Raw genomic sequence first — 52,483 nt, 5'->3', positions numbered from 1 at the left:
GCCACTCCCGAGCAGACTGTTGCCATTGATGGTCTTGATGTTGGTCGCGCTGACAAGGGTGTCCTGCTTGCCGCTGACGGTGGCGATCAGGTCGGTAATCTGTTTCTGCAGCTTACCGAACGCCACCAGTACGCTGTCAGAGCTGGTTATCGCAGTACCAGTGGCCAGGCTAAGGCCGCTGAGTACGACGGCCAGGACGCGCGCAGCGGTGTGGTAGAGGTTGGTCGCGCCCTCGGCCAGGCTGTCGGTGTTGGCGTTCGCCGTGGCTCCAGCAGCTATCCCACCGAGTTTCGACTTCTCTGCATCGGTGTAGGCGTTGGTGTCCGGGTTGCTCTCGTAGAGCGTCTTCACCTGGGCGGCAGTGATAGGATCGGCACTGCCGGCCTGGGCGACCCACTCGCTGTCGCTTTCGTCCCATATGTAGCGCTGCACTGGCGCACCCGCACCAGCGTCAACGTCGGCGTAGTCGCCTTCTTCTGCAGTTGGCAGGGCCGTCTGCAGCGCGGTGAAGTTGATGAACGTGCCGCGGTAGTGGCTGCCTTCCAATCCCGCCAGCTTGGCCTTCTCTGCCGCGGTGAAGTTCTCCTGGCTCAGGCCGTAGCCGGCGACCTTGTCGACCTTTAGGTCGAGTTGCACGGACAATGCACCAGGCTGTACGGCGGTATCAGCCAGAGCGCCCTGCGCTGCCGTTGCGGCACCGATATCGCCAGGCCCGGTAGGAATGAATGGCTTGTTTGCAAGGTCGGAATAACTGCCGCTGAGCGCAACAGCGGCCAGGCTGGCTGCGTTCGCTGGGGTGTACGCCAGCGCTGCGGTCACATCGGTGCCTGTCAGCGTCACAGCCCCGGTGCGGGTGTTGAAACTGCTCACGCCAGCACTACCACCACCGCCAGTACCAGGCGCACCGCGCAGGCCGGCAAGCACAACCACCGGAGTTCGCCGCGGCGCAGCACCCAGGACAATGGGATTGGCCACCTGGCCGGCGGCGATTACCTTCATGCGGTCACCTCGTCAGCAACCTCGATATCGCTGATCGCAGTCAGCGGATAGACCTCGCCGCCCGGGGCGATCGCTTCCACGTCGTACTTGCCTCGCTTCCACTCAAGTGCTGCAGCGGTGGCGGCGTCCATCTTGAGCACGAACGCGCTATGCGCAACGTCCACCTCGATCTCTCCGTCCGGGCTCTCGGACGGGTCGCTGTGCCAGGTGAACAGCACTTCACCACCAACGCCCTTGCGCACCTGGGCGCGGCAGTGCCAGCCCGTCAGATCCATGGGCTTGTTCAGCACCAGCAGTCCGGAACCGCTGAAGGCCTTCCAGCAATGCGCGTTCAAGGCGTTCAACTCGACGGTGTCGACGTCGACCAGCTTGGCGAGCTGGCTTTCATCATCCGGCGTGTTGAGCTCGGCCGGCGCCCTTACACAGGCCACACGCACCGGCCAGCCATCCGGCACGCCGTGCCCTACCACCGTCAGGCGCACAGGCGCAGTGCTCGGCATACCAGTGATCGGCAGATACAGCAGATCGTCCTCGGCGTACAGAAAGCCAAACTCGAACGTCTTGCCGCGCTGGATAGTGATAGGGATTTCAGGCGCCGACATGCCAGTCTCCTTACTCGCTGCTCTCAGCAGGACGCGCAGTGCGCGGCAGGAAGATCAACGGGACATTGGCGGGATGAACGCGGACCACGGCGTCGTGATCAAGCTCGAGCGGAATGCCCTCGACTTTCACGATCGCGCCCTTCTCGAGGAAAACGCGCACGCACCGATCCTGCTCCGCTGCCAGGTCGATACCGATAGCAGGCTTGCCAGCAAGCTGGCTTTCCAGGGATTCAGTCTTCGCGGCCTGGCCCTTCTGGTACGGCATCCACTTCGCGAAAAAGCTGCCAACAACCATGTCGCAGCCGTCCTGCACCAATGGCACGCTGCACACGCTGAACTGCTCGCCGTTCTGATCCCAGACGGTGAGGTTCACCATGGTGTCGCTGTGGACGTAGGCGATCACTGCAGCCAGTGGCTGCGTGGGGTTACCGAAAGCCAGCTTGCGGCCGGCCATGTAGCCAGCGGTCGGGATGAAGTGCAGCACGCGGCCGACGGTAGGAGTGATACGGGTCATTGTGGTGCTCCGATGATCTTGCACTGCCTGTGCAGGGTTGATTTACGAAACCGACCCTATGTCACTGGCCAAGACTGGCAAGCACCCACAAAAAAGCCCGCACTCGGCGGGCTTTCTCGCACCAGCATCTGTCAGGAAGGCGACTCGCTGGCGACCAGTACCAGATCCATTGCGCCCTGGAACACGGCGCCGGCGCTGGCGATGCGCATATCACTGCGCAAGATCGGCGTGCGTCCGACGTCGGGCACAGGCAGCGACAGACGCTGCAGGCCATAGACGCTGACCTGGCCAACATCGCGGGCCAGGTCGTGCGCAGCAACGGATTGCACAGCGACAGCAGGCAGGCCAGCGTCGCGCATCGGCTCAGCCATAACAGCGCCGCCGGCCAGCGCCAGGGCGATCAGAGGTACCAGCATGGATTTCGTCTTGAGCATGGGGAAAGCCTCTTGGTTGGTAACGAATCGATCAGATCGACTGCACCACCTGGGTATGTCACTGCGCGGCCCTGGCAACTATCCCTCGCCCATTAGGCGCTTCAGGCGCTCTTCATACGGCTCTTCATGCTCCTGCTCGTCGAGGTTGTAGGCCTGGCGCTCGAGCGGGATCAGGTTCTTCAGTGCCGTGGACAGATCGCGCAGCACGCCGGCATGCGTCGGCAGGCCTACCAGCTTCAGCATCTGATTGCGCCGCCTACTGTTCTCGTCGCCCTTGGTTTCCTCACAGATCGCATCCTCGATCTCTTCCCGGTGCGTCGCGGCCTCTTCGAGCTGCTGAAACAACATCGCCACCAGGCCATGCCCCTTGGCGATATCGCGACGGTGCCGACCGATCACCTGCAGGTTGGTCTGCACAGCGGTTTCGATATCCGCGGGCGTGGGGGCGTTTCCGTCAGAGGAAACACTGTTTCCATTCGGTGTTTCCTTCGACTCCTGTTCCTTGCGTGGCGCGGTCAGCAGAGCAGCACGGGTGCGCTCTCTGACTTCCTGGCTCGCGTCCTGAGTCCAACTGTTTGCCTTCGCCTTCTTGGAGATAGCACCAGGGGTTGTGTCGTGCTTCGTGGCCAGAGCACGCAGCGATAGCTGGCCTACCCTGTAATCCCGCTCGATCGCTTCCCAGTCGATTGGCTTGCGCTTGGTCATCGAATCACCTCCCATAACTTCCGCTCCTGCGGCGTGCGCGGCTGCTCAAACGGCTCCGGCCTGAACTCATACACCTGGCTACGATGCCGGTAGCAGCAGTGAAGGCCCGACTGCTCGGATAGCTCCTTCGCCATGGGGTGACTGCACACCGCTCCGCCGACTCTGGCGACGTCATGCCTGCTAACGACTCGCCGCACCTCAGCAAGCAGGAAGCCGAACACGCGACCGGTTCTGCGGCCACCGGTCACAACAACAGCGCTACTCATGCTCAGCACTAGTCACAGTGACAGAAGCGTGACCGGTCACACCGTCCAGCGTGACAGCGTTCGGCTGCACTGCCTGCATCGCAGCGCGGCGCAGCTCATGGATGCGCGTGCCATTGGCGCGAATGTGCTCGGACATCTGCTCGGCTGCACCAGTGATCACCTCGCCCAGCGCCTCGAACTGGCATGTGATATGCCCATCGTTCACGCTGTGCTGCACGTTCTGGCCATCGAACTGCACCGTGATCTGGATGCGCCAGCGCTGGCCACCTGGCTTGCGCACACCGAACGGGCGAGCGATGTACAGGCGATAGATGCCATGGCGCGGTACCTGATGCTCGACGAACAGGCGCCGCGGCCCCTCGTTGAATACTTCCGCTAGGGTCTTGCCCTGGATCTGGTCAGCCGCCTCCTGGGCGACCTCCTGCAGGGTTTTGGCTTCCATTACGCGCTCCTACGTGAAATCTGACGGTCTGCATCGGCCTGACGCCTTGCGGCTTCGCGTAGCGCCGCGCGCCGAGTGCGCCAACAGTCGGTTACGCTGCAGGCGAAGCGCGCCACGTCCGGATGCATGCGGTACGGGTGAGCCTGACCAGGTTGCGGCTGTGGCTCCCTGGTGCTGGCGATCAGATACTCAGCCACGTCGTACCGACAGGCGCCGGCATGATCGAGCATGGTGCGATTGACGATGAATACAGTGCGGCCGGCGCGGAGTTCGTCGGCACGATAGGTCTTGCGTCGCATGGTCTGCCCCCATGTTCGCGATTGGTTGGGAGGGTTACGGCGCCAACTTGCACACCCTGTGCAAGCTGACGAGCTCTTCCTGCAAGCTCAGGATCTGGGCTCGCTGGACTTTGAGGCCGGCAACGAGGGCTGGATAAGCTCGTCGAGCAGCGGCTGTAAGTTCTGGGGTTCCTGCATCAGGCTCGCCGGCAGCGGCCCCGGCTGTCCCCACTCGCACTGCGGGGCAGGTGGCAGCGACTCGCAGCCCGCAAGTGCCGTCAGCAAGGCAGCGATGCATAGATTCGGCATAGTCTTCGGCACGTTGTTTCTCCTTCAGAAAGGCGCTCTCGCGCGTCGCCTGGTCGTTGGCCAGCTCGCGCTGCAGCCGTATGGTTCCGCGCAGGGATTCGACTGCCGCCGCATGCTGGCCGGCCAAGGTCACGGCGTTGTCACGCTCGAGCGCAACAGTGTCGAGGCGCAGATAGAGCAACGTCACGGCAATGGCCAGGCCAGCGCATGCGGCGATCAGGGCGCGAGTCATTGGACGTTCCAGCACTTGGCGTGGCGCTCAAGTTGGCGAGTCCACACACCCCAGCAGCGCTGGTTGGGCTTGCCGTTAACCACGGTTGAACAGTCATAACCAGCGGCGTATCGCCACCTCAGCAGCGCTTCGCAGGCCTTCGGGTGCTCGCCTGCCAGCAGGTGCGTGCGCATCGAAGACGATCGCCAGTTGCCGATGCCGTATTGGCCGACGAAGTCGAGGTAGAGGTCGTATTCCTCCTGATACAGCTTCACGCCAGGCAGAGACGCCTGGAATCTGCGCTCTTCCTCGCTGTGCAGCGCCCGGGCCAGTTGTTGGGCGCGCTCGCGGGTGATGGGATGATCTGCCAAGGTGACGGGCGTACCGTCTTCGTAGCGGGTCGAGCCGTGGCCGATGGTTGGCACGTCGCCCTTGGTCGGGATGTGCGGGGCAAGCAGTTCGACGCCATCCTTCTGCACCACTGGGCTTTCGCCCTCGCTCTTGATCCAGGCGCCAAAGCCGGCCAGGCTGAGCGTCAGCGCCGTGACGGCAATTCGATTGCGGATGCTCATTGTTGCCGCCCTTCAAGGCCACAGCGCTCGCGCAGTGCCTCGATGCGAGCCAGGCTCTCGGCCTGCTCGCGCTTATCGCGTCGGTGCTGGAAGTAGAAATTCACCGCCAGGCCCAGGACAGCGATCAGCACGCCTGAGAGGCCTATCCAGTTGATCTGCGCCAGCCAACCCAGCACACCGGCTATCGCGCCGGCCTGGGTCACCTTGTTGGCTGCGGCAGCGCCGACTACCTCGATCACCCCATCATGAACTTGCTGTGCCATGCCATCGCTCCCGTGCTGGCTTCATGTGCATGGAAGGCCACGCTATGTCACTGGAAGCGGTCGGCAAGCGCTTGCAGATTCCAGCGCGTGACATAGCGTCGGAACCTCACTCACAAAGAGGGCATCACCCATGGGGCAGCAGAAGTTCAACATCGACAAGGTGAGCGACGACCAGTACTTCGCCGTGACCGAAGCCATGGCGCTGGCAGGCGCTGCATTTGAAGAGAAAGGGCCGGAAACCCTACTGATCATCAGCCTGGGCGCCGAAGGCGAGAATGACGCGATTCTCGCCGGCAGCCTCGCCGATGGCCGCCTGGAAAAGCTCGAGGCGCTACTGCAGCAGTTGAAAGACCGCGCCGAGGACGAAGAGCCCGACGACGCGATCGTGCTGCATCTTGAAGAGAAGCCTGACTAGGCCTCGCTCAGCACCCAAAGGGACTTTTTCACGTCATCCGGTGTTGCCGGCTCTGCCGGCATCGCCACCGTAGTCGTTGCGCCGAACTCTTCCGCCAGCACCTGCTGGATACGCTGCATAACTGCCGACTTAACGCCGTTTGGAACTCCGGTCACCACAACATGCGCTACCGGCGGGATCTTGATTTCAAGGGTCGTCATCTGAATTGCTCCGTTGATGGTCATCTTTTTCCGCAGTTGCGCGGGTACCGCCATAGGGCTGTTGAAAGGTGTCCTGCGCAGGTAGGGCTGGAATGCATCACTCCATGAATCCCCCCGGTACCGCCGCTGGCGTACCGTGTCCCACGCAATCCCCAAGCGCGCAGCCCAATCACGCGCCGGCATTTCCATCGATACCTGAACCACACGCCCGCCCAGCGACAGGCGCACAGGAAGATCTGCAGCACACAGAACGTCTTCGCGCATGGTCCCCTCCCACTTAACGAATCAGCCCCTGCTCACGCAGGATGCGGTACTGCTCGGCCAGCCAGGCCTGGAATACTGGGTCTTTCACTTGTCGCCGCCCTTCCACTCCAGCTCCCTGGCGTTATCCAGCGCTCCCTTCACGCTGCAGGCGGCATCGTGCTGGTCGGCAGAGCAGCTTTCTTCATCCTCGATCTCGTCGCGCATGTAGCCCTGTAGGTACACGCCAGTGGCGTCGCGGAGAGTGCGAAGGGCTTCGAGTTCGGCGTATAGACCGGCAGGGATGCGGCTCACCTGGGCAGGCTGCGGGGCCGTGTAGAGTGGTCGGCAATGCGCCATCGACTCCTTCTCGCCCTGGTTGAATGGCTGGCATGCCATGTGCACAAGGCTTTGCGATACGTCCCAATATGCCACCGGAGCCTGCCCCTCTTCCGGCGCCCCAGCTTCCTCCAGCTCATAGACGCCGTACCCTTTCAGTTCCAACTGTTTGAGCAGGCCAAGACCGGTATCGATGTAGTCGCCACCACCGGCCTTGCTGGCGATGCTCATTGCCTCACCGAGCCGCCAGGCACCCTGGTTGTCCGGCTGGTACTGGTAGGTGTACGCACGGCAGGTACCTGGCACGTCGTAGGCCTTGCCGTAGATGCCCAGCTTGTAGATCGATACGGAATCACTCATGACCCACCCCCTGGCCAATGAAGTGAACCGGACGCACACACAGAATCCCTTCCGACAGTTCGATACCGATGGTTCCCTTGACGATCTGGCGGCATTGTTCGGATGCAGTGGACTGATCCTGATGCTGGTACCAGCCGGTAACGGTGCGAGCGAGATTCGCAGTGCCGGTTATCACCGAGAGCACCACCAGCACCCACACCGCCCAGGAAGGAACCTGAATGAGCATGTATTTCTTCGGTCTGGTCACAGTTGAGTCTCCTGCTTTTTCAGGTCGCGCAGCAGCGCCCGGTAATGGGCGGTGATCTGCTTGAGTTCGTCGATGGTGTATTTGCGGGGACGGTGATCGGCTTCCAGCGCTTCCACAGCCTCGAGGCCGATACGCTCGATCAGGCCAGCACGGAAGCCGTTGCGCACCGATTCACCCTTGCGGGCGTACTTGGCTGAGCCACCGTTGCAGCCTTTGCACTGCAGCCAGATGTTGTTCTCTTCCAAGCGCAGTTCTGGCCGCGCGCCCTTGCTGAGAAAGTGGCCACCGTCCCATGCGCCGCCTGTTTTCCAGCCCTGGGCGGCTTCGATCTCTGCCTGGCTCTTTCCGCAACTGATGCAGCCGCTACCGATCGACAGCTCATAAACCCGGCGGTACGCCTGCACGGCACTGGTGGCTTCCTGCACGTAATCGCCATGGCTTCTCAGCTTTTCCCGGCGTTCCTTGATCTCGCGACGCTCGCGCTGATCGATGGCCATGCGCGCCTTCTTCTGGTTGGCAGGCTGATCAGCGATCGCCAGGCCGCACTGCCAGCAGCAGACCTTCTGGCCGATCTTGGGCGTGAATTTCACGTCGCAGGCTGGGTTGTCGCACTTGCGCTGGCGGGGCTTGCGCTCGGCAATGCCGCTGGCCTTGGCCTTCAGCGGCGTCTTGCGCTTCAGTTCGGTGCGCTTCATACAGAGGCCTCCCACAGGTGCTTCTGCCCCTGGTTTGGCGTCTCCACTCGCGGCCGGCTTGGGCAGTTCCAACTGCCGCCCCCGCGCACACCGACTAGCTTCCAGCCGCTGCCGCGCAGGCTTGCACCTGGCTCGCTGGCCAGCACATAGGTGATCAGTCGGCGGTACCCGAGCGCTTTGGCAGCCCGCCAGGCGGCGCCATACAGCATCGAGCATCCATTGCGCACGCCGTCGGTGCAGCAGCGGGTAACCTCAAGAGTCGCGCCGTCATCCATGTGGCGCGCGACAGGGCGACCAATGATCGCCACGCCAACAATCTGGTCGCCGACAGCAAGGCCAATGCTGAATTTGTGTCCCTGCACACGACCGTGGTGCCGGTGGTGCCGCTCAACGAAAGAGTTCGCCTCGGCGAGGGTCATGGGCACGATGTTCACTGCTCACGCTCCCCAGGCATCAGGCCGGTCATGTTCTCGATCGCTTCTTCAGTGAGGCCTGGCCAGTAATTCTCGATCAGGTGCTGGCAGATGCCGCGCCAGAACTCCTTGAAGCGCTCTTCGGTCATGTAGTCGAAGGCGATCGACTCAGGTACCTGGCGCATTACGCGGCCCAGGTCGGGAATGTCGAAGGCTTCGAACGAGCAGCACACGCCGGCGTCGAGTTGCAGTTTCTTGATGGTGGTGTGGGCGTCGAGGCCCTGGAACTTGTCGACCTGCTCGGCGACCACCCGGCCGAGGGCGTGCACCAGACGGTGAAACTTCACGTTGCGCGCTTGCTTGATCTCGCAGCGGACCTGATCGCCAATGCGATACTGGCGCTCGCGGCACAGGTACTGGTCAATGCTGCTGTCAGGGCAGAAGCCAGCGATCAGTTCGCCAGTCTGCGGGTCCATCAGTTTGCGCAAGCGCATATATATCGGGCGCTGGGCACGCGCCTGGCGCTTCTTCTTGGCCTCTGGTGTCTCGGCCTTTGGTGTTGTGGCTGTCGCTGCCTTACCCATGGCGCACCCCCTGCTGATCTGTGTTCAGGGCAGGCTGATCCCAGCCATAGGCACGGTTGAAACACAGCGGGTCCATGCGCATATACGGGACTTCGCCGATGCTCACCGGCTCTACCTGGCCGCGAATGTCGTAGAACTGGTCGCCGATTTTGGTTAGTACGTGGGCGCTGTCGTACCAAGGTTCGGCATCAGGGAATGCCTGCTTCAGCAGCAGATAGACCCGGAAACAGCCTCCATTCAGGCCGTACCTGGCCATATCCGGGTGCACGTCGCGCAGGGCGGCGATGAATGCGAGGACGTCAGCCATTGGCAATGTCCCTCGCATGCATGGCCATGGCTTCGTCGATACTCGCGCGAAGGTTCATGCCGCGGCGCTCGGTCTTATAGCTTTCGCCGAACTCATTACGGTCATTGGTGACGATGCAGCCGCTGTCGAGACGGGCCTTGTCCAGTTGCAGCCGGCCGATCACCGCAGCAATCTCGCCAGGCAACTGCTGCATGAACGTCAGGGTGCAGTCAGGCGAAACAGCAGCACCACACGCAGTTGCGCAGTCGCTGATGACCATGCGAAGGGCCATCACCTCGTCCAGCAGCGACAGGATGTTCTGCGCTTCGCTCAGGCACTGGTACTCTTCGATCTGCGCCGGCAGCATCGCGGCCTCTTCGGCGGTGAAGTCTTCGCCGTGCGCATCGCGGAGCATGATCAACGCCAGTTCGCGCAGGCGCTGTTGCTGTTCTGCGTTCACTGGTCCACCTCCTGCACAAGGGCGATGATGCTTTCCACACCCTTGGCGAAGCTGGCAGGCTTGCACTGCATGCACTGGCGCAGCCGGTCGACCAGTTGAGGTCTGCCGCCCTGCAATTCGAGCAGCAGGCGACCATCGCGAACGATATCGAGCGCGTGCTTGCGACCTTCGAGGTAGCCGACGCGGTCGAAGTGTCCAATCTGCGCAATCATGTTCACCGCACACCTCCCCGGCCGATCACGGCCAAACGCCCGTCGGCCACCAGCACACGGCGATGGCCACGGATCAGAATCAGTTGGTCACCCTCACGCGCTACGCAGTAGTTGCGGGAGAGCAGGAAATCGACGGACTCCCGCAGATCGCTCTGCAGGCGGCGCTCAAGCTTCATGGCTGTCACCTCGACGGATGCGGAGCTTGGCCAGCAACTGCTGGCGGGCCTGTTCTCCGGTGAGTTTGTCCAGGCCCTGCACGCGCATGACGCGCTGTACGAACCGTTCGCCGCGGCGCTCGGCCTGCTCTGGCGTCAGTTCGCGGCCTTCGCTCTGGTCTTCGATGCCCTGGCGCGGCGGCTCCAGCGGCAGGCCGAGCGATTCACGGCGGCGCAGCTGGTAGTACGCATGGTCGAAACGCTTGCGCAGGGTTTCTTCGGGAATGCTGCTGCAGCGCAGGTTGAACCAGCCGACAGCACTGCCAGCCAGGCGCACAGCCTCATGGCTCCAGTTGTGTCGGCCAGGGTTCGCGCAGTGGCGCACCACCTCACGCCAGGCGATATCGTCGGCGGGAAAGCCCAGATCCTCGGCAGTCGGCGTGCACAGCTTCACGAACTTGCCGACACTGGGCGCGAAGTCGGTTTCGAGTGCGCGGCAGGCTTCGATGCCGTAACGCAGCTGGTCGATGGTGTTGATCCCCGAGCGCATAAACCCTTTCACCCAGGAACGCTTGGCGCGGTTCTCTGCGGCATCGTTCGGCCAAGCCTGGCGCCACGCCGGGAAAATACTCTTCAGCTCGTCGAACAGTTTGTTGACGATCAGCGCAGTCTCGGCGTTCGGCTTCTTGGCCACGTTGTCGCGGACCTGCTCAGCAGGCAGGTTGGGCAAAGTCTTCAGCACATCGGTCGCGGTTTTCATACACCGTCGTCCTCTTCGATCCAGCGCGTATTGTTCGAATTACTCTTCGCGGCACCGCCGCGGCCTCTTTCAACCAGCCTCGCTTGCGAAGTCCGCATCCAGCGCTGCCAGGTGGCCTTCCAGTCAGCCATTGGCTTGCCGTTGCCCTTCCAGTAGTCGAGGAACTGCTCCAGCTCCCAATCCAGATTCACGTCGGGCGCCTTCTCCTTCGCCCAATCCAGCATTTCGATCGTCACCACGAACGGCAGCGGCAGCGGCTTCTTCGGCTTGGCGCGTGCGCCTTCCGCCTTGGCCTTCGCTGCCGGCTTCTTCGCCGTCTGCCCCTGTGACTGGTCACCAAGGGGGGCTATAGGGGGTTCTATTCCCTGTCCCTCTCCCTCTCTATTCCCTGTCCCTCTCTTAGCCGTGTCAGGTGCGTGACATGTCACCGTGACAGGTCCGTGACTTGTCACGCCTGAGTCCGGCAACTCCAGTGCGGCGAATGCCTCGCGCAGCGCCTTGGTCGGCGTGTTGTACGGCAGCACCTGGCCGGCCTCGCGCAGCGCTGCGAACATCTGCGCCCGGTCTTGCCGCTCCTTTTCCTTGCGCTTGTTCTCGCTCTCCTTCGCCGCCCGGTGCTCGACTCGCTGCGCCCAGGCGTCGATCGCTTTCTCAGCGACAACGGGGTGATACAGGCGCCCGTCTGCGCACTTCACGAACCCTCGCAGCGCGCCATCGCGCACCTTCTTCCAACTCTTCAGGTCACGGCCGAACCCTGCATAAGCAGCCAGGGCCTGCTCGGCATCCGGCAGAGAACCGGCCGGTACCTGATTCCAACTTGCGCACCACAGCAGCACCGCGGCGCGGAACTCGTCACCGCTCGCCTCGATCGCCAGGTCGCTGTCACGTAGCCGGTTCACATCCAGCGGCATGAACGGCAACCCGCGAAGATCAACGTCAGCAGGCACCAGCGGCGCCGGCAGATCAGTGGCTGTCATCAGCACCCTCGGCAGCCAGGTAGTCGGTGACGATTTGCACTGTCGCTTGTTCGGGCGTAATGCCCTTGCTGCGCGCGTAGTGCTCAAGCCTGATGCGCTGCACCGCAGGCATTTCCGCCATCGACTCGCGCGCCAGATCGTCGATCTGTTCCGGTGTTGGTGTTGTCATGCCCATAAGGGCCTCCCGAGGGCCTTCAGGCCGCTGCACTGGTTGCTTTACGCTCTTCCTCGTCGAGCCAACGCTCGACGATTTCCCGCACCAGCACCGCGCGGCGTTTCCGCTGCTTGCGGCACTGGTCCTCGATGCGATCGAGGGTTTCATCGTCGAAACGCGCCTTGATTTCGTTGTGCTTCACCGGGGGAAACATGCAGAACTCCTTACGCCACCTCTTGGGCTGGCACCTGATCCATGAACCTTTCTGGGTACAAGATCTGGAGTTCTGTCAGTTCGCCGCCGAATACCAGGCACAGCTTCTCGGCCAGCCCCGGCGAAGCGGTTTGTTTGCCGCGCTCAATACGGGAGAGGTTCCCGGTATCCAGGCTGCAGTTGATTTCGTGCAAACGGTCGACGACGTGCTGCAGACGCCATCCACGCTGCTTGCGTGCTTTTCGCAAAGGGGACATGCAACACCTCCTAGGTGGTCTCCTGAAAATATTCTGCTCTATAAGCAGATTGCACGGCAAGCAGAATCTGCGCAACAAGCTTTGTCGTCTGCGCTGGACTCAAGGAAAATTGGCGTATGAAGATTGGCGCAACTATTCGAGCTGCACGCAAAGCGAAGAAATGGACGCTGGAACGTCTCGCCCATGAAGCGGGTACTGACACCGGCAACCTTTCTCGCTTGGAGCGTGATATGCAGGGGGCAAACAAGGATCTCTTAGAGAGAATCCTGCAGCTCCTTGATATCTCTTTAAGCGGATCTCAGGGCTTCGACACGAATGTCAGCGAGGCCCTGCACGTTAAAGGACGAGTCCCACTGATCTCTTGGGTTCAGGCCGGCTGCTGGAGTGAAGTGTCTGATATCTACGCGGTTGGCGACGCCGAAGAATGGCTGCCCTGCCCCGCAGCCCATGGGCCGCGGACCTTCGCCCTCCGGGTGCGCGGACTATCCATGTACAACCCGAGCGAACGCCACTCCTTCAACGATGGCGATATCATCTTTGTCGACCCGGATCGGGATGCGATTCACAAGTCCCTGATCGTGGCCAAGCTCACCGACACCCAGGAAGCCACCTTCAAACAGTTGCTTATTGAGGGTAGCCAGCGATTCCTTATGGCCCTGAATCCGTCCTGGCCAGATCGCATATTCGCCATCAACGGCAATGCAGAGATCTGCGGTGTCGCGATCGCCAAGCATGAGCCTCTGATCTAGCCCCCACCACTAACCGCACAAACCAAGCCCGCCATTGAGCGGGCTTTTTTTTGCGACCTTTCGATTTTCTGCTCTTGACACAGATTTGAGTCTGCTCATAATGCAAACCATAAATCTGCTCTTTAAGCAGAATTTGCGAGGTCTAGAATGTATCTGCATCCCGAAAAGATCAACAGCGCACAGCCGCTTCCGTATCCGGGTCTGCCGGAGCGTGAGGCAATCCGCAAGCGTGCACTGGGCATCATGCAGCGCCAGGTGCTGAACGAACTGCAGCAGGGCGAACCAAAGCTTTGCCACGCCTTCACCCAGTTCTGCACCGATCGCTTCGATGAAGCCACCAGCTATGCCCTGTGCGTCTCCCGCATCGTTGGCGACAAGGCCGAGCAAAAGAAGGCCGACAAGCTGGTCACCGAGCATGTCGAGAAGTGCCGCCCGCTGTTCGTGGCCGAAGAAGTCGAGCGCCGCATCATCGGCGCCAAGTTCGAAGCACTGGGTCTGCCGCAATGATCCGCAGCGATGCTTGGCGCCGGAACCTCGACCCGCGCGATCCCAACTACCTCGACCCGCTCACTGATGAAGAGCTGGCCGAGCAAGAGGATGACAAAGCCTGGCTGGCAGAGTGCCGCGAGCAGGATGCGGAGGTGGCTTATGTCTAAGGCAGCCAACTACCGCGCCCCCGCTACTGGTCAGTTCATTTCTGAAAAGACCGCGAAGCACCTTGACCTGATGTTCATGGCCGAGGACTTCAAGCGCTGGGCTCTCCAAGCATCTGCAGCCGGCCGCAAGGACGAAGCACGCGATATGGCTCGTCGTCACAGCGAACTGAAGCGTGAAGCCCAGGCAGCACTTCGTGATTCCGAGGTGGCTTATGTCTGACTGGCAGAAGACCAAGGCCCAACTCCTTATCGCCCAGGCGATCGGCAAGCTTTTGCTAGCAGCCAATCAACCGATCCTGATTCAGGCCATGGCCAAGGAATACGCCGACGGCATGAACCAGCTGGCCTATGCCACTGGCCTGATCAGCGATGCCGAGTTCGACGACTACCAGGCTCATCTGATCGTCATCGGCAAGCGCCAAGGATTGCTGCCGACCACGCCGAGCGATTCGGAAAAAGCCAAACCGGCGAATCCGATCGATACCTCGGCATGGCCGCCCTGCAACCCAGCGTGCGACCCGGAGTTAAACGGCAGCAAGAGTCGGCACTGCATGTGTGAGCCGGCGAAAACGGCCATGGCGGAACAGGGGATCAACCATGCCTAGCCCTTTCACAGGCCGCTGCTTTGCCGATGCGTTCGCCCGCGCCACTGCCGCCGGCGTGACCGATATCCGACAGATCAAGCGAACCGTCCGCCGTAACGGCACCTGGTTCATCACCTGCGAGGTGCCGGCATGAGCCGTTTCACGAAAGAAACCCTGCGCGCCGCCGCTGTGTGGCTCGCCATCTGGGGCGCAGCACTGGCAGCAGCACTGATCAAGTACGGAGTACCGCCCGCATGACAACAACAGCCACAGCACCGGACAGCCTGATCCGCCTGCCCGAAGTGCTGAAAAGAACCGGCCTTTCCCGCGCCTCGGTGTATCGGCTGATGGATGCCGGCGACTTCCCGGCCAAGCGGAAGCTGATGGGTACAGGGCGCAGCTCTCCCATCTGCTTCTCGGCCAACGAAGTGCAGGCCTGGATCAACAAGCGCATGAACCCCGCCAACGACGGCGAAGAACAGTAGGACGGCAACCATGGCAACTCAGGACAAAGTCGCGCCGAAGATGGCGTTGTGGGAATCGGTGAAGACCACCGACAAGGCGTTTACCAAGACCCAGGATCTGGAGGGCCGCCCGGTCACCAGCATCAACGGCATGTATGTCGTTCAGCGCGCCACCGAGACTTTCGGCCCGATCGGCAAGGGCTGGGGCTACGAGATCCTTGTGGATCGCTTCGACCAGGGCGCGCCGATCAGAGACAAGAAGTCGGGCGAAGTGATCGCCCATGAGCAGATGCACACCATCCTGCTCAAGCTCTGGTACGTGCATGGCGGCAAGCGGAACAACGTCACTCAATACGGGCACACCCCGTTCGTCCGCAGCAGCCAGTGGGGTGCCTACACCGACTTCGATGCCCCGAAGAAGAGCCTCACCGACGCCATCAAGAAGTGCCTGAGCCTGATCGGCTTCTGCGCTGATGTGCATATGGGCATGTTCGAGGACGAGATCTACCTCCAAGGCCTTGAGCTGAAGAAGCGCCTGGAGGAAGCCGGCGAAGACGGCAAGCAGGAGGTCATGAATGAGGCCAAGGCTGATTTCCGCGCATGGGTTGAAACCCAGATCGAAGTGATTGCCGCCACCAACAACCAGCGCTCGCTGGAAGCCATGCGCAAAACCATCTGCGAGAAGGCTCGCGAGAAAGCAAAGGTCGTGAACTACGACCCCGCCGACGTAGAGCACCGCATCAACGAGGCCGCCGACGAGCGCCTGCAATTCCTCAACGACAAGTACCCGGCCGGTAAGTAACCCCGCCCACCACGGAGAAGCAGACATGACCATCATGAACGACGTGAACATCGAAACCGGCACCGTGAACATTGCCGTTTTCAACCAAACCGACGCTGCCCTGGCTGCACTGCGCGAGAAGTATCAGGTTGTGCCTGATGCCAACACCGAAGAAGGCTATGCCTTCGTGAAGGAAGGCATCAAGGAACTGACCGGCTTACGCACCCGCCTCGAGGCAGTCCGCAAAGAGGTGAAAGAACCCTACCTGCAGGCAGGACGGATCATCGACACCGAAGCCAAGCGTATCACCGTCGAACTCACCACCCTGGAAGAGCCGATGAAGGTCGCGAAGAAAGAGGTAGATGACCGTGTCGAGCGCGAGCGCCAGGAGCGTATCGCCCGCCTGCAGGAAAAGGTCGACGCCATCAAGGCCATGCCTGGCCAGGTGCGCGGCAAGGGCAGCGAGGAGATCGAATCCATGCTTGATCGCGTCGGCGAGATCGACGTCATGCACGACTACTTCGACCTCACCCGCGAAGCCGTAGCGGCCAAAGACGCAGCGATGAACGAACTGACCCAGATGCTGGGCGAGCGCTTGGAGTTCGAGGTAAACGAGAAGGCACGCCTGCAGGCTGAAGCAGAACGCGCCGAACTGCAACGCCAACTCAAGGCACAGCAGGAAGAGAACGATCGCATCCTGCGCGAGCAGCAAGCCGAAATGCAGCGCCAGCAGGACGAGATTAAGCGTCAGCAGCAGGAAATGCAGCGTCAGCAAGACGAAATGCGCCAGCAGCGTGAAGCGCTGGAGCGTGCCCAGGCCGCCCTGCAACAGCCAGCACCTGCCGCCGAAGTCGCCCAGGTCGAAGCGCCAACCGAAGTGGTCGCAGCAAAACCGGCTCCTGCAACCAGCAAGGCCAAGCCCGACAACCGCCCATGGCACGCAGTGGTTACCGATAAGTCCGCACTGATCGCCGCGATCGCCGCCGGCTTCGGCACTGAGGATCTGCTGATCGTCGACCAGGCCGCTCTCGACAGCCTGGCCAACGACAAGCGCAACGGTCTGGAACTGCCTGGCGTCGTCGCCCAGCCGGTACCGGCCACCCACGCCGCCTAACCCGAAACCCTGAATAAACGACCGCGCCGGGCCATCCGGCGTGGGTTGGGGTTCCTACACCCTGGAGCACGCGAAATGACTCAGAACATCAACGTATTCGATTTTGAAACCACTGGCATTCCGGATTGGAAACAACCGAGCGAAGCCGGCCACCAGCCGCATATCGTCGAAGTCGCAGCCCTGCTCTGCGACGCCGAAGGCAACATCATCGACCGCTATCAAGCGATCGTCCGCCCGAACGGCTGGGAAATCTCGCCGGAGATGACCGAGATCCATGGCATCAGCCAGGAACAGGCCATGGACGAGGGTATTCCGGAGATCGAAGCGCTCGAAGGCTTCCTGGCCATTCACGCCCGCGCCAGCATACGCGCCGCCCACAACGCCACTTTCGACGATCGCATCGCGCGCATCGCCATTGCCCGCTACCACGGCAAAGACCTGGCCGATTCCTTCAAGGAATCCACCACCAAGTTCTGCACCTGCTACGAGTCGCGCCCCGTGCTGAACCTGCCCGGCAAGAAGCTGCCCAGCCTGGCCGAGGCCTACAAGCACTTCACTGGCGAAGACCTGGTGGAAGCCCACCGCGCCATGCCCGATGCCCTTGCCTGCGCTCGCGTGTACTTCGCCCTGATGGGCGTGGCCATGCCGGCCGCTGCTTGAGGCCGACGCCATGATCGACCCTCGCGCCAACAGCCCAGAACGCATTGTGCCGCCGGCTCCGCTGCCAGTAGTGAGCCGTCGCCGGCTGCTCAAGATCAAGGATGCCTTCCCCATCCCCACCTCCTGCAACTGCTGCAACGGCGACCGCGTGCGCCTGGTGGAGAACTCCGAGATCTACAACGGCAAGTCCTTCGGTGACTGGCCCTATGCCTATCTGTGCATGGATTGCTTCGCCTACGTCGGCCTGCATCCGGGTACCGATCTGCCGCTGGGCACGCTGGCCAACAAACCACTGCGCAATGCCCGCAACAGCAGCAAGGGCGTTTTCAACCGCATCTGGCGCGAGGGCCACATGACCCGTGACGGGGCCTATGCCTGGCTGACCCGCCAGCTCGGCATCCAGGCATCCGAATGCCACTTCGGCCTGTTCGATATCGAGCGCTGCCACCGCGCCAGAACCGTATGCGAGCAGTTCATGGCCACCACCGGCCGCCGCAAGGCCTGAACCCAGGAGATCGCCATGCACCACGAAACAACACTCAACCTGCCGTCCCCGTCATCCAAGGAAGCCGAGCGTGAATGGCTCGCTGACCGAGTGGCCGAGTTCCAGGCCCGGGGCGCGCAGGCAATTGAAGCACCGATCGAGAAGCGTCCGCTGGTTAGTGGCCAGTGGACTGCTCCCGGCATGACGATCATCACCGAGGCCCGCCGTCATGAGCAGGCCGCGAAAGCCCACCGCAAGGCAGGCGGTCGCCCCATCGGTGCCGTTGTCGTTGATAGCCCCGCCCTGATCGAGCGCGCCCGCGCCATGGCCGGCCTGGGCGTATCCAAGTACGCCGCCTCCCGCGCACTCGAAATTGGCACCGCGCGCCTTGAGCGCATGGGCAAAAAGCACGGTTTCGAGTTCGCCACCAAATCCCCTAAAGCCGCTTGAGGAAACAGCCATGTGGTTCCGTAGCCTACTGATTTACCGCATCACACAAGCCATCGACCTGGCTGCCGAAGCGCTGGAAGTCGCTCTGGCCAGCAAGCCCGCCCGCCCCTGCGAAAGCCAGGAGCTGACCACCTATGGTTTCGCAGCGCCGCTCGGCAAGGGCGATGACGCGCCCCTGGTGCACGCGGTCGAAGGCATGTTGTTGATCAGCGCCCGCAAAGAAGAGCGCATGTTGCCTGGCTCCGTGGTGCGCGACGCACTCAAGGATAAGGTCGACGAGATCGAAGCGACCCAGATGCGCAAGGTCTACAAGAAGGAACGCGACCAGTTGAAGGACGAGATCGTGCAGGCCTTCCTGCCGCGCGCGTTCATCCGCAAGTCGAGCACCTTCGCAGCGATCGACCCGGTCGCCGGCCTGATCTACGTCGATGCCAGTTCACCGAAGCGCGCCGAGGATCTGCTGTCGACCCTGCGCGAGGCGATCGGCTCGCTGCCGGTACGCCCCATCACCGTCAAGATCGCCCCTACCGCCACCCTGACCGACTGGCTCAAGCAGCAGAGCGCGGCCGAAGGCTTCTTCGTGCTGGATGAATGCGACCTGCGCGACACCCACGCCGAGGGAGGCAGCATCGCCGCCAAGCATCAGGATCTGACCAGCGAAGAGATCCAGTTGCACCTCTCCACCGGCAAGCTGGCCACCAAGCTATCCCTGGCCTGGCGGGACAAGCTGAATTTCATCATCGACGACAAACTGCAGATCAAGCGCCTGCGCTTCGAAGACCTGCTGACCGATCAGGCCGCGCAGGACGGCGGCGATGACGCCCTCTCCCAGCAGTCCGCCAGCTTCTTCCTGATGATGCGCACCTTCCGCGAGTTCGTGCCCGAACTGCTCACCGCCCTGGGCGGCGAAGAAGTGCCCACCGGTATCTGACCAGCCAGCAGCGAACAGGAAAATCACCATGCCAATCCGTCACAGCATCATCCACCTGATCGACAAGAAGCCCGACGGCAGCCCTTCTGTGCTGCATGTGCGCGACTGTGAACTGCCAGACTCGCAGGCACGCGACAACCTGCTGACCGATCTGAACGAAGCCTACAACGCCAAGCCCGGCAAGGCCTGGGGTCTGTTCCATGAAGAGTCCGGCGCCTACCCGCTCAGCGGCTGGCTGCGCGATTACCTCGATGGCAAGCAGGACTTCGTCGCCTTCAGCTGTGTGGCCGTCGAACACCTGCAGAAGCTGATGGAGGAATCCAACCTCACCGTTGGCGGCCACGCCATGTTCACTCACTACCAGCAAGGCATGACCGACTACCTGGCCATCGCCCTGCTGCATCACAGCGATGGCGTGACGATCACCGAAGACCTCGAGGTTGTGCCAGCCAAGCACCTCGACCTGACCCAACTGCACCTGGCCGCACGCATCAACCTGAGCGAGTGGCGCAACAACCCGAACTCGCGCCAGTACATTTCGTTCCTCAAGGGCAAGGGTGGTCGCCGCGTCTACGACTACTTCCGCGACTTCATCGGTTGCCAGGAAGGAATCGACGCCCCTGGCGAAACCCGCACCCTGCTCAAGGCGTTCAGCGACTTCGTGGAAAGCGAGGATCTGCCGGAAGAGTCCGCCCGCGAGAAGACCAACACCCTGGTGGGCTACGCCACCAGTCAGGCCAAGCTGGGCGAGCCGATCAGCCTGGAAGAACTGGCCGCATTGGTAGACGAGGATCGCCCGGCCGCCTTCTACGACTTCATCCGCAATAAAGACTACGGCATGTCACCGGTATTTCCGGCAGACAAGCGCACCCTGACCCAGTTCAAGCGCTTCACCGGCCGCACCGACGGCTTGTCGATCAGCTTCGACGCCGGTCTGTTGGGCAACAAGGTCGAGTTTGACCAGGCGCGTAACCAACTGGTGATTCATCAGGTACCGCAGCAACTGGCCGACCAAATAAAACGCGCAGGGGCTTCGGCATGACCGTCTGCTACGAGAAGTTCCTGCAGCAGAAAGTGCGCCTGGCTGAGCCGCAAGGCTTCGAGGTCGACCCGTCTGCCTTCCATGAACTGCTCAAGCCCCACCAGCGCGCCATCGCTGCATGGATGGTTCGCCAGGGCCGCGCGGCGTGCTTCGCCGCGTTCGGCCTGGGCAAGTCGATGATCCAACTGGAAGTGGTGCGCGTCACCCGCCAGCTGGCCGGTGGCTATGCGCTGATCACCCTGCCGCTCGGCGTGCGCCAGGAGTTCGTCCGCGACGCCGCCAAGCTGGGTATCACGGTGAAATTCATTCGCCGCTTCGAAGAGGTGGAGGACGAGCAGACCATCTACCTGACCAACTACGAGACAGTCCGCGACGGCAAGCTAGATCCTCGCCTGTTCAGCGTGGCCAGCCTCGACGAGGCGAGTTGTCTGCGCGGGTTCGGCGGGTCGAAGACCTTCCGAGAGTTCATGGCGCTGTTCGCCGGCGACGATCGCGCCAACGGCGTCCGCACTGAGGGTGTCCGGTACCGGTACGTGGCCACGGCCACACCGAGCCCGAACGAATACATCGAAATGCTCGCCTACTCGGCCTTCCTGGGTGTGATGGATGTTGGCCAGGCCAAGACCCGTTTCTTCAAGCGCAACAGCGAGCACGCCGACCAGCTCACCATCCACGCCCACAAAGAAGCCGAGTTCTGGATGTGGGTCGCGTCCTGGGGGATTTTCGTTCAGCGCCCGAGCGACCTGGGTTTCAGTGACGAAGGCTACGACCTGCCAGAGCTCGACATTCGCTGGCATGAGGTGCCATCCGACCATTCCAACGCCGGCCACGAACGCAACGGCCAGGGCCGCCTGCTGCGTAACACCGCCATCGGCGTACAGGACGCCGCAGCCGAGAAGCGCGAAAGCCTGACCGCCCGCGTCGCCAAGATGCTGGAACTGCGCGCCGAGGATCCAGACGCCCACCGCATCATCTGGCACGACCTCGAGGCCGAGCGCCACGCGATCGAGAAAGCCATTCCCTCTGTCGTCAGCGTGTACGGCTCGCAGGATATCAACGAGCGCGAGAACGCGATCATCGACTTCAGCGACGGCAAGTTTCCCGAACTCGCCGCCAAGCCCGTCATCGCCGGCAGCGGCTGCAACTTCCAGCGCCACTGTTCCTGGGCCATCTACCTGGGAATCGGCTTCAAGTTCAACGACTTCATCCAATCCATTCACCGCCTGCACCGCTTCCTGCAGCTCGGCCGCGTGCGAATCGACCTGATCTACACCGAGGCCGAGCGCGACATTCGCCGTCAGTTGGAAAGGAAGTGGCAGCAGCACAACACCATGGTTCAGCGCATGACCGAGATTATCAAGAAGTACGGCCTGTCAGTGGCCGCCATGGCTCAGCAGCTCACCCGCGCCATGGGCGTCGAGCGCGTCGAGATCACCGGCCAGAACTATCGCATCGTGAACAACGATTGCGTCGACGAGGCTCGCCGCCTTGCCGACAACAGCATTCACCTGACCGTCACCAGCATCCCCTTCAGCACCCAATACGAGTACTCGCCCAACTACGCCGACTTTGGCCACACCGACAGCAACGAACATTTCTTCGAGCAGATGGACTACCTGACGCCCGAACTGCTGCGCGCCACCGTGCCCGGGCGCCTGGCCTTAATCCATGTGAAAGACCGCATCGTGCCAGGTGGCATGACCGGCCTGGGCTTCCAGACCGTGTACCCCTTCCACATGAAAGTGGTCGAGCACTTCACCAAGCACGGCTGGGGATACATGGGCATGAAGACCATCGTCACCGACGTGGTGCGCGAAAACGCCCAGACCTACCGCCTCAGTTGGACCGAGCAATGCAAAGACGGCACGAAGATGGGCGTCGGCATGCCCGAATACCTGCTGATCTTCCGCAAGCCACCGACCGACACCAGCAACGCCTACGGCGATATCCCGGTGGTAAAGGCCAAGCCTCTGTGCATCGACGAAAACGGCCAGATCGTGCCCTTCGCCATGGACAAGAAGCTGACCGTAACCCGTGGCAACGGCTACAGCCGCGCCCGCTGGCAGCTCGACGCCCACGGCTTCACCCGCAGCAACGGCAATCGCCCGCTGACCGAAGCCGACTTCGAAGGCATCGCGCATGACGTGATGTTCAAGCTCTACCGCGACTACAGCCTGTCCACCGTCTACGACTTCGAGCACCACGTCACCATCGGCGAATCGTTGGAAGTCTCCGGCAAGCTGCCGACCGGCTTCATGCTGCTGCCTCCGCAGTCCTGGCACCCGGATGTGTGGACCGACGTTGCCCGCATGCGCACGCTGAACGCCGAGCAGTACAGCAAGGGCCAGGAAATGCACCTCTGCCCCCTGCAGTTCGACATTGTCGACCGCGCCATCGTCCAGTACTCGATGGAGGGCGAAACCGTCTACGACCCCTTCGGCGGGATCATGACGGTACCCGTCCGCGCGCTGAAGCTGAAACGCAAAGCGATCGCCTCCGAACTGAACCCCCGCTATTTCCTCGACGGCGCCGGCTACTGCAAAGGCGCAGAGGAAGACATGGCCATGCCCGACCTCTTCGCCCTGCTCGATGCCGAGCAGCAGGACGATATCGCCAAGGAATCCGCCGAATGACTTCCCTGAACCAATCAGCAGCGATCGACTTCTCGACCCAGTACGGCCTGCACCTGAGCGAGGATGACGACGCGATCATCGTCGACCTGTTCGCCGGCGGCGGTGGCGCCAGCACTGGTCTGGAGCAAGGGCTTGGCCGCCAGGTGGCGATCGCCATCAACCACAATCCGGCGGCGATCAGCATGCACACCGCCAATCATCCTCACGCCGAACACTATCAAACCGACGTGTGGGGCGTTGATCCCCTGGAAAGCACCGGCGGCAACGTGGTCGGCTGGCTGCACGCATCGCCGGACTGCCGCCATTTCAGCCAGGCAGTTGGCGGCCAGCCGCGCAAGAAAGAGATCCGTGATCTGTCCTGGGTAGTGAAGAAGTGGGCAGGCAAGCTTCGCCGCCAGGGCAAAGGCCCTTGGGTGATCAGCCTGGAGAACGTCAAGCAGATCCTCCAGTGGGGTCGCCTGATTGCAAAGCGTGATCGCGACACCGGGCGCGTTGTGAAACTCGACGGCTCCATTGCCGCAGTCGGTGAGCGCGTTCCGCGACATGAGCAGTTCCTCGTGCCCGATCCGCAAGACAAGGGCCGTATCTGGCGCCGCTTCGTCCGTGAGCTGGAAGGCCTCGGCTACCACGTCCAGTGGTGGATCGAACGCAACTGCGATTATGGCGACCCCACCACCCGCCAGCGCCTGTACCTGATCGCTACCGCCGAAGGCCTGGAACCAGTGCGCCCGGTTGAATCGCACGCGAAGAAGCCGGGCAAAGGCCAGAAGGCCTATCGCACCGCGGCGGACTGCATCGACTGGAGCGACCTGGGCACCTCGATCCGCAACCGTAAACGTCCACTGGCCGAAGCTACGAACCGTCGCATTGCTCTCGGCATCAAGAAGGAAGTCATCGAACGCGCACAGCCATTCATCGTACCGATCGCCAACTGGTCGACCGAGACGGTGCACGCCGTCGACAAGCCGCTGAACACCATCACCGCGTGGCCGAAAGGCGGTCACTTCGCATTGGCCATGCCCCACCTGGTCAAATTCCGTTTCGATGCAGCAGGCCTGCCAGTTGACCAGCCGATGCCGACCATCACCAGTGGCGGCGACTACAAGCGACCGGCCGGCGCCGCCCATGCACTTGGCCTGGCCAGCGCTTCGCTGATTCAGGTTGGCTATGGCGAGCGAGACGGTCAGGCGCCGCGCGTGCCTGGCCTGGACAAGCCGCTTGGCACAGTCGTAGCCGGTGGCGGCAAGCACGCGCTGGCAACTGCATTTCTGGCCCAGGCCAACGGTGGCTACAACACCATGCACAGCCGCCCTGCAGATGCCCCAGTCAGCACCATCACCAACCGCGGAAGCCAGCAGCAGCTCGTCGCCGCCAATCTGGTGCAACTGCGCGCCAACTGCGATTCGCGCCCGGCAGACGAGCCTCTGCGCACGCTGAGTGCTGGCGGCCAGCACCACGGCCTGGTCGCTGCAGATCTGCTGAGTGGAACGCTCACCGAAGAACAACTGGAAGGCGCCCTGTGGTGCTCCGCGTTCCTGATGCGCTACCACTCAACTGGAGGCCAGTGGGCTGCTTGCGATTCACCTCTGACCACCATCACCACCAAGGATCGCCTGGCCCTGGTCACCGTCTGGATCAGTGGCGATCCCTACGTGATCGTCGATATCCGCCTGCGCATGCTCAAGCCTCGCGAGTTGTACCGCGCTCAGGGCTTCCCCGACAGCTACATCATCGAGCATGGCCACGATGGCCGCCGCTTCAGTCAGTCTGATCAGGTGCACATGTGCGGCAACAGCGTCAGCCCTGGAACCATGGCGGCATTCGCGCGCGCCAACGATCCATGGCGCCGCCGGCGCGAACGCAAGACTGCCGGCCATGAAGCCAAGGCATTGCAGCCATGAAACGCCGCAAGCCCAACAACCCGCGCGCCCGGCTGGAGCGATCCTGCCGGGCCATCCTGAGCAGCAACCACGTTGCCGTCGTCTGCATCAGCCCGTCGGGCTGGCAGGGGATGGTCAATTGGAAGTTGGCCAAACGCATTCCGCCTGGCCGCCAGGTGGCCAACGCCCTGTGCGATATCCCGCACCGCTGGACGATCTACGTAGCGGGCCTGTGCCTGGATCAGTCGGGTAATCGATACATGAAGAGCATCGAGGCCATGCCCGATGGAAACTACCTGGCCGCGCACCTGACTGACGTGATCGAAACATGCGTGCTCGACCAGCGCGCCACCTGCAACCCGCGCCACCTTATCGGCTCTGGCTGGATCGCTATTCCTGCCCAGGTATCCCTGACCGAAGACCAGGCCTACCGGATCTTCGATCTGGTCGGCGCCTGGAATCAGGTCAAGCAGGTGAGCGCATGAACCTAATCGTCAGCGCCCCGGTTGCGCTCTTCGCTCAAGAGAATCTTGAAGCGGTGAAACGCCACCAGATGCCCACCGCCCTTGTTGCGCCAGGCCTCATGCGCGCTTCTGTACATGCTTTCAACCTCGACCATCACGCGCCGGTATCGCTCGACTTCGAGCACCAGCCGGCGCATTTCCGGGTTCTCGGCCCAGATCTTTCGCAGTTCGCCCTTCGTGACCGGGCGGAAGTCAGGGAGTCTGTAGTTCATGGCAGAGTACTGGATATAAAAACAGTATTCTTGCACGCACCTGGCAATCCGTCATCGGCTCCCGATGCACGGCACGCGCTCAACACCCCTACCGACTGCCGCGAAACCGGTCGACGCATCGGCGTATGCCCGTGCCCGCGGTGCAAAAAAAATGACGGAGCCAAGTTGCAACCCCGCCATGGTTCGTCACTCGTCCATGATCATGAAATGGCAGGTCTCCCCTCCCTGACCTTGGCCGATTACAAGACCAACACCATCGACCTCAACAATCGATCCGATGAAGTTTCCGCTCATGTCGTAGAACTCGTCACCGTCCACGCGGTAGATAAGCTTGCCGTTACTTCTGACAAACTCGTCTTCATCAATACGCCCTATAAGTGGCGCGCTTGGGCCTCTGCCCTGATAGACGTTATACCGTCCCGCGCTGTAATCCTTAGCCATAGAACCCTCCTAAACCGGCCCCATGCCGGCAATCCGACACTACCCCACAACCACCCACCTCGCCAACGGGAGGTATCACCGTGCGCGCTCATACGCTCGACCAAATGATTGTTGAACTGCATCGCTGCCTTCGTGAAGCCAGGGCGCTCCGGAAGCTGCAGAAGAAGGAACCCACCAAGCGCCACCCGCGCGAGTCGGGGTCTCTGCGCCGCGCATCCATGGATCTGACGCGCAAGCTCGCAGACCTGCGCCAGAACCGCTGAAACCAGCCCGGCCGGACTTCCCTGCCCGATGCCACCGGCCAGGCCAGACATCGATTATCCCACACCGTGAGGTGAACCATGAACGAACAGGAAAAAACGAATGCACCGCGAACTGAGTTCGTGCGTGAAGACCGCTATATCGTGATCAAGCGGAGCGACCTGAAAGCAGCACCTATCTACCTGCAGGTGGAGCTGTCGCTTGCTATTGAGAAGTTGGCAGAACATTTACCAGGCCGCGAGTGCCTGGTTATCGAGAGCGACTGGCCGGAGTACCCGGTAGCCTGGCAGATGATCGAATCGCGCATGAATGGCGGCGCAGTTGTAAACCAGCAGGTTACTACTCCCTTCTGCCTGTGGAAGCGCGAGCAGGATAGCGGTTTCTACGAAACCGGCTGTGGCCAGACTTGGCACTTCACCGACGGCACCACGCCCGAGGAAAACAGCGCCTATTTCTGCCACCACTGCGGCAAAAGCCTGGAGGTGCAGCGGTTGATCGCCTACCAAGTTGGCGACAACGACATCGTTGCTGCCTACGACCCGTCCGGCGCGATCGAGGTGCTGTGCACCTACAACGGCTACGAGCTCGACGAGTTCACCGTCAATGAGGTGGTCGCTGTCAGTGACGCTCTGCTCGATTCTACAGAGGCCTTCGACCAAGACGAAGGCAAGACCGTCCCCCTCGAAAAGACCCTGCGCCAGGAACTGGACGAGCTCACCGAGCCTGCCTACCTGCATGGGTGGGAGTAAGCCATGAATACCCCAGCCCATAACACCTGCTGCACCTGCGGTTACACCTGGCTGCATGGCCAAAACGGCAGCCACAGTTGCACCGCCAACCTAGTCACCCAGTTGCAGGCGCTCAGCAAGATCACGCTCTCCACTGAGCGCGCCGGCCGCGTCTACGTCGCCGGCCCAATGACCGGCTACGAAGATTTCAACTTCCCCGCCTTCAATGCAGAGGCCGAGCGCCTGCGCGCCGCTGGCTGGCATGTTGAAAACCCGGCAGACCATGGCCACGTCGACGGTGGCGAGTGGGCCGACTACCTGCGCTATGACATTTGGCGCCTGGCCACCTGTGAAGCTATCCACCTGCTGCCAGGCTGGCAGAAGAGTCGGGGCGCCAAACTCGAAGTGCACATCGCCAAGTCACTTGGCATGAAGATCCGCTACGCCCACGGTGCCGAGCCCGCCGCCGACCTGATGATCGACCAAGGCGCTGACTTCCTAATGATGCAACTGGCGGCCGAGCCGAAGCCAGACCCTGTCGAGGTATTCCTCGACGAGATCCGCGCCGAACTGAAGCGCGCCCGGGCAAAGTTCCCCGGCGACCGCATCATGGGCCTGGCCCTGGCGGAAGAGTTCGGCGAGCTGATCAAGGCCATGCTCGACGAGCCGGCGGCGAACGTCCGCAAGGAAGCGATTCAGACCGCCGTGATGGCCGCCCGCGTGGTGCTCGATGGCGACGGCTCAGTGAAAGAGTGGCGCGCCCAGCAGGGCCTCGACCAGATCGGAGCTCGACATGCATAAGCCCATCACCTCCACCGTCATGAACTGCGCCCTTCAGGCCGTGATCTGGCAGCCCTATCTCGACGATCGCGGCCCTGGCGAGCCGGCCATTCTGGTAGAGCGCGACGCCAGCGGCCTGCTGGTCCTTACCCAGGAAGGCCGCCAGTTGCTGATACAGACCGAGACCCTGCCTGCCTTGGTCAAGGAACTGAAACGCTTATCTACCGGAGGTCAGGTATGAAGATCGAATCTACTACCGTCACCAAGCTGCTGATCACTGACCTTATGGGCGAACCCTACAAGCTCGACCCGGTTACCGTGTTCATCGAAGACCTTGGCGTGCGCGCCGAGAACGAAGGCCGCAAGTCACGCCAGGGCAAGATCACTATCGAATGCTACGGCGAGTCCTGGGCGACGTACTGGGGCAGCATGGGCGACCGCACTGTGGCGCAGTTCGTGGCCGACGAGAGCGTCGACTATGTGGTTTGCTGCCTGCGGCGAGGGGTTGGCCTGGAACCAACGGTTTTCTCTGGCGAGGCGTTGGCGAAAGCCGTGCGCAAGATAGCCGTTGGCTGCCGGCGAGGGCGTGAAGCCTGGCGCTACGAATGCGGCCACCTTGACCAAGACGAGGCACGCCGAATCTACGACGACGCGGAATGCCTGCAGCAGTTCGAAAGTCCTGAGTCGCTGATGCACAGCCGCGAGGCTGACGAGGTGCTGACAGCCCTGTTCGGTAGCGAATGGCATTACGCGGTATCTGATCATGCCTTTGCACCCAACCCGCGCTACGAATACCTGACTCGCGTCGTCTCCGCTGTTCGTGACGCATTACAGGGGCTGGAGCAGAAACAGGAGGCGGCATGAACCACCAACCCAAGGCCGGCCGCTGCCGCGCCTGCACCAAGCTCTGGGAGGACTGCAGCGCTTTGCCGTTCGAGACGATGCCTATCCATCGCCAGGATGGTACTGACGCGATCGTGATCTGCACCGAGTACGTCAAGGGTGCCAATGTGGTGCCCTCGAAGTCACCCGCAACTGCACCGCACCGGATCTACCTGAGCGGACCGATGACGGGGCTGCCCGACTTCAACTATCCAGCATTCAACGCCGAGGCCGCCCGCTTGCGCGCCCTCGGCTATCACGTCGAGAACCCAGCCGAGAACCCGCCCCAGGATAGCTGGGAGGCATACATGGCCGTGTGCATCCCACAGATGGCTAACTGCGACACGATCGCCCTGCTGCCAGGCTGGTCGGAGTCGCGTGGCGCATTGCGGGAACGGCAGGAGGCGGTACGCCTCGGCATGACGATCACACCAGCGGCGAAGATCATCGCCAGGAGAGTGCACCATGAGCATGTCACAGTCCCACGCAGTGAAACTGATCAACGCCCAGGCGGCCGGTATCACGTTGGCGCGAGCGGTTGAGTTGCTGGATAGAGCTCGGCGCTACGTCGGCCAAACGAGCAGCGTGCGCGCCATTGATCTAAGCAAGGAAATTCTCGACTTCATCGATCAATACCGGCAGACAGTTGATTCCGACGATAGTCCGCAGACATAGCTGCCTGCAATGCCCAATCTAGCTAGGGGTTGCATATTTCATGATGGCGATAGGCTGGTATCCCAAGACGGGAACTGAGCATTTTTTCTGCCACTCGGAAAAAACGCTGCTCAGCGCGTTATACCAATTAGAGAGACAAGCCTAGGGAGCAGTTATGGAATCGCGCGAAGGACTACTGATCAGCATCATCGATACAGCGACCGTGGCGACAGTCGCGTTTGACCAGATCGATATGCTGGTAGCAGATCTGCTCGCTGGCGGGGACATGCGCCAGATCTGCAGCAGAATCCTCTACACCACGGGTGATGCCCGTGGTGCGGTGCAACACGAACGCCGGCTGGCGGAAGATCAACAGAGCGAGGTGGGCTGAGCCTTGCGGCTCGCCTACCGCTTGTCAGAAAAGGAGGCAGGAAAAAACGAAATGGTATGCCTATTGGTATGCCTGAAAATTAGAACAACCGAAAAAAGCTTATAGAACATACGGTTGGAAAAGACGTTAGAATCCTGTCTCTGACCAAATCAAAAACCCGCCTTAATCGGCGGGTTTTTTATTGCCTTCGCTTTGTCGGTAGCGCCTTTCAGCTCAGAAAAGCCACCACCTGCTCGGCATCGAATGGCCAGTTCAGCTCGCTTCCACTGTCGCAGCGGCGCAGCACCGGAATGCGCAGACCGTACTGCTCGACCATCCCTTCGTGCTCGGCGATATCGATCAACTCGACCAGCAGCCCATTCTCGACGAATGGCATGAGCAGCCCCTCGGCCACCTCGCAAAGATGGCAGCCCAGGGTTCCGAAAAGTTGGCATTCAGGCGTCATGAGCGCACCTCACTATCAGCAAGGTGTGCAGTTTAGCATCGGCCTGAATCAGCTCGCGTCAGCTCCCTTGTTGCCCGCCTGACCGGCAAGCAGCGACTGCAAGCCGTCGAGCAGGCTGCGGTTGAGGCTGTCGGCCTTTTCCAGGCGCGGCAGATCGAAGCGCTCGTCGAGCGAGAAGCCACCCTTGAGCAGCTCCTTGAGCATACCGCCAGCGTCCTGCGCGAGATCACCGGCACTGCGCAGCGCATCGAGCAGGCCCTGAGCATATTCCTGCAGCCCGGCATTGACCGCACTGGCACCCTGCCCAGCCACGGCGCCATAGGCATCGGTGGCCTGGCGCACGCTGGTCTGCGTCAGGCGCAGCGACATCGAAGCCAGTTGCTCACCGTCCATATCCAGCGCCATGGCACGGTCGAAGGCACCTGCCAGATCACCAGCGTAGAACTTGTCGGAGAGATCCTGCACCTGACTGAAAAGCTTCTCCAACGCTTTGATCTCGTCGTCGTCCAGCTCACCCTCGACATCCACCTGCCAGCCACCGATGCGCAGGCTGCCAGACTGACTACTGCCCACCACAGTGGTGGCCTTACCGTCGCTGGAAGCGGCGAAACTGCTCTGCGACCAGCTGGCCGAGGCCTGCGCCACGGAAATGCGCAGGCGATCACCATCGCGGGTCGTGACGGACAGGTCGAAGGTCTCCGCCAACGCACTGAAACGCTCGCTGTAACCGGCCACCGCAACATTGTCCGAGGCACCCGGGGCAGCGCTGCCGAAGCGTTTGTCGAGATCGCCGAAGCCATCCTGAATACGCTTGTAGGTATCGTCTATATCGCTGGCCACCTGCCCCTTGAGCACGCCCATGCCATCGAGAATCTTGCGCGCCTCGGCAAAGCCCTTCTCGACTCCATCACGCGCCTGGGACAGCAGCTTGTCCAACTTGGCCGGATCAGCGCCAGCAGCGGCCTCGCTCTGCAGACGCTGCTCGATGAAGCCCAAAATCCGCCCCGCCACTTTCTCCGGGGTGTATTCATCACGTGACCCAGACAGCGAGCCCGGCGGCACACCGAGCTTCTCGGCGAGGCGATTGGCCAAGGTGGCCTGGGCATCGGCGGCATTACTGCGCGCCGCCAAAGCCTGGCCGGCTTGCGCAGTGCGGGAAGCAGGGGAATTCAGTGAGCTCAGAGGATTCATGACTGGGTACCCAAACAGGTTATCTGCCGAACTTAACGGCCGTTGAAAGGCAAGCTTTAACCTTTATCGACCAACGGTTGTCGATTTTTCTCAGCTCGTTTGTGCTCCGGCGAGATTTTCCCGATCGATGGCCAAACCCAGAAAAACCCTGACAACCGCGATCTAGAGGCCGCCCTCACCTACGCTCCAACCGCGCTCAAAGCCCCGCGAGACTAAAGTCTTACAGTCGACTCGCTATCGAGATGCTTTATTTCATCGCGCCGTAACTGGCCGGTCACATCGTGGCCGACCTGCTAATAACAACGAGGAGACAACAATAATGAGTAAAACTCCCCTCGCCCGCGCCGTGGCCCTCGCCACGCTGGGCGCCAGCCTGACCATGCCGAGCCTGGCACAGGCTGACTTCATCGGCGACAGCAAAGCGACGCTGGAGCTGCGCAATTTCTATATGAATCGCGACCTGCGCGACACGACGGCTGCCCAGCAGTCCAAACGCGAGGAATGGGCACAGGGCTTCATCCTCAAGGCCGAGTCCGGCTTCACCGAAGGCACCGTTGGCTTTGGCCTGGACGCCTATGCCGGCCTGGGCCTGAAGCTCGACTCGTCTGATGAACGCGCCGGCACCGGCCTGCTGCCAAACGCTTTCGGCAACGAGGGGCCGGACGAATATTCCGAGCTCAGCGGCGCGGTCAAGGCACGCATTTCCAAGACCGTCGGCAAGGTCGGCGGGCTGATGCCCAAGCTGCCCATCGTCTCCTCCGGCGACTCGCGCCTGCTGCCGCAGGTGTTCACCGGCGGCATGATCACCTCGCAGGAAATCGACGGTCTGACGCTCAATGGCGGCCAACTGCGTGAAGTCAATCAACGCGCGTCCACCGACAGGGTGGATATCACCGCCACCAACGTCGGCGGCGAAAGCGACCGCTACAACTTCGCCGGCGGCGACTACAAGTTCAATGGCGGCAACACCACGGTCGGTGTGTGGTACGGCGAGCTGGAAGATATCTATGATCAGAAGCTGTACAACCTGATCCACGTGCAGCCGATCGGCGACTGGAAGCTGGGCGCCAACCTGGCCTACTTCGACTCCCAGGACAACGGCCGCAAACTCGGCGGCAAGCTGGATAACGACCTGACCTCGGTCAACCTCTGGGCCGGCATTGGTGCGCACACTTTCCGCGTGGGTTATCAGAAGGTCGGTGGCGACAATGCCTTCCCCTTCCTGACCGAGACCGATCCCTACATCGTCAACTACATCCAGATTCTCGACTTCACCCGCAAGGACGAGAAATCCTGGCAGGCACGTTATGACGTCAACTTCGCCAGCTATGGCATTCCGGGCCTGACGGCATTCGTCCGCTACGTGACCGGTGACGGCTTCGACGGCGTGGGTGGCGCAAGCGGCAAGGAATGGGAACGCGACGTGGATATCAGCTATATCATCCAGGAAGGCCCACTGAAGAACCTCGGCGTGCGCTGGCGTAACGCGATGGTGCGTTCCAACGCGAGCATTGGCGACCTGGATGAAAACCGTCTGATCGTCAGCTACACCATTCCGTTAATGTAAGGCCCACCAACGGAAAGAGAACGCCGCAACACCGGTATCGGGTTGCGGCGTTTCTTTATCGCCGCGGAAAACAGCCAGGGTCATTTCTCGGCTAGGCTCTAGCCAGCGCGGAGGACGACTCGATGGACAACTACCAACCCTTGGCCTGTGATCTCTACGACTATCTGGAGATCGCCTGCATGCACCGCTATCAACTGGATATCGAACTGGTCGACGGCTCGACCCTACTGGGCCAGGCCTTGACCACCGAAACCACGGCGAGCAAGGAAGAGTTTCTGCTGGTGCGCACGGCCGACGGCGAGCTGCGCCTGCGCATGGACCGCCTGCTGGCGATCACCCCACAGGATGCAGGCGCCAGTTTTGGTCGAGTGCTGTTGAGCGGCAATCGCTGCTGATCGCAGGGCGTCGCGGTGCGCACGACGTCCCGTGATGCGCCATTACCACATCAGATCATCAGGAATCTGATAGGCCGCGTAAGGATCGTCGGCATCCGGCTCTTCGACATGGGTGTTGAGCAGGACGATGCGCGAGGCATCGCGCTCCTGAATCTTCAGCGCGGCCTCGCGCGGGATGATCTCGTAACCACCGCCATGACGGACGATGGCCAGCCAGCCGTTGGAAAGCTTGTTGCGCACCATGGTGTTGACCGGCAGGCGCTTGACCTTCTTGTCATCGACGAAGTTGTAGTAATCCTCGCCATCGAGTTTGGGCAGGCGTGAAAGCTCGATCAGTTGCTTGACCTGCGCGGTGCGGGCTTTCTGCTCGGCTTTTTCCTGCTGCTGACGATTCAGCTCCTGATCACGTGCGGCCTTTTCAGCTTGCGCCTGCAGCGCGGCCTGGCGTGTGCTGTCATCCAGTTCGGCCTGGCCTTTTTGCACAAGACGCTTCTGCTTTTGCTGTTGCTTGCCAGCCTGCTTGGCCTGTTTTTCATTGACCAGGCCGGCTTTGAGCAGCTGGTCGCGCAGGGAAAGACCCATGAATAAAGATCCCGAACATGATTCAGTTGCGGCAGCGACGCAGATTCGCGCTGCCAGTCCAAGGCGCCCAGCATAAGGGCTAAGCAGCGGCGGCTCCAGCCTTTAGGAGCGACCGGGCGGCGAACCGCTTCAACCGCGAAAGGCGGACAGCAAAGGCTTCGCGGATAAATCGGAACGCCGCCGTCTATAGGGCTCAACAGCCAGGCGACTGCTTCTCCAGCTTCTTCGCCTCGCCCCACAGGGCGTCCAGCTCCTCCAGCGAGCAACCGTCCATGCTGCGCCCAGCCTCACGTACGCTCTGTTCGATAAAGCGAAAACGCCGCTCGAACTTGCCGTTGGCCGCACGCAGCGCAGCTTCCGGGTCCACCTTCAGATGGCGCGCCAGGTTGGTGACGACGAACAGCAAATCGCCGATCTCCTCGGCCACCGCCTCGGCATCGTTTTCACTCATGGCTTCGAGCACTTCATCCAGCTCTTCGCGCACCTTGTCCACCACCGGCAAAGCATCGGGCCAGTCGAAACCGACCTGGGCGGCACGTTTCTGCAGCTTGGCTGCACGCGACAGTGCCGGCAGCGCGCTCGGTACATCATCGAGCAGGGAGAGCTGCTCGGGTTCGGCGGCCTTTTCAGCGCGCTCCTCGGCCTTTAGCTCTTCCCAACGCTGCTTGACCGCTGCCTCTTCAAGCTTGGCCGCGTCCGGCGCCCCGTACAGATCACCATCGGGAAAAACGTGCGGATGGCGACGAATCAGCTTGCTGGTGATGCCATCGACCACCCGAGCGAAGTCGAAGCGTCCCTCTTCCTGCGCCAGCTGGCTGTAGTAGACCACCTGGAACAGCAGATCACCCAGCTCACCCGGCAGATGCTCGAAGTCGCTGCGCTCGATGGCATCGGCCACTTCGTACGCCTCTTCCAGGGTGTAGGGCACGATGCTCGCGTAGTTCTGCTTGAGGTCCCACGGGCAGCCGTGTTGCGGATCACGCAGACGGGCCATCAGGTGCAGCAGGTCGTCGAGTCGATACATGAAAGCTCTCGCTAGGGTTTGTACGAAAAGTCGTCGAGCGAAGGTCAGGCAAGGCGAAATCGCTCGAAGAAGCGCAGTTTACATGTTGTAAATGAGCATTCTGAGAGCGATTTCAACGCAGCATCACCGAGCGCAGGCACTTTCCGTACGAAGCCTAAGATACGCGGTGGCGACGCGCCTCAATGATATTGGGCAACTGACCGATACGCGCCAGCAGACGGCCAAGGGCATCGAGCCCGGGAATCTCCACGGTGATCGACATGGAGGCGGTGTTGTCCTCCTTGTTCGAACGCGTGTTGACCGCCAGCACGTTGAGCTTCTCGTTGAGCAGCACCTGGGTCACGTCACGCAGCAGACCGGAACGGTCGTAGGCCTTGATGACGATTTCCACCGGGTAGGTCTGCACCGGTACCGGCCCCCAGCTCACCTGGATCATCCGCTCCGGCTCGCGCGCAGTCTGCTGCAACGCAGTCGGGCAGTCCTGACGGTGAATGGTGACGCCACGGCCGAGGGTGATGTAGCCAACAATCGGGTCGCCCGGCAGCGGCTGGCAGCAGCCGGCCATCTGCGTCAGCAGGTTGCCGACGCCCTGGATCTGTATATCGCCACGCTTGCCCGGCTTGAAGCCCTGCGCCTTGCGCGGGATCAGTTCCAGTTGCTCGTTGCTACGCTCCGGCTCGAGCAGTTGCTGGGCCAGGTTGACCGCATGGGCCAGGCGCACGTCGCCAGCGCCCAGGGCCGCGAACAGGTCCTCGGCGGTTTTCAGGTTGGCCTTCTCGGCCAGCTTGTCGAAGTCCGCGCCAACCAGGGCCAGGCGCGCCAGCTCGCGTTCGAGCAACTGCTTGCCGGCGGCGACGTTCTGGTCGCGATCCTGCAGCTTGAACCAGTGGACGATCTTGGCCCGCGCACGACTGGTAGTGACGTAGCCCAGATTGGGGTTGAGCCAGTCACGACTGGGCGTACCCTGCTTGCTGGTGATGATCTCCACCTGCTCGCCGGTCTGCAGGCTGTAGGTCAGCGGCACGATGCGCCCGTTGATCTTGGCGCCGCGGCAGTTGTGACCGATCTCGGTGTGCACGCGGTAGGCGAAGTCCAGCGGCGTGGCGCCCTTGGGCAGGTCGATGGCATGACCGTCGGGGGTGAAGACGTAAACCCGATCCGGCTCGATATCGACGCGCAGCTGCTCGGCCAGACCGCCGATATCGCCAAGCTCCTCGTGCCACTCGATGACCTGACGCAGCCAGGAAATCTTCTCTTCGTAGTGGTTGGAGCCGGACTTGACGTCGGTGCCCTTGTAGCGCCAGTGCGCACACACACCCAGCTCGGCCTCTTCGTGCATGGCGTGGGTGCGGATCTGCACCTCCAGCACCTTGCCCTCCGGCCCGAGCACGGCGGTGTGCAGTGAGCGATAGCCGTTTTCCTTGGGGTTGGCGATGTAGTCGTCGAATTCCTTGGGAATGTGCCGCCACAGGGTGTGCACGATACCCAGGGTGGTGTAGCAGTCGCGCACCTCCGGCACCAGCACGCGCACCGCACGCACGTCGTAGATCTGGCTGAACTGCAGACCCTTGCGCTGCATCTTGCGCCAGATCGAATAGATGTGTTTTGCCCGGCCGCTGATGTCGGCCTTGATGCCGGTGGCTTCCAGTTCCTGACGCAGATGGGCCATGGCGTCGTTGATGTACTGCTCGCGATCGAGACGACGCTCGTGCAGCAGCTTGGCGATCTGCTTGTACTGCTCAGGTTCCAGGTAGCGGAAGGACAGGTCTTCCAGCTCCCACTTGATGTGGCCGATACCAAGGCGGTGAGCCAGCGGCGCGTAGATGTCGAACACCTCGCGCGCCACGCGCTGACGCTTCTCTTCGTCGGCTTCCTTGACTGCGCGAATGGCGCAGGTACGCTCGGCCAGTTTGATCAGCGCCACGCGCACGTCATCGACCATGGCCACCAGCATCTTGCGCAGGTTCTCGACCTGCGTCTGCGAGCCGACCACCACCGATTCACGCGGATTGATACTGGCGCTGATCGCCGCCATGCGCAGCACACCTTCGATCAGCTTGGCCACCACCGGACCGAAGCGCTGGTGCACCGCAGCCAGGGTGATCTTGCCTTCACGTACGCCGCGATAAATGATCGCCGCGACCAGCGAATCCTGATCGAGCTTGAGATCGGCGAGGATTTCTGCGATGTCGAGGCCGGCACGGAATGTAGATGCGTCCTCGCTCCAGTGATGCGGTGTGGTGTTGGCCTGCTGCTCCAGATCACGGGCGAACTCGCAGGCCTCTTGCAATGCCTGACGATCCAGCGCCGGATCGACGCGAGTGACATGCTCCAACCAGGCCTCGAGATTGATGCTGCCGTCATCGTTGACTGGCTGATGCGCTCTCACCTGAACCATCGTCTTACCTTCCCTACGGCGCGCATAGGTCGCACCGAGCAGTCGCCGGCCTTCTCTGAGCCGGTCGGATTAACTGAAAGAATACGCATCCTGCACATCCCTGCGGTACCGAACGTACCGCTTTGGCCCAAGACCTAAGTCTCGGGTTTCTCGAATAGAGCCATCGCCTCGACATGCGCCGTCTGCGCGAACATGTCGAGAATCCCGGCACGGCGCAGGCGATAGCCCTGCTGCACCAGCTCGGCCGCATCGCGCGCCAGGGTCGTCGGGTTGCAGGAGACGTAGACCAGGCGCCGCGCGCCCAACTCACTCATCCCACGCACCACCTGCAACGCGCCATCGCGTGGCGGGTCGAGCAGCACCGCGGTAAAACCGCCACGCGCCCAGGCCTCGGAGGCCAGCGGGTTGGACAGATCGGCACGAAAAAAGTGCGCATTGTCCAAGCCATTGTTGTGCGCGTTACCAGCGGCCCGCTGCACCATCGCCTCGACACCTTCCACCGCTACTACCTCAGCAGCCTGACGCGCCAGCGGCAGGGCGAAATTGCCCAGGCCGCAGAACAGATCCAGCACCCGCTCACCAGGTTGCACTGCCAACCAGTCTAGCGCCTGAGCGACCATCGCCTCGTTGACCAGACCATTGACCTGCACAAAATCGCCCGGCCGATAAGCCAGTCGCAGGTGCCAGCGTTGCAATTCAAAGCCCAGCTCGGCGCTCTGCTCTTCAGGCTGCGGTTGTCCTTCGCCCTGTAGCCACAGCTGCGCACTATGCTCGCTGCAGAATGCCCGCAGGCGGCTCAGATCAGCCTCCGCCAGCGCTGCCGTGTGCCGCAGCAGCAACGCTTCGGCAGTACCACTGAACAGTTCCACGTGCCCGACTACCTGCGGTTTTTCCAGGCTGCGCAGCAACGCCGGCAACGCGCGAAAAATAGGCTGCAAAGGCTGTACCAGCACCGGGCAGTCGTCGATGGCGACGATGTCCTGGCTGGCCTCTGCACGAAAGCCGACCTGCAGCTGACGCGCCTTGGCGTCCCAGCGCACGGCGATACGCGCGCGGCGGCGGTAGCCGAATTCAGGACCGGCTAGCGGCGCGGCCCACTCATCCGGCTGCACACCGCACAGACGTGACAGCTGCTCGGCCAGCGTGCGCTGTTTCAGGGCCAACTGATCGGCATGGGGCATGTGCTGCAGGTTGCAACCGCCACAGCGGTCGGCGTGCATGCAGGGCGCCTCACGGCGCTCGCTGCTGGCGATGAAGATGCGCTCGGCGCGCGCCTCGACGGTCTGGCTGCGGGCGCTGAGCACCCGCGCTTCGACCTGCTCGCCGGCCAGAGCGCCACTGACGAACCAGGTGCGCCCGCCTTCGAAGGCGATGCCGCGACCGTCACCGGCCAGGCGCTCGATGGCGAGCTTCTGCTTCTTGCCGACTGGAACCTGCGCCGCACGGCTGCCGCCGCTGGGCTGAAAGCGCAGGTTGGAACTGCGTCTGGCCATCAGTGCGCCGGTTCTTCGTAAACGCCGGTGGACAGGTAACGGTCGCCACGGTCGCAGATGATCGCCACCAGCACCGCGTTCTCCACCTGTTGCGACAGGCGCAGCATGCCGGCCACCGAACCGCCGGACGAAACACCGCAGAAGATGCCCTCTTCCCGCGCCAGGCGCCGCATGACGTGCTCGGCCTCGGCCTGGCCCATGTCCATCACCTGATCGACACGTTCGGCCTGATAGATCTTCGGCAGGTACTCCTGCGGCCAGCGACGGATGCCGGGGATGGCCGAGCCTTCCTGCGGCTGCAGACCGACGATCTGGATCGCCGGGTTCTGCTCCTTGAGGTAGCGCGAAGTGCCCATGATGGTGCCGGTGGTGCCCATGGAGCTGATGAAGTGGGTGATGGTTCCGCCGGTCTGGCGCCAGATTTCCGGGCCGGTGCCGCTGTAATGCGCCTCGGGGTTGTCACCGTTGGCGAACTGGTCAAGCACCTTGCCGCGCCCCTCGGCCTGCAGCCGCTCGGCCAGATCACGGGCGCCCTCCATGCCCTCCTCTTTGCTGACCAGGATCAGCTCGGCACCATAGGCGGTCATCGCCCACTTGCGCTCGGCGGTGGAGTTGTCCGGCATGATCAGGATCATCTTGTAGCCCTTGATCGCCGCCGCCATCGCCAGGGCAATGCCGGTGTTGCCGCTGGTGGCTTCGATCAGGGTATCGCCAGGCTGGATATCGCCACGCAGCTCGGCGCGGTTGATCATCGACAGTGCCGGACGATCCTTGACCGAACCGGCCGGGTTGTTACCTTCCAGCTTGACCAGCAGGGTGTTGCTGGTTTCACCGCCCAGGCGTTGCAGGCGTACCAGGGGGGTATTGCCGATGCAGTCGGCAATGGTGGGGAATTGCAGGGTCATGGGTCGCTCGAATCCAGACTGACGCGAAGGGGCATCATGATACGCCGAACCCGTCGCTTCATCACGCCATGATCGGTTGCAGGCGGTGATCAAGCCTTGCCGCGGATGCAATCCGGGATTGTCTGGTAGTGACCCGGACTGCATCCGGGCCATATGCCGCCTCTTTTATTGCGCGGCAGCGAAAGCCTTCAGAGTGCTAATAAGGCCCTGATAGCCGCCAGTGGCGATATACCAGGTCGCCGGATCGAGATAGAACACCGTGCCATCGGCCCAAGCCTTGCTGGTTGCTATACCGGCATGCTTGCCCAGCGTCTCGTCGGCCTTGCCTTCACCGCCGGTTGCCGCTCCACGGTCGAGGATCACCAACCACTGCGGCTGTTCTTTCAACGCCGCCTCCAGGCGCACCTTCTGCCGCTCGCGCAGTTGCCTGGCCTCGGGCGAATCCGGCGCCGGACGCCCCTGCGCAACGCTCGCAGGATCCACCGACTCGACCACCGAGCGAGTACCCAGCACTTCGTTGAGCATGCCGAAACGCTCGCCCGGCGCATGCAGCATCAGCGCGTCATTGACGGTGAACAGCGTCAGCGAGCTCTGGCCGGTAGTCTTTGCATGAACGGCAGCCAGTTCCTTATCCAGCTGTGCCTGGAGCTGTGCAGCCTGCGCCTGCTTGTCGAAGATCTCGCCCAGCACTTTCAGATTACCCTGCACGCCCGCCAGGAAGTGGTCTGGGGCGATGCTCAGGTCGATAGTCGGCGCCAGCGCCGAAAGCGCCTCGAACCGATTGCTGGAACGACCGCCGATGATGATCAGGTCCGGCTTGAGACGCTCCAAAGCCGCCTGATCCGGCTCGAACAGGGTGCCAACATTGACGGTCTTGCGCCCTTCGTATTTCGCCTTCAGGTAGGCCGGCCCGGCCATCTGCGGTACGCCAGCGGCGGCGATGCCCAGGGCGTCGAGCGTATCGAGTACGCCCAGATCGAACACCGCGACGCGCGTGGGCGCCTGCTCCAGGGTCAGGCTGCCCTGGCCATGCTCGATGACCAGTGGGTAGGCGGCATGGGCCGACACGGCGCACAGCAGCATGCCAAGGTGCAGCAGGTTGATCAGGCTACGCTTGAACAGCGTCATATGGATTCCTCGCTATTGAGTGCGGTGTGCTGCCGTAGCAGCGCACCAGGAACTGGCGGCCCAGGCCAGCGCAGGGCGGCCTGGGCGATGTGCAGCGCCTCAGAAGCTCTGAGTCAGGCCGAACACGTAGCGCCTGCCATCGAGGTTGTAGGCATAGTCATCGTCGGTGGTGACTTCCTTGTTGGTAACGTTGTACACGCCGAACTTCAGGCTGAGATCTTTGCTTGGCCGGTACACCAGGCCGATATCGGCAAAGGTATAGGCCGGATAGGTCACGCCGTTGCTGGCGGCGCCACTGGTGCCGGTCTGCCAGCGACCGGATGTCTCGCCCCGGTAGTTGAGCTGGGTCCAGAGGTTCAGCTGCTGCGTGGCCTGCCAGTCCAGCGAAACGTTGAACATGTGCTTGGCCATGTCGTTGAGCGGCTCGCCCTTGTACTGGCCGGTCTTCTGTTCGGTGCTGGTGTAGGTGTAGCTGTGGCGGTAAATCAGGTTGTCGAGCAGTTGGTAGTCGAGGGTGAACTCGACGCCCCTGAGCTCCGCCTCGTCGACGTTTTCGTAGGCGGTGTAGCCGTATTGATGCGCCGGATAGGCGGTGCCGTTGTACACGCAGGGCACGTTCGGCTGGCAGACGCGACCGGTGCGGTTGATCTTGTCCTTGTAGTCGGTCTGGTAGACGGTCAAGGTGGTGTTGAGGCCCAGATCGAAGTTTTCGTAGCCGATGCCGATCTCGCGATTGAGGCTGGTTTCCGGCGTCAGCTCGGGGTTACCGATGATGACGCCGCCCCGGGAGCTGGAGCCGAAATCGGTTGCGGCCTGGCGCAGGCTCGGCGCCTTGTAGCCGGAGGTCACGCCGCCCTTGAGGGTGAAGTTCTCGGTCAGGTGATAGACGGCATAGACCTTGGGACTGACTTCGCTGCCGAATGCCTCGTTGTCGTCGTAGCGGGCACTCAAGGTCAGCGACAGGTCGTCGGTCAGGCTCCAGTTGTCTTCCAGGAAGATCGAGTTCTGGTAGCGCTCCATCTCTACCACCGCATCGGCTACCGGTACGACCGGCGGACGCAGACCGCTGCTGGCACCGTCCTTGAGCTCTTCGTACTTGTGGGTCAGGCCGCCGGTCAGCGCATGAGAGCCGAGGAAATAGGTGGCCTGGGTGTTGGCCGTCAGCACGTTGTACTCGATGCCATTGCCGGTATTGGCGTTGACACGGGTCGGGTTCTCCGAGGTGTCGTAGTTGACGTAGGTATCCAGCAGCAGGTTGTCGTAACGCCCTTCGTGGGTTATGGCGTAGGTCTTGAGAATCGACTCGTTGTAGCTCGGCTCGTCAGCCATGTCGATGCTCTTGCCCGGATTGGCCCAACGGCGTTGCAGCGCCTCGTTGTAGTTGAAGGTGACCAGGTTCTGCTCGTCGATGTTCCAACCCAGCTTGCCGCCCAGATTGCTTCTTCTGTACCTGGGGTCAGAGGCAGCACTGTCGTCACCGCCGAGGAAATGACTTTCATCCTGGTGCAGGAAGGAACCGTTGACCTGCAGGGCCAGCACATCCTCGATCAGCGGCGCATTCAGATAGGCACTGGTCTGATAACCGTCCTCGTTCACCTTGTTGGCGCTATCGGCCAGGCTGTACTCGGTGGTGATGCTACCGGCGAACTCGTTGCGGATTTTCTTGGTGATGATGTTGATCACCCCGCCCATGGCATCGGAGCCATACAGGGACGAAGCCGGGCCACGAATGACCTCGATACGCTCGATCGCCTCGATCGGTGGCAGGAAATTGATTGGCGTACCGTTCTGGGTACCGTTGAGGCCGAAGGAGTCGTTGCCCTGCATCGGCCGCCCATCGATCAGAAACAGCGTATAGCCCGAGGTCATGCCGCGGATCTGTATCGAGCGCTCCACGCCGCCACCGGCAATCTGCACCCCAGCGACATTCTTCAGCGCGTCGGTGATATCGGTGTAGGAGCGCTTCTTCAGTTCTTCTGCGGAGATGACGGTGATGGCGGCAGGCGCATCCTTGACGCTTTGCTCAAAACCCGTAGCGGTGACCACTACCGCCCCAAGCTCCAGTTGCTCGGACTTTTCCTCGGCACCCGCCGAACAGGCCAGCGAGGCCAGCGTGACAGCCAGCAGGGTTCTGTTGAATCGAGGCCGAGACGATGCAGCGAGACGTTGCTGGTTGAGTGACATGTGGATTGCTCCCAGTGATCAAGGTAAATCGAGTTGTCGGCTTGTTGCCAGCGGCCGTCCTGCACAGGAACTCGAACCCTGCACTCCCCCGGACATAGGCTTCACCGGCTGACCCAACTCGGAACATCGGCAGCAAGCTCCGCCATGGTCAGCGGGAGCAAACGGCCGAAGCCAATCGAAAGGGCCGTGGCAAAGCCTCCGATGGACAACACGCCATCGAGAGCGAGCACTAGGAAGAAAAAGAAGCGCTACTACTTGCCGGCCCTGCCGGGTCAGACGCAAATAGTAAGAATTTACATTTGAGAGTAAATCTAATTTACGAACTATACACTTTTCAGCCGCAGCTTCAGTCGCAGCCCAGGCCGTGCATTCTCTGCCCACAGGTGCCCGCCCTGGGTAGCGATCATGCTGCGCGCAATGGCCAGCCCCAGGCCGAAGCCGTCACCACCCGGACGAGCCGCGCTGAGCCGGGTGAAGGGACGAAAGATGTTCTCCAACTCGCTCTCGGCGACACCCGGCCCCTGATCCTCGATGCACAAAAGCCATTGGTCCCCTTCGCGCTGTCCGGCCAGGCGCACCACACCACCCTCCGGCGAGTGGCGAATGGCATTGCGCAGGATGTTCTCCAACGCCTGCGCCAGGCCGTTGAGATTGCCTAGCACCCGGCAATCAGCCGGCAACTCGCAGGGCATGCGCTCGATGGGCCAGCCCGTCTCGAAGCCGGCGTTTTCCCTCAGCACATCCCAGAGCCTGACGATGTCCACCTCTTCCAGCGGCAAGCTGGGCCGTTCGGTATCCAGCCACACCAGCTCCAACGCGTCGCCGACCAGCTTTTCCATTTCCTCGACTTCACGGACCAGGCGCTGACGCAGGGCCTCGATGTCCTGTTCGCTCTCCCCCGCCACACGCAAGCGGGCCAACGGCGTGCGCAGCTCATGGGACAGGTCGCGCAGCAACTGGCGCTGGAACGCCACGGTGCCCTGCAGGCGCTCGGCCATATGATCGAAGGTTCGTGCCAGCTCACCCAGCTCATCCTTGCGCCGTGTCACCTGCGGCCCGAGCCGAGCAGACAGGTCGCCTGCACTGAGTGCCGCGGCCTGACGCCTAAGGATCGCCAGCGGAGCGATCAGCAAGCGATACAGCAGAACGGCCACGACCACGGCCAGCACCGCCGGCAGCACGCGCTGCAGCAGCAACTCCCACAGTTCGTTGTACTTGCGCGGGTTCAAACGCTGCGGCAACTCCATCACCAGCCGAGCATTGCCGTCGCTGAAAGGAATGTAGAAGGTCGGCGTGCCGCCTGGCCGCCCTACCGGGAACTCCAGCCTGCGCACGAAATCGAGGCGTTGCGCCTGTTCGGCCGTCAAGGTTTGCGAGGACAGCGAGTCCTTGTGCTGATCGACCACCACGGCCCAGATCTGCTCACGCTCCTGCAGCCGCTGCAGAAAGGCATCGACGCCTGCTGCGCCCTCCTCGCGCCACGTCGTTTCCGCCTCCCGGGCATAGCCTTTGAGCGTCTGCCGGGTGGACTCGGGCAAGTAGGACGTGGCATCGATCAGCTCACGGCCGACATCCACATGCAGACTGACCAGCAGCAGGCAGAACAGCGCCAATGCTCCGGCCAGCCGCCAGAGCAGCGAATGTCGCCCCGGCAGGTTCATGCCCCGGCCTGCGTCAGGATGTAGCCCTTGCCCCAGACGGTGTCGACACGTGTGGCCTCGTAGCCGACGGCCTGCAATTTGCGACGGATATGACTGACGTGCATGTCCAGGCTGCGGTCGTGCTGAGCGTATGCGCGGCGCAGCGCCTGCTGATAAAGGAAGGGTTTGCTCAGCGCCTCGTCCTTGTGCCGCCAGAGCAGCTCCAGCACCCGGTATTCGCTGGGCGTCAGGCCGACCCAGGCGCCACGAAAAGCCACATCGCTACGGCCCTCGTCGAACTGCAAACCGTTGCCCTCTGTACTCGACTGCGGCTCGCGGCGCTCATAGGCGACACGCCGCAGGATCGCGTCCACTCGAACGCTCAGCTCGCCCAGGCTGAAAGGCTTGGGCAGATAGTCGTCGGCGCCCTGACTGAAACCGGCGATGCGGTTCTGCTCATCGCCCAACGCAGACATCAGCAGAACCGGCACACTGCGGCGCTGGCGCAATTGCTGCAGCGCCACCAGGCCATTGGTGCCGGGCAGCAGGATGTCCATCAGGATCAGATCGAAATCCTCGTTCTCAGCCAAGCGCAAGCCATCACTGCCGTCATGGCTGAGGGTCACGTCGAAACCACGGGCCATCAGGTGAGACTGCAGATGACTGGCAAGCAGAGGGTCGTCCTCGACAGCGAGGATCCGGGCTGGAGAAGTGGAGCTGGCGTTCATGGAGAGAAACCGAAGATGCAGAATGAGAACAATTCTACCTACTAAACGACAATCGCTCACCTACAGATTCCGCCGCGCTGAATCGCTACACTGCCCAGATGTCATTAAGGAGGAACGCCGTGTTCAAGGATCTAGGCATCAAAGGCCGCGTGCTGCTGCTCACCCTGTTCCCCACCAGCCTGCTGGCGCTGGTGCTGGGTGGCTATTTCACCTGGGTGCAACTGTCAGGTTTGCAGACGCAACTGCTGCAGCGCGGTGAGATGCTGGTCGAACACTTGGCGCCCCTGGCGGCCCCCGCGCTGGAACAGCAGGCCACGAAAAAACTCGAACGTATCGCTCGCCAGGCACTGGAGCACCCAGATGTGCGTGCGGTGGGTTTTCTCACCCCTGAGCGCACGTCACTGGCACATGCCGGGCCCAGCATGCTCAACCCGTCACCCAGCGGCCAGGCCGGCGTCAGCTTGCTCAGCGGCCAGGACGCCACGCGTTTTCTGCTACCGGTCTACGACCAGCATCTGGTGCTCAGCGACGACTTCACTGAGGACCGCCAGCCTGAGCTGCTCGGCTGGGTCGAACTGGAGCTTTCGCATCAGGGCACCTTGCTCAGCGGCTACCGCAGCCTGTTCGCCAGCCTGCTGCTGATCGCCGGCGGCCTTGCCGTCACCGCCCTGCTCGCTCTGCGCATGGGCCGCAGCATCAACGAGCCATTGCGCGAGATCAAGGCCGGTGTCGCCCAACTCAAGGATGGCCACCTGGAAACCCGCCTGCCGCCGCTGGGCAGCCATGAGATGGATGAGCTGGCCGCCGGCATCAACCGCATGGCCGAGGCCCTGCAGAACGCGCAGGAAGAACTGCAACACAGCATCGAGCAGGCCACCGAGGACGTGCGGCAGAACCTGGAAACCATCGAGATCCAGAACATCGAGCTGGACTTCGCACGCAAGGAGGCTCTGGAAGCCAGCCGCATCAAGTCCGAGTTCCTGGCCAACATGAGCCACGAGATCCGCACCCCGCTCAACGGCATCCTCGGCTTCACCAACCTGCTGCAGAAGAGCGAGCTCAGCCCGCGCCAGCAGGATTACCTGTCGACCATCGAGAAGTCCGCCGACAGCCTGCTCGGCATCATCAATGAGGTGCTCGACTTCTCCAAGATCGAAGCGGGCAAGCTGATGCTCGAATCCATCCCCTTCAACCTGCGCGACCTGCTGCAGGACACCCTGACCATCCTCGCCCCCGCAGCCCATGAAAAGCAGCTGGAGCTGGTCAGCCTGATCTACCGCGACACCCCGTTGGCTCTGCGCGGTGATCCGCTGCGCCTGAAGCAGGTACTGACCAACCTGGTCAGCAATGCGATCAAGTTCACCCGCGAAGGCACCATCGTCATGCGCGCCATGGTCGAGGACGAAAGTGCCGACAGCGCGCAACTGCGTATCAGCGTGATGGACACCGGCATCGGCCTGTCGGATGAAGACCTGCGCGCGCTGTTCCAGGCCTTCAGCCAGGCCGACAACTCGCTCAGCCGCCAGGCCGGTGGCACCGGCCTCGGCCTAGTGATTTCCAAACGCCTGATCGAGCAGATGGGCGGCGAGATCGGCGTCGACAGCACCCCGGGCGAAGGCTCTGAGTTCTGGATCACCCTGACCCTGCCCAAGGCCCGCGACGACGCTGAAGACCTGCCACGTGCCGCCCTCCAGGGCCGCCGCGTGGCCGTGCTGGAAAGCCACGAGCTGGCGCGCCAGGCGCTGACCCACCAACTCGAAGACTGCGGCCTGGAGGTGGAAAGCTTCGCTGATCCCGGCCAACTCTTCGCTGCGGTTAACCAGCAGCAGAATCACGAACGACCGCTGAGCCTGGCTGTGCTTGGCATCACCGCCAGCCAGCTACCACCCGACAGCCTCGGCCAGCGTATCGAGGAGCTCGATCGGCTCGGCTGCAAGGCCCTGGTGCTGTGCCCGACCACCGAACTGGGGCAGTTTCACGACTCGCTGTCCGATGCCTACGCGCAACTCCAGGCCAAACCACCCTGCACACGCAAGCTGTACAAGGCGCTGGTGGAACTGGTCAGCCCACAACGCCCGGCCAGCGAGTCGCTCACCATCAGCAACACGCGCCGACCGCAAATCCTCTGCGCCGACGACAACCCGGCCAACCTGCTGCTGGTGCAAACCCTGCTCGATGACCTCGGTGCTCAGGTCACCGCCGTGGACAGCGGCTACGCGGCTATAGAAGCGGTACAGCACGGCAGCTTCGACCTGGTGTTCATGGACGTGCAGATGCCCGGCATGGATGGCCGCGAAGCCACCGAAGCGATTCGCCAGTGGGAAAGCGAACAGGGTCGCAGCGCCACGCCAATCATCGCCCTTACCGCCCATGCGCTGGCCAACGAGAAGCGAGCCCTGCTGCAGAGCGGCATGGACGACTACCTGACCAAGCCGATCAACGAACGCCAACTGGCCCAGGTGGTGCTCAAGTGGACGGGACTGAATCTGCGCAACCAGCCCAATCAGAGGATTGCACCGGCTGCTGCGCCGCAGTCGCAGCCCAAGGTACTCGACGCCGAAGAAGGCCTGCGCCTGGCTGCAGGCAAAGCCGATCTGGCGGCGGACATGCTGAGCATGCTGCTGGCCGGTCTGCCCGGCGACCGCCTGGCCATCCGCCAGGCTCGCGATGCTGGCGAACGCACTGCCCTGATCGAGCGGGTGCATCGCCTGCACGGCGCCACGCGCTACTGCGGGGTGCCGCAACTGCGCATGGCCTGCCAGCGCAGCGAGACGCTGCTCAAACAGGACGACCCCGAGGCCCAGCGCGCCCTGGACGAACTGGACGCCGCAATCGCGCGCCTGACCGAAGCGGCGGCACAAAGCGCCTGAGGAACTGCCATGCGTATCTGCCTGTTCAGCAGCAAAACCTACGACCGCGAGTCCTTCCTGGCCGCAAACGGCTCGCCCGATTGGCAGCTGCAGTTTCATGAAGCGCGCCTGACCCACGACAGCGTGGCCTTGGCCAAAGGCAGTGAAGTGGTATGCGCCTTCATCAATGATGATCTGTCGGCGCCGGTACTGGAACAGTTGGCCGCCGGCGGCACGCGCCTGATCGCCCTGCGCTCGGCCGGTTACAACCATGTCGACCTGACAGCCGCGCAGCGCCTCGGTCTGCCAGTGGTGCGAGTACCGGCCTATTCGCCGCATGCCGTGGCCGAACACGCCGTGGCCCTGGTACTGGCGCTGAACAGGCGCATCCACCGCGCGTTCAACCGCACCCGCGAGGGTGATTTTTCCCTGCATGGCCTGACCGGCTTCGACTTGCACGGCAAGACCGTCGGCGTGGTTGGCGGTGGCAAGATCGGCCAGGTATTCGCCCGCATCATGCACGGCTTCGGTTGCCAGGTACTGATCTACGATCCGTTCCCGCTGACCGGGCTCGATGACCTCGGTGCACGCCAGGCACCACTCGAAGAAGTGATCGCCAGCAGCGACATCCTCAGCCTGCACTGCCCACTGACCGATGACAGCTACCACCTGATAGATGCTGCGCGTCTGGCGCAGATGAAACGTGGCGCGATGCTGATCAACACCGGCCGCGGCGCGCTGGTCGAGGCGCCGGCACTGATCAAGGCGCTGAAAAGCGGCCAGCTCGGCTACCTGGGGCTGGACGTCTACGAGGAGGAGTCGGAACTGTTTTTCGAGGATCACTCCGACCTGCCATTGCAGGACGACACCCTGGCCCGCCTGCTGAGCTTTCCCAACGTCATCGTTACCGCGCACCAGGCCTTTCTCACCCACGAGGCGCTCGACGCCATCGCCCGCACCACGCTGGACAACATCGCCGCCTGGCTCGCCGGCCGGCCAAGCAATGAGGTCAAGGCCGGCGCGTGATAGCATGCCGGCTGATCTGGAGGACCCATGGCCGAACACGATTTCCGTTATTCCCTGCTCAACCCGCAACACACCCTCACCGAATGCCGCGCACTGGCGCCGGGCCGCTACCAGGTCACCGGCAACGGCGGTTCGATCCAGGCCAATGACGTGCTGCTGGTCACCCTCAAGGGCAGTCGCGACCTGCACATGCGCCTGGAAGTGGAGAAGGTACGCCACCTGATCAACCCGCCCGGCCAATGGCTGGCCGTGTGCAAGGGTCCGCAGTTCAAGGAACTGGCCATTCATAACTGGCAAGTGAACTGCGACAGCTGCGGCAAGCAGCTGGATTTCGAATTCGCCGTCGATGCCGCGCTCGGCAAAGCCGCGCAAGCGCCAGCCGCCGAAGCCCGTATCGCCGAGCTTGGCTGGCGTAACGACGCTGGCCGTCACCTATGCCGCACCTGCCAGGAGGCCTGACACCATGTACCGCGCCCTGCCCCTTGCCCTGCTCACCGCCACCTTGGTCGGCTGTGCCAGCGACGCACCACAGCTGGAAACCGAACGCAGCTACCAGGTGGAATGGATCGGCGAAAGCCCGCTGATCGACCGCAGCCACCTGACCGTCACCTTTGCCGCTGACGGTCGCGCTCACGGGCATGCCGGCTGCAACCACTGGTTCGCTGGCTACACGCTGAAGGATGACGCTGTCCGTTTCGAAACCCCGGGTAGCACCCGCAAGATGTGCGCGCCCTCATTGATGGAGCAGGAGCAGCGCTTCCTCGCGGCGTTGGAGGAAGTGCAGCGCTGGGACTTCAACGACATCGGCCAGTTGCAGCTGTGGCCGGCCACCGGCAAGCCGATTCGCCTCTGGCCCGAGTGAGGCGTAGGGCATACCGCTACGCCGGCCGCTCGGAAGCAGTACGCCGTTGGATTTGCACAGCGCCGCAGAACGGCGGACTGTTCGCTTCGCTCCTGAGTCCGCCCTACGGCGCGAACAACTCCAGTTGCTCCTGCCGCCCGCGCAGATCATGCAGCCTGACTCCCACCCCAAGCAGGCGCACCGGCTTGTCGCCACGGGCGAATGCGTTGCTCAGCAATAGCCTATAGCTCTCCAGATCCCGACTGGCCCCTGCCTGTTCCAGAGTGGTCTGGGTGAAATCATGAAACTTCACTTTGACGAAAGGCTTGTCCGGTCGATAGCTGGCGTCCAGGCGCTGCAGGCGGCCGTTCATCTCTTCGAGCAGCGCCGGCAGTTTCTCCAGGCAGGTTTCCAGATCCGGCAGATCCTGATCGTAGGTGTGCTCCACGCTCAACGACTGGCGGCGGCTATCCACTTGCACGGCACGTTCGTCGATACCGTGGGCCAGGCGCCACAAGCGCTCACCGAAACTGCCGAACTCGCGCACCAGCGCCAGCTTGTTCCATTCCCGCAGATCCAGACAGGTACGAATCCCTAAGCGCGTCAGCTTGTCAGCCGTGACCTTGCCGACGCCATGCAGCTTGTTCACCGGCAACTGCGCAACGAAATCGTCGACCTGATCCGGGGTAATGACGAACAACCCGTTGGGTTTGCGCCAGTCGCTGGCGATCTTGGCCAGGAACTTGTTCGGCGCGACGCCAGCCGACACGGTGATGTGCAGCTCCTGCGCCACACGACGGCGAATTTCCTGGGCGATGCGCGTGGCGCTACCAGCGAAATGCGGCGAGTCACTGACATCCAGATACGCCTCGTCCAGCGACAGCGGCTCGATCAGGTCGGTGAACTGACGAAAGATGCCGTGAATGTCACGAGAGACCGAGCGGTATACCTCGAAGCGCGGTTTGACGATCAGAAGATCCGGGCACAACTTCAGCGCATGCCGCGACGACATCGCCGAACGCACACCATAGGCGCGCGCCTCGTAGTTGCAGGTGGCGATTACCCCGCGGCGGTCCGCCGAACCGCCGACTGCCAGCGGACGACTGGCCAGACTCGGGTCGTCACGCATCTCGATGGCGGCGTAAAAGCAGTCGCAGTCCACGTGAATTATCTTGCGCACATCACCCTCGGAAGCCTCGCCCAGCCTGGCCTGGAGCACTGAAGTCTAACAGCTGTTTAACGCTAAGCACCTGAGTTGAAAACACTTTTCTCGCAAATAGCGGTTGACACCTGAGCATCTGGCTGTAGAATGCCGACCCACAGACGCGGGATGGAGCAGTCTGGTAGCTCGTCGGGCTCATAACCCGAAGGTCGTAGGTTCAAATCCTGCTCCCGCAACCAGCTTCACGAAAAGGCCACTCAATGAGTGGCCTTTTTGCTTTGACGAAAATTAACTTTTTCGATCAAAAGAAACAAATCGATTGACAAGGCCTTAAGTAAGCGTAGAATTGCCGGCGCGGGATGGAGCAGTCTGGTAGCTCGTCGGGCTCATAACCCGAAGGTCGTAGGTTCAAATCCTGCTCCCGCAACCACCTTCAGATAAAGGCCACTCAATCGAGTGGCCTTTTTCGTTTCCGCTCCTTGACCAGCACTGGTCAAGCGTATGATCCGCCGCTAGAATTGCGCACTTTTTGATCAGAGGCGCCACCCAGGCGCCCTTAGAGGTTAGCCCGCATGTCCACCGCCACACCTAAAGTAGGGTTTGTCTCCCTTGGCTGTCCAAAAGCGACGGTCGACTCCGAGCGAATCCTGACCCAACTGCGCATGGAAGGTTACGAGATCGTTCCGACCTACCAGGATGCCGACGTGGTGGTGGTCAACACCTGTGGCTTCATCGACAGTGCCAAGGCCGAATCGCTGGACGCCATCGGTGAAGCGCTGGCGGAAAACGGCAAGGTGATCGTCACCGGTTGCATGGGCGTGGCCGAAGACAGCATCCGCGACGTGCACCCGAGCGTGCTGGCCGTCACCGGCCCGCAGCAGTACGAGCAGGTGGTCAACGCCGTACACGAAGTCATCCCGCCGAAGACCGAGCACAACCCGCTGATCGACCTGGTGCCGCCGCAAGGCATCAAGCTGACCCCGCGCCACTATGCGTACCTGAAGATTTCTGAAGGCTGCAACCATACCTGCAGCTTCTGCATCATCCCGTCCATGCGCGGCA

General features: G+C 62.1%; 71 protein-coding genes and 2 tRNA genes (2 of these 73 cut by a window edge). 34 read left to right on the top strand and 39 right to left on the bottom strand.

The features are described 5' to 3' along the window. The 10 genes from BM186_RS07380 to BM186_RS07330 form a co-directional block, all read right to left on the bottom strand. Window positions 1-999 carry the 5' portion of a hypothetical protein gene (locus BM186_RS07380; RefSeq protein ID WP_074914203.1) on the bottom strand. Its footprint begins 420 nt before the window's first position, so the window shows 999 of its 1,419 coding nt (coding positions 1-999); it begins with the start codon at window positions 997-999; its stop codon lies beyond the left edge, outside the window. Then, entirely contained in the window at window positions 996-1,601 is a 606-nt protein-coding gene (locus BM186_RS07375) for a hypothetical protein (protein WP_074914202.1), read from the bottom strand. Before BM186_RS07375 ends, BM186_RS07380 begins: the two co-directional genes overlap by 4 nt. Before the next feature lie 10 nt (window positions 1,602-1,611). Then, window positions 1,612-2,115, bottom strand: a complete 504-nt coding sequence (locus tag BM186_RS07370; RefSeq protein ID WP_074914200.1) for a hypothetical protein — start codon at window positions 2,113-2,115, stop codon at window positions 1,612-1,614. A gap of 131 nt (window positions 2,116-2,246) precedes the next feature. Beyond that, window positions 2,247-2,549, bottom strand: coding sequence for a hypothetical protein (locus BM186_RS07365; protein WP_074914199.1), 303 nt, complete (start codon window positions 2,547-2,549; stop codon window positions 2,247-2,249). A gap of 78 nt (window positions 2,550-2,627) precedes the next feature. After that, window positions 2,628-3,254, bottom strand: a complete 627-nt coding sequence (locus tag BM186_RS07360; RefSeq protein WP_074914197.1) for a hypothetical protein — start codon at window positions 3,252-3,254, stop codon at window positions 2,628-2,630. 258 nt (window positions 3,255-3,512) lie between these two features. After that, window positions 3,513-3,962: a hypothetical protein gene (locus BM186_RS07350; protein WP_074914194.1), complete on the bottom strand. Its 450-nt coding sequence runs from the start codon at window positions 3,960-3,962 to the stop codon at window positions 3,513-3,515. Next, a complete protein-coding gene (locus tag BM186_RS07345) occupies window positions 3,962-4,261 on the bottom strand; it encodes a hypothetical protein (protein ID WP_074914192.1) in 300 nt (99 codons plus the stop codon). Before BM186_RS07345 ends, BM186_RS07350 begins: the two co-directional genes overlap by 1 nt. Before the next feature lie 34 nt (window positions 4,262-4,295). Further along, on the bottom strand, window positions 4,296-4,781 hold the full coding sequence (locus BM186_RS07340; RefSeq protein WP_074914191.1) for a lysis system i-spanin subunit Rz: 486 nt from the start codon (window positions 4,779-4,781) through the stop codon (window positions 4,296-4,298). Beyond that, window positions 4,778-5,332 (bottom strand): glycoside hydrolase family protein, encoded by a 555-nt coding sequence (locus BM186_RS07335; RefSeq protein WP_074914189.1) that lies wholly within the window; start codon window positions 5,330-5,332, stop codon window positions 4,778-4,780. The genes BM186_RS07340 and BM186_RS07335 overlap by 4 nt, the downstream gene beginning before the upstream one ends. Then, window positions 5,329-5,595, bottom strand: coding sequence for a holin (locus BM186_RS07330; protein WP_074914188.1), 267 nt, complete (start codon window positions 5,593-5,595; stop codon window positions 5,329-5,331). The genes BM186_RS07335 and BM186_RS07330 overlap by 4 nt, the downstream gene beginning before the upstream one ends. 130 nt (window positions 5,596-5,725) lie before the next feature. Between BM186_RS07330 and BM186_RS07325 the strand changes: the two genes are divergently transcribed. Further along, the gene (locus tag BM186_RS07325) at window positions 5,726-6,010 is read left to right on the top strand and encodes a hypothetical protein (protein ID WP_074914186.1); all 285 of its coding nucleotides are present in this window, start codon (window positions 5,726-5,728) and stop codon (window positions 6,008-6,010) included. On the opposite strand, the gene BM186_RS26255 is transcribed toward BM186_RS07325, so the two are convergent. The 15 genes from BM186_RS26255 to BM186_RS07260 form a co-directional block, all read right to left on the bottom strand. Beyond that, a complete protein-coding gene (locus BM186_RS26255; RefSeq protein WP_074914185.1) occupies window positions 6,007-6,474 on the bottom strand; it encodes a hypothetical protein in 468 nt (155 codons plus the stop codon). The genes BM186_RS07325 and BM186_RS26255 overlap by 4 nt on opposite strands. Before the next feature lie 84 nt (window positions 6,475-6,558). Beyond that, window positions 6,559-7,149 (bottom strand): hypothetical protein, encoded by a 591-nt coding sequence (locus BM186_RS07315; RefSeq protein ID WP_074914184.1) that lies wholly within the window; start codon window positions 7,147-7,149, stop codon window positions 6,559-6,561. Continuing rightward, window positions 7,142-7,396 (bottom strand): hypothetical protein, encoded by a 255-nt coding sequence (locus tag BM186_RS07310; RefSeq protein ID WP_139228003.1) that lies wholly within the window; start codon window positions 7,394-7,396, stop codon window positions 7,142-7,144. The genes BM186_RS07315 and BM186_RS07310 overlap by 8 nt, the downstream gene beginning before the upstream one ends. Further along, a complete protein-coding gene (locus BM186_RS07305; protein WP_074914181.1) occupies window positions 7,393-8,091 on the bottom strand; it encodes a recombination protein NinG in 699 nt (232 codons plus the stop codon). Before BM186_RS07305 ends, BM186_RS07310 begins: the two co-directional genes overlap by 4 nt. Then, the gene (locus tag BM186_RS26830) at window positions 8,088-8,525 is read right to left on the bottom strand and encodes an XF1762 family protein (RefSeq protein ID WP_241519844.1); all 438 of its coding nucleotides are present in this window, start codon (window positions 8,523-8,525) and stop codon (window positions 8,088-8,090) included. Before BM186_RS26830 ends, BM186_RS07305 begins: the two co-directional genes overlap by 4 nt. Further along, the gene (locus tag BM186_RS07295; RefSeq protein WP_083431573.1) at window positions 8,522-9,088 is read right to left on the bottom strand and encodes a hypothetical protein; all 567 of its coding nucleotides are present in this window, start codon (window positions 9,086-9,088) and stop codon (window positions 8,522-8,524) included. Before BM186_RS07295 ends, BM186_RS26830 begins: the two co-directional genes overlap by 4 nt. Next, window positions 9,081-9,395: a hypothetical protein gene (locus tag BM186_RS07290; RefSeq protein WP_074914177.1), complete on the bottom strand. Its 315-nt coding sequence runs from the start codon at window positions 9,393-9,395 to the stop codon at window positions 9,081-9,083. Before BM186_RS07290 ends, BM186_RS07295 begins: the two co-directional genes overlap by 8 nt. Further along, the gene (locus BM186_RS07285; protein WP_074914176.1) at window positions 9,388-9,834 is read right to left on the bottom strand and encodes a hypothetical protein; all 447 of its coding nucleotides are present in this window, start codon (window positions 9,832-9,834) and stop codon (window positions 9,388-9,390) included. Before BM186_RS07285 ends, BM186_RS07290 begins: the two co-directional genes overlap by 8 nt. Further along, the gene (locus tag BM186_RS07280; RefSeq protein WP_099481803.1) at window positions 9,831-10,046 is read right to left on the bottom strand and encodes a hypothetical protein; all 216 of its coding nucleotides are present in this window, start codon (window positions 10,044-10,046) and stop codon (window positions 9,831-9,833) included. Before BM186_RS07280 ends, BM186_RS07285 begins: the two co-directional genes overlap by 4 nt. 2 nt (window positions 10,047-10,048) lie before the next feature. Next, complete coding sequence (locus BM186_RS26595) at window positions 10,049-10,222, bottom strand: hypothetical protein (protein ID WP_158234270.1); 174 nt, start codon at window positions 10,220-10,222, stop codon at window positions 10,049-10,051. Further along, a complete protein-coding gene (locus BM186_RS07275) occupies window positions 10,212-10,961 on the bottom strand; it encodes a replication protein P (protein ID WP_074914172.1) in 750 nt (249 codons plus the stop codon). The genes BM186_RS26595 and BM186_RS07275 overlap by 11 nt, the downstream gene beginning before the upstream one ends. After that, complete coding sequence (locus BM186_RS26110) at window positions 10,958-11,938, bottom strand: DUF1376 domain-containing protein (protein ID WP_083431572.1); 981 nt, start codon at window positions 11,936-11,938, stop codon at window positions 10,958-10,960. Before BM186_RS26110 ends, BM186_RS07275 begins: the two co-directional genes overlap by 4 nt. Next, window positions 11,925-12,113 carry a hypothetical protein gene (locus BM186_RS07265; protein ID WP_074914171.1) on the bottom strand — a complete coding sequence of 63 codons (189 nt, stop codon included), beginning with the start codon at window positions 12,111-12,113 and terminating at the stop codon, window positions 11,925-11,927. The genes BM186_RS26110 and BM186_RS07265 overlap by 14 nt, the downstream gene beginning before the upstream one ends. 19 nt (window positions 12,114-12,132) lie before the next feature. Continuing rightward, the gene (locus BM186_RS26590; protein WP_158234269.1) at window positions 12,133-12,306 is read right to left on the bottom strand and encodes a hypothetical protein; all 174 of its coding nucleotides are present in this window, start codon (window positions 12,304-12,306) and stop codon (window positions 12,133-12,135) included. Between the two features lie 10 nt (window positions 12,307-12,316). Next, window positions 12,317-12,562, bottom strand: coding sequence for a helix-turn-helix domain-containing protein (locus BM186_RS07260; protein WP_074914169.1), 246 nt, complete (start codon window positions 12,560-12,562; stop codon window positions 12,317-12,319). Window positions 12,563-12,678: 116 nt separating this feature from the next. Here BM186_RS07260 and BM186_RS07255 point away from each other — a divergent pair, with 116 nt between their 5' ends. The 17 genes from BM186_RS07255 to BM186_RS07185 all read left to right on the top strand — a co-directional run bounded on the left by BM186_RS07255 (window position 12,679) and on the right by BM186_RS07185 (window position 25,475). Then, window positions 12,679-13,311 carry a LexA family protein gene (locus BM186_RS07255; RefSeq protein WP_074914167.1) on the top strand — a complete coding sequence of 211 codons (633 nt, stop codon included), beginning with the start codon at window positions 12,679-12,681 and terminating at the stop codon, window positions 13,309-13,311. A gap of 147 nt (window positions 13,312-13,458) precedes the next feature. Beyond that, the gene (locus BM186_RS07250) at window positions 13,459-13,818 is read left to right on the top strand and encodes a hypothetical protein (RefSeq protein WP_074914166.1); all 360 of its coding nucleotides are present in this window, start codon (window positions 13,459-13,461) and stop codon (window positions 13,816-13,818) included. Further along, a complete protein-coding gene (locus BM186_RS26585; RefSeq protein ID WP_158234268.1) occupies window positions 13,815-13,967 on the top strand; it encodes a hypothetical protein in 153 nt (50 codons plus the stop codon). Before BM186_RS07250 ends, BM186_RS26585 begins: the two co-directional genes overlap by 4 nt. After that, window positions 13,960-14,187 (top strand): hypothetical protein, encoded by a 228-nt coding sequence (locus tag BM186_RS07245; protein WP_074914165.1) that lies wholly within the window; start codon window positions 13,960-13,962, stop codon window positions 14,185-14,187. The genes BM186_RS26585 and BM186_RS07245 overlap by 8 nt, the downstream gene beginning before the upstream one ends. Beyond that, window positions 14,180-14,572: a hypothetical protein gene (locus BM186_RS07240; protein WP_074914163.1), complete on the top strand. Its 393-nt coding sequence runs from the start codon at window positions 14,180-14,182 to the stop codon at window positions 14,570-14,572. Before BM186_RS07245 ends, BM186_RS07240 begins: the two co-directional genes overlap by 8 nt. Further along, window positions 14,565-14,705: a hypothetical protein gene (locus BM186_RS26580; RefSeq protein WP_158234267.1), complete on the top strand. Its 141-nt coding sequence runs from the start codon at window positions 14,565-14,567 to the stop codon at window positions 14,703-14,705. Before BM186_RS07240 ends, BM186_RS26580 begins: the two co-directional genes overlap by 8 nt. A gap of 100 nt (window positions 14,706-14,805) precedes the next feature. Continuing rightward, entirely contained in the window at window positions 14,806-15,036 is a 231-nt protein-coding gene (locus tag BM186_RS07235; protein ID WP_074914158.1) for a helix-turn-helix transcriptional regulator, read from the top strand. A 10-nt stretch (window positions 15,037-15,046) separates the two neighbouring features. After that, complete coding sequence (locus BM186_RS07230) at window positions 15,047-15,817, top strand: hypothetical protein (RefSeq protein WP_170063943.1); 771 nt, start codon at window positions 15,047-15,049, stop codon at window positions 15,815-15,817. Window positions 15,818-15,842: 25 nt separating this feature from the next. Then, a complete protein-coding gene (locus BM186_RS07225; RefSeq protein ID WP_074914156.1) occupies window positions 15,843-16,910 on the top strand; it encodes a DUF1351 domain-containing protein in 1,068 nt (355 codons plus the stop codon). Between the two features lie 75 nt (window positions 16,911-16,985). Beyond that, on the top strand, window positions 16,986-17,570 hold the full coding sequence (locus BM186_RS07220; protein WP_074914155.1) for a 3'-5' exonuclease: 585 nt from the start codon (window positions 16,986-16,988) through the stop codon (window positions 17,568-17,570). A gap of 10 nt (window positions 17,571-17,580) precedes the next feature. Further along, entirely contained in the window at window positions 17,581-18,075 is a 495-nt protein-coding gene (locus BM186_RS07215) for a zinc-finger-containing protein (protein WP_074914153.1), read from the top strand. 15 nt (window positions 18,076-18,090) lie between these two features. Next, window positions 18,091-18,504 (top strand): hypothetical protein, encoded by a 414-nt coding sequence (locus tag BM186_RS07210; RefSeq protein ID WP_074914152.1) that lies wholly within the window; start codon window positions 18,091-18,093, stop codon window positions 18,502-18,504. A 10-nt stretch (window positions 18,505-18,514) separates the two neighbouring features. Continuing rightward, complete coding sequence (gene rdgC, locus BM186_RS07205) at window positions 18,515-19,435, top strand: recombination-associated protein RdgC (protein ID WP_074914150.1); 921 nt, start codon at window positions 18,515-18,517, stop codon at window positions 19,433-19,435. Between the two features lie 28 nt (window positions 19,436-19,463). After that, window positions 19,464-20,477, top strand: coding sequence for a nucleoid-associated protein YejK (yejK, locus tag BM186_RS07200; RefSeq protein ID WP_074914149.1), 1,014 nt, complete (start codon window positions 19,464-19,466; stop codon window positions 20,475-20,477). Further along, a complete protein-coding gene (locus BM186_RS07195; protein WP_074914147.1) occupies window positions 20,474-23,110 on the top strand; it encodes a DNA methyltransferase in 2,637 nt (878 codons plus the stop codon). The genes yejK and BM186_RS07195 overlap by 4 nt, the downstream gene beginning before the upstream one ends. Beyond that, a complete protein-coding gene (locus BM186_RS07190) occupies window positions 23,107-25,011 on the top strand; it encodes a DNA cytosine methyltransferase (protein WP_074914146.1) in 1,905 nt (634 codons plus the stop codon). Before BM186_RS07195 ends, BM186_RS07190 begins: the two co-directional genes overlap by 4 nt. Beyond that, window positions 25,008-25,475 (top strand): hypothetical protein, encoded by a 468-nt coding sequence (locus tag BM186_RS07185; RefSeq protein ID WP_074914144.1) that lies wholly within the window; start codon window positions 25,008-25,010, stop codon window positions 25,473-25,475. The genes BM186_RS07190 and BM186_RS07185 overlap by 4 nt, the downstream gene beginning before the upstream one ends. 2 nt (window positions 25,476-25,477) lie before the next feature. Here the strand turns inward: BM186_RS07185 and BM186_RS07180 are convergent, their stop codons facing one another. Further along, the gene (locus BM186_RS07180; RefSeq protein ID WP_074914142.1) at window positions 25,478-25,726 is read right to left on the bottom strand and encodes a hypothetical protein; all 249 of its coding nucleotides are present in this window, start codon (window positions 25,724-25,726) and stop codon (window positions 25,478-25,480) included. 186 nt (window positions 25,727-25,912) lie between these two features. Beyond that, window positions 25,913-26,167, bottom strand: coding sequence for a hypothetical protein (locus tag BM186_RS07175; RefSeq protein WP_074914141.1), 255 nt, complete (start codon window positions 26,165-26,167; stop codon window positions 25,913-25,915). A gap of 80 nt (window positions 26,168-26,247) precedes the next feature. Between BM186_RS07175 and BM186_RS26250 the strand changes: the two genes are divergently transcribed. From BM186_RS26250 to BM186_RS07145, 7 genes are all read left to right on the top strand, one after another. After that, on the top strand, window positions 26,248-26,430 hold the full coding sequence (locus BM186_RS26250; protein WP_139228002.1) for a hypothetical protein: 183 nt from the start codon (window positions 26,248-26,250) through the stop codon (window positions 26,428-26,430). A 78-nt stretch (window positions 26,431-26,508) separates the two neighbouring features. Continuing rightward, window positions 26,509-27,177, top strand: a complete 669-nt coding sequence (locus tag BM186_RS07170) for a hypothetical protein (protein WP_074914139.1) — start codon at window positions 26,509-26,511, stop codon at window positions 27,175-27,177. A gap of 3 nt (window positions 27,178-27,180) precedes the next feature. Continuing rightward, complete coding sequence (locus tag BM186_RS26750) at window positions 27,181-27,957, top strand: DUF4406 domain-containing protein (RefSeq protein WP_074914138.1); 777 nt, start codon at window positions 27,181-27,183, stop codon at window positions 27,955-27,957. Next, a complete protein-coding gene (locus tag BM186_RS07160; protein ID WP_074914136.1) occupies window positions 27,950-28,177 on the top strand; it encodes a hypothetical protein in 228 nt (75 codons plus the stop codon). Before BM186_RS26750 ends, BM186_RS07160 begins: the two co-directional genes overlap by 8 nt. After that, a complete protein-coding gene (locus tag BM186_RS07155; RefSeq protein WP_074914134.1) occupies window positions 28,174-28,800 on the top strand; it encodes a phiTE_072 family protein in 627 nt (208 codons plus the stop codon). The genes BM186_RS07160 and BM186_RS07155 overlap by 4 nt, the downstream gene beginning before the upstream one ends. Beyond that, on the top strand, window positions 28,797-29,360 hold the full coding sequence (locus BM186_RS07150; RefSeq protein WP_074914133.1) for a DUF4406 domain-containing protein: 564 nt from the start codon (window positions 28,797-28,799) through the stop codon (window positions 29,358-29,360). Before BM186_RS07155 ends, BM186_RS07150 begins: the two co-directional genes overlap by 4 nt. A 287-nt stretch (window positions 29,361-29,647) precedes the next feature. After that, window positions 29,648-29,863, top strand: coding sequence for a hypothetical protein (locus BM186_RS07145; protein ID WP_074914131.1), 216 nt, complete (start codon window positions 29,648-29,650; stop codon window positions 29,861-29,863). A gap of 208 nt (window positions 29,864-30,071) precedes the next feature. Here the strand turns inward: BM186_RS07145 and BM186_RS07140 are convergent, their stop codons facing one another. Beyond that, the gene (locus BM186_RS07140; protein ID WP_074914130.1) at window positions 30,072-30,308 is read right to left on the bottom strand and encodes a glutaredoxin family protein; all 237 of its coding nucleotides are present in this window, start codon (window positions 30,306-30,308) and stop codon (window positions 30,072-30,074) included. 48 nt (window positions 30,309-30,356) lie between these two features. Then, window positions 30,357-31,499 carry a DUF5610 domain-containing protein gene (locus tag BM186_RS07135; protein ID WP_074914128.1) on the bottom strand — a complete coding sequence of 381 codons (1,143 nt, stop codon included), beginning with the start codon at window positions 31,497-31,499 and terminating at the stop codon, window positions 30,357-30,359. Window positions 31,500-31,818: 319 nt separating this feature from the next. Here BM186_RS07135 and BM186_RS07130 point away from each other — a divergent pair, with 319 nt between their 5' ends. Both BM186_RS07130 and BM186_RS07125 read left to right on the top strand, forming a co-directional pair. Next, complete coding sequence (locus tag BM186_RS07130) at window positions 31,819-33,066, top strand: OprD family porin (protein WP_074914127.1); 1,248 nt, start codon at window positions 31,819-31,821, stop codon at window positions 33,064-33,066. Between the two features lie 122 nt (window positions 33,067-33,188). After that, entirely contained in the window at window positions 33,189-33,461 is a 273-nt protein-coding gene (locus BM186_RS07125; RefSeq protein ID WP_074914126.1) for a Rho-binding antiterminator, read from the top strand. Window positions 33,462-33,503: 42 nt separating this feature from the next. Here BM186_RS07125 and BM186_RS07120 read toward each other — a convergent pair whose 3' ends face one another. From BM186_RS07120 to BM186_RS07075, 9 genes are all read right to left on the bottom strand, one after another. Then, complete coding sequence (locus BM186_RS07120) at window positions 33,504-34,043, bottom strand: DUF2058 domain-containing protein (RefSeq protein WP_074914125.1); 540 nt, start codon at window positions 34,041-34,043, stop codon at window positions 33,504-33,506. A 193-nt stretch (window positions 34,044-34,236) separates the two neighbouring features. Then, a complete protein-coding gene (gene mazG / locus BM186_RS07115; RefSeq protein ID WP_074914124.1) occupies window positions 34,237-35,067 on the bottom strand; it encodes a nucleoside triphosphate pyrophosphohydrolase in 831 nt (276 codons plus the stop codon). Between the two features lie 154 nt (window positions 35,068-35,221). Continuing rightward, a complete protein-coding gene (gene relA, locus BM186_RS07105) occupies window positions 35,222-37,465 on the bottom strand; it encodes a GTP diphosphokinase (protein WP_021490068.1) in 2,244 nt (747 codons plus the stop codon). 134 nt (window positions 37,466-37,599) lie between these two features. Then, the gene (rlmD, locus tag BM186_RS07100; RefSeq protein ID WP_074914123.1) at window positions 37,600-38,958 is read right to left on the bottom strand and encodes a 23S rRNA (uracil(1939)-C(5))-methyltransferase RlmD; all 1,359 of its coding nucleotides are present in this window, start codon (window positions 38,956-38,958) and stop codon (window positions 37,600-37,602) included. Then, the gene (cysM, locus tag BM186_RS07095; RefSeq protein ID WP_017677484.1) at window positions 38,958-39,863 is read right to left on the bottom strand and encodes a cysteine synthase CysM; all 906 of its coding nucleotides are present in this window, start codon (window positions 39,861-39,863) and stop codon (window positions 38,958-38,960) included. Before cysM ends, rlmD begins: the two co-directional genes overlap by 1 nt. Before the next feature lie 165 nt (window positions 39,864-40,028). Then, window positions 40,029-40,991 (bottom strand): siderophore ABC transporter substrate-binding protein, encoded by a 963-nt coding sequence (locus tag BM186_RS07090; RefSeq protein WP_074914121.1) that lies wholly within the window; start codon window positions 40,989-40,991, stop codon window positions 40,029-40,031. A 99-nt stretch (window positions 40,992-41,090) separates the two neighbouring features. After that, the gene (locus tag BM186_RS07085; protein WP_074914120.1) at window positions 41,091-43,175 is read right to left on the bottom strand and encodes a TonB-dependent receptor domain-containing protein; all 2,085 of its coding nucleotides are present in this window, start codon (window positions 43,173-43,175) and stop codon (window positions 41,091-41,093) included. Window positions 43,176-43,498: 323 nt separating this feature from the next. Then, window positions 43,499-44,836, bottom strand: coding sequence for a sensor histidine kinase (locus tag BM186_RS07080; RefSeq protein WP_074914119.1), 1,338 nt, complete (start codon window positions 44,834-44,836; stop codon window positions 43,499-43,501). After that, window positions 44,833-45,543, bottom strand: a complete 711-nt coding sequence (locus tag BM186_RS07075; protein ID WP_072424600.1) for a response regulator transcription factor — start codon at window positions 45,541-45,543, stop codon at window positions 44,833-44,835. Before BM186_RS07075 ends, BM186_RS07080 begins: the two co-directional genes overlap by 4 nt. A 119-nt stretch (window positions 45,544-45,662) precedes the next feature. On the opposite strand from BM186_RS07075, the gene BM186_RS07070 reads away from it, so the two are divergent. The 4 genes from BM186_RS07070 to BM186_RS07055 are packed head-to-tail and all read left to right on the top strand — an operon-like array spanning window position 45,663 to window position 50,280. Beyond that, the gene (locus BM186_RS07070) at window positions 45,663-48,413 is read left to right on the top strand and encodes a response regulator (protein WP_074914117.1); all 2,751 of its coding nucleotides are present in this window, start codon (window positions 45,663-45,665) and stop codon (window positions 48,411-48,413) included. Window positions 48,414-48,422: 9 nt separating this feature from the next. Further along, window positions 48,423-49,418 (top strand): 2-hydroxyacid dehydrogenase, encoded by a 996-nt coding sequence (locus BM186_RS07065; RefSeq protein ID WP_074914116.1) that lies wholly within the window; start codon window positions 48,423-48,425, stop codon window positions 49,416-49,418. A 27-nt stretch (window positions 49,419-49,445) separates the two neighbouring features. After that, entirely contained in the window at window positions 49,446-49,877 is a 432-nt protein-coding gene (locus BM186_RS07060) for a hypothetical protein (protein WP_003461765.1), read from the top strand. 4 nt (window positions 49,878-49,881) lie between these two features. Then, complete coding sequence (locus BM186_RS07055) at window positions 49,882-50,280, top strand: META domain-containing protein (protein ID WP_074914114.1); 399 nt, start codon at window positions 49,882-49,884, stop codon at window positions 50,278-50,280. Window positions 50,281-50,383: 103 nt separating this feature from the next. Here BM186_RS07055 and dinB read toward each other — a convergent pair whose 3' ends face one another. Beyond that, window positions 50,384-51,439, bottom strand: a complete 1,056-nt coding sequence (gene dinB / locus BM186_RS07050; protein ID WP_074914722.1) for a DNA polymerase IV — start codon at window positions 51,437-51,439, stop codon at window positions 50,384-50,386. Between the two features lie 144 nt (window positions 51,440-51,583). On the opposite strand from dinB, the gene BM186_RS07045 reads away from it, so the two are divergent. The 3 genes from BM186_RS07045 to rimO all read left to right on the top strand — a co-directional run. Further along, window positions 51,584-51,660: transfer RNA gene (locus tag BM186_RS07045), tRNA-Met, on the top strand. Window positions 51,661-51,774: 114 nt separating this feature from the next. Continuing rightward, a tRNA-Met gene (locus tag BM186_RS07040) sits at window positions 51,775-51,851 on the top strand. A gap of 142 nt (window positions 51,852-51,993) precedes the next feature. After that, window positions 51,994-52,483: the start of a 30S ribosomal protein S12 methylthiotransferase RimO gene (gene rimO / locus BM186_RS07035; RefSeq protein WP_064494515.1), read on the top strand. 833 nt of this gene lie beyond the right edge of the window; only the first 490 of its 1,323 coding nucleotides appear in the window; it begins with the start codon at window positions 51,994-51,996; its stop codon lies off the right edge, out of view.

The sequence above is a fragment of the Ectopseudomonas toyotomiensis genome (assembly GCF_900115695.1).
Taxonomy (GTDB): domain Bacteria; phylum Pseudomonadota; class Gammaproteobacteria; order Pseudomonadales; family Pseudomonadaceae; genus Aquipseudomonas; species Aquipseudomonas toyotomiensis.
This window is presented reverse-complemented; position numbering and strand designations above follow the sequence as displayed.

Coding starts and splice junctions, on each gene's coding strand:
- BM186_RS07375 (WP_074914202.1), bottom strand. CDS start 1,601: ATGTCGGCGCCTGAAATCCCTATCACTATCCAGCGCGGCAAGACGTTC.
- BM186_RS07370 (WP_074914200.1), bottom strand. CDS start 2,115: ATGACCCGTATCACTCCTACCGTCGGCCGCGTGCTGCACTTCATCCCG.
- BM186_RS07365 (WP_074914199.1), bottom strand. CDS start 2,549: ATGCTCAAGACGAAATCCATGCTGGTACCTCTGATCGCCCTGGCGCTG.
- BM186_RS07360 (WP_074914197.1), bottom strand. CDS start 3,254: ATGACCAAGCGCAAGCCAATCGACTGGGAAGCGATCGAGCGGGATTAC.
- BM186_RS07350 (WP_074914194.1), bottom strand. CDS start 3,962: ATGGAAGCCAAAACCCTGCAGGAGGTCGCCCAGGAGGCGGCTGACCAG.
- BM186_RS07345 (WP_074914192.1), bottom strand. CDS start 4,261: ATGCGACGCAAGACCTATCGTGCCGACGAACTCCGCGCCGGCCGCACT.
- BM186_RS07340 (WP_074914191.1), bottom strand. CDS start 4,781: ATGACTCGCGCCCTGATCGCCGCATGCGCTGGCCTGGCCATTGCCGTG.
- BM186_RS07335 (WP_074914189.1), bottom strand. CDS start 5,332: ATGAGCATCCGCAATCGAATTGCCGTCACGGCGCTGACGCTCAGCCTG.
- BM186_RS07330 (WP_074914188.1), bottom strand. CDS start 5,595: ATGGCACAGCAAGTTCATGATGGGGTGATCGAGGTAGTCGGCGCTGCC.
- BM186_RS07325 (WP_074914186.1), top strand. CDS start 5,726: ATGGGGCAGCAGAAGTTCAACATCGACAAGGTGAGCGACGACCAGTAC.
- BM186_RS26255 (WP_074914185.1), bottom strand. CDS start 6,474: ATGCGCGAAGACGTTCTGTGTGCTGCAGATCTTCCTGTGCGCCTGTCG.
- BM186_RS07315 (WP_074914184.1), bottom strand. CDS start 7,149: ATGAGTGATTCCGTATCGATCTACAAGCTGGGCATCTACGGCAAGGCC.
- BM186_RS07305 (WP_074914181.1), bottom strand. CDS start 8,091: ATGAAGCGCACCGAACTGAAGCGCAAGACGCCGCTGAAGGCCAAGGCC.
- BM186_RS07295 (WP_083431573.1), bottom strand. CDS start 9,088: ATGGGTAAGGCAGCGACAGCCACAACACCAAAGGCCGAGACACCAGAG.
- BM186_RS07290 (WP_074914177.1), bottom strand. CDS start 9,395: ATGGCTGACGTCCTCGCATTCATCGCCGCCCTGCGCGACGTGCACCCG.
- BM186_RS07280 (WP_099481803.1), bottom strand. CDS start 10,046: ATGATTGCGCAGATTGGACACTTCGACCGCGTCGGCTACCTCGAAGGT.
- BM186_RS26595 (WP_158234270.1), bottom strand. CDS start 10,222: ATGAAGCTTGAGCGCCGCCTGCAGAGCGATCTGCGGGAGTCCGTCGAT.
- BM186_RS07275 (WP_074914172.1), bottom strand. CDS start 10,961: ATGAAAACCGCGACCGATGTGCTGAAGACTTTGCCCAACCTGCCTGCT.
- BM186_RS26110 (WP_083431572.1), bottom strand. CDS start 11,938: ATGACAGCCACTGATCTGCCGGCGCCGCTGGTGCCTGCTGACGTTGAT.
- BM186_RS07265 (WP_074914171.1), bottom strand. CDS start 12,113: ATGGGCATGACAACACCAACACCGGAACAGATCGACGATCTGGCGCGC.
- BM186_RS26590 (WP_158234269.1), bottom strand. CDS start 12,306: ATGTTTCCCCCGGTGAAGCACAACGAAATCAAGGCGCGTTTCGACGAT.
- BM186_RS07260 (WP_074914169.1), bottom strand. CDS start 12,562: ATGTCCCCTTTGCGAAAAGCACGCAAGCAGCGTGGATGGCGTCTGCAG.
- BM186_RS07255 (WP_074914167.1), top strand. CDS start 12,679: ATGAAGATTGGCGCAACTATTCGAGCTGCACGCAAAGCGAAGAAATGG.
- BM186_RS07250 (WP_074914166.1), top strand. CDS start 13,459: ATGTATCTGCATCCCGAAAAGATCAACAGCGCACAGCCGCTTCCGTAT.
- BM186_RS26585 (WP_158234268.1), top strand. CDS start 13,815: ATGATCCGCAGCGATGCTTGGCGCCGGAACCTCGACCCGCGCGATCCC.
- BM186_RS07245 (WP_074914165.1), top strand. CDS start 13,960: ATGTCTAAGGCAGCCAACTACCGCGCCCCCGCTACTGGTCAGTTCATT.
- BM186_RS07240 (WP_074914163.1), top strand. CDS start 14,180: ATGTCTGACTGGCAGAAGACCAAGGCCCAACTCCTTATCGCCCAGGCG.
- BM186_RS26580 (WP_158234267.1), top strand. CDS start 14,565: ATGCCTAGCCCTTTCACAGGCCGCTGCTTTGCCGATGCGTTCGCCCGC.
- BM186_RS07235 (WP_074914158.1), top strand. CDS start 14,806: ATGACAACAACAGCCACAGCACCGGACAGCCTGATCCGCCTGCCCGAA.
- BM186_RS07230 (WP_170063943.1), top strand. CDS start 15,047: ATGGCAACTCAGGACAAAGTCGCGCCGAAGATGGCGTTGTGGGAATCG.
- BM186_RS07225 (WP_074914156.1), top strand. CDS start 15,843: ATGACCATCATGAACGACGTGAACATCGAAACCGGCACCGTGAACATT.
- BM186_RS07220 (WP_074914155.1), top strand. CDS start 16,986: ATGACTCAGAACATCAACGTATTCGATTTTGAAACCACTGGCATTCCG.
- BM186_RS07215 (WP_074914153.1), top strand. CDS start 17,581: ATGATCGACCCTCGCGCCAACAGCCCAGAACGCATTGTGCCGCCGGCT.
- BM186_RS07210 (WP_074914152.1), top strand. CDS start 18,091: ATGCACCACGAAACAACACTCAACCTGCCGTCCCCGTCATCCAAGGAA.
- rdgC (WP_074914150.1), top strand. CDS start 18,515: ATGTGGTTCCGTAGCCTACTGATTTACCGCATCACACAAGCCATCGAC.
- yejK (WP_074914149.1), top strand. CDS start 19,464: ATGCCAATCCGTCACAGCATCATCCACCTGATCGACAAGAAGCCCGAC.
- BM186_RS07195 (WP_074914147.1), top strand. CDS start 20,474: ATGACCGTCTGCTACGAGAAGTTCCTGCAGCAGAAAGTGCGCCTGGCT.
- BM186_RS07190 (WP_074914146.1), top strand. CDS start 23,107: ATGACTTCCCTGAACCAATCAGCAGCGATCGACTTCTCGACCCAGTAC.
- BM186_RS07185 (WP_074914144.1), top strand. CDS start 25,008: ATGAAACGCCGCAAGCCCAACAACCCGCGCGCCCGGCTGGAGCGATCC.
- BM186_RS07180 (WP_074914142.1), bottom strand. CDS start 25,726: ATGAACTACAGACTCCCTGACTTCCGCCCGGTCACGAAGGGCGAACTG.
- BM186_RS07175 (WP_074914141.1), bottom strand. CDS start 26,167: ATGGCTAAGGATTACAGCGCGGGACGGTATAACGTCTATCAGGGCAGA.
- BM186_RS07170 (WP_074914139.1), top strand. CDS start 26,509: ATGAACGAACAGGAAAAAACGAATGCACCGCGAACTGAGTTCGTGCGT.
- BM186_RS26750 (WP_074914138.1), top strand. CDS start 27,181: ATGAATACCCCAGCCCATAACACCTGCTGCACCTGCGGTTACACCTGG.
- BM186_RS07160 (WP_074914136.1), top strand. CDS start 27,950: ATGCATAAGCCCATCACCTCCACCGTCATGAACTGCGCCCTTCAGGCC.
- BM186_RS07155 (WP_074914134.1), top strand. CDS start 28,174: ATGAAGATCGAATCTACTACCGTCACCAAGCTGCTGATCACTGACCTT.
- BM186_RS07150 (WP_074914133.1), top strand. CDS start 28,797: ATGAACCACCAACCCAAGGCCGGCCGCTGCCGCGCCTGCACCAAGCTC.
- BM186_RS07145 (WP_074914131.1), top strand. CDS start 29,648: ATGGAATCGCGCGAAGGACTACTGATCAGCATCATCGATACAGCGACC.
- BM186_RS07140 (WP_074914130.1), bottom strand. CDS start 30,308: ATGACGCCTGAATGCCAACTTTTCGGAACCCTGGGCTGCCATCTTTGC.
- BM186_RS07135 (WP_074914128.1), bottom strand. CDS start 31,499: ATGAATCCTCTGAGCTCACTGAATTCCCCTGCTTCCCGCACTGCGCAA.
- BM186_RS07130 (WP_074914127.1), top strand. CDS start 31,819: ATGAGTAAAACTCCCCTCGCCCGCGCCGTGGCCCTCGCCACGCTGGGC.
- BM186_RS07125 (WP_074914126.1), top strand. CDS start 33,189: ATGGACAACTACCAACCCTTGGCCTGTGATCTCTACGACTATCTGGAG.
- BM186_RS07120 (WP_074914125.1), bottom strand. CDS start 34,043: ATGGGTCTTTCCCTGCGCGACCAGCTGCTCAAAGCCGGCCTGGTCAAT.
- mazG (WP_074914124.1), bottom strand. CDS start 35,067: ATGTATCGACTCGACGACCTGCTGCACCTGATGGCCCGTCTGCGTGAT.
- relA (WP_021490068.1), bottom strand. CDS start 37,465: ATGGTTCAGGTGAGAGCGCATCAGCCAGTCAACGATGACGGCAGCATC.
- rlmD (WP_074914123.1), bottom strand. CDS start 38,958: ATGGCCAGACGCAGTTCCAACCTGCGCTTTCAGCCCAGCGGCGGCAGC.
- cysM (WP_017677484.1), bottom strand. CDS start 39,863: ATGACCCTGCAATTCCCCACCATTGCCGACTGCATCGGCAATACCCCC.
- BM186_RS07090 (WP_074914121.1), bottom strand. CDS start 40,991: ATGACGCTGTTCAAGCGTAGCCTGATCAACCTGCTGCACCTTGGCATG.
- BM186_RS07085 (WP_074914120.1), bottom strand. CDS start 43,175: ATGTCACTCAACCAGCAACGTCTCGCTGCATCGTCTCGGCCTCGATTC.
- BM186_RS07080 (WP_074914119.1), bottom strand. CDS start 44,836: ATGAACCTGCCGGGGCGACATTCGCTGCTCTGGCGGCTGGCCGGAGCA.
- BM186_RS07075 (WP_072424600.1), bottom strand. CDS start 45,543: ATGAACGCCAGCTCCACTTCTCCAGCCCGGATCCTCGCTGTCGAGGAC.
- BM186_RS07065 (WP_074914116.1), top strand. CDS start 48,423: ATGCGTATCTGCCTGTTCAGCAGCAAAACCTACGACCGCGAGTCCTTC.
- BM186_RS07060 (WP_003461765.1), top strand. CDS start 49,446: ATGGCCGAACACGATTTCCGTTATTCCCTGCTCAACCCGCAACACACC.
- BM186_RS07055 (WP_074914114.1), top strand. CDS start 49,882: ATGTACCGCGCCCTGCCCCTTGCCCTGCTCACCGCCACCTTGGTCGGC.